General features: G+C 58.2%; 52 protein-coding genes (1 of these 52 only partly in view). 24 read left to right on the plus strand and 28 right to left on the minus strand.

The annotated features are described in order from the left end of the window. Positions 1-1,125, minus strand: the 5' portion of a protein-coding gene (tkt, locus tag L6762_RS03530) for a transketolase (protein ID WP_237185611.1). 987 nt of this gene lie to the left of the window's left edge; 1,125 of the gene's 2,112 nt are visible here — the first part of the coding sequence; the start codon lies at positions 1,123-1,125; its stop codon lies off the left edge, out of view. Positions 1,126-1,604: 479 nt separating this feature from the next. Between tkt and L6762_RS03535 the strand changes: the two genes are divergently transcribed. Both L6762_RS03535 and L6762_RS03540 read left to right on the plus strand, forming a co-directional pair. Beyond that, positions 1,605-2,564 carry a heme o synthase gene (locus L6762_RS03535; protein WP_423816782.1) on the plus strand — a complete coding sequence of 320 codons (960 nt, stop codon included), beginning with the start codon at positions 1,605-1,607 and terminating at the stop codon, positions 2,562-2,564. A gap of 241 nt (positions 2,565-2,805) precedes the next feature. Next, a complete protein-coding gene (locus tag L6762_RS03540) occupies positions 2,806-3,744 on the plus strand; it encodes a type IV toxin-antitoxin system AbiEi family antitoxin domain-containing protein (RefSeq protein WP_237185612.1) in 939 nt (312 codons plus the stop codon). An 89-nt stretch (positions 3,745-3,833) separates the two neighbouring features. On the opposite strand, the gene L6762_RS03545 is transcribed toward L6762_RS03540, so the two are convergent. Genes L6762_RS03545 through L6762_RS03555 form a run of 3 tightly spaced genes read right to left on the minus strand, consistent with a single transcriptional unit; the run spans position 3,834 to position 6,837 of the window. After that, a complete protein-coding gene (locus L6762_RS03545) occupies positions 3,834-5,012 on the minus strand; it encodes a COX15/CtaA family protein (RefSeq protein WP_237185613.1) in 1,179 nt (392 codons plus the stop codon). A 41-nt stretch (positions 5,013-5,053) separates the two neighbouring features. Further along, positions 5,054-5,821 (minus strand): ABC transporter permease, encoded by a 768-nt coding sequence (locus L6762_RS03550; RefSeq protein ID WP_237185614.1) that lies wholly within the window; start codon positions 5,819-5,821, stop codon positions 5,054-5,056. Next, positions 5,818-6,837, minus strand: a complete 1,020-nt coding sequence (locus tag L6762_RS03555; protein ID WP_237185764.1) for an ABC transporter ATP-binding protein — start codon at positions 6,835-6,837, stop codon at positions 5,818-5,820. The genes L6762_RS03550 and L6762_RS03555 overlap by 4 nt, the downstream gene beginning before the upstream one ends. Before the next feature lie 154 nt (positions 6,838-6,991). On the opposite strand from L6762_RS03555, the gene L6762_RS03560 reads away from it, so the two are divergent. The 7 genes from L6762_RS03560 to L6762_RS03590 all read left to right on the plus strand — a co-directional run bounded on the left by L6762_RS03560 (position 6,992) and on the right by L6762_RS03590 (position 16,676). Further along, positions 6,992-7,750, plus strand: coding sequence for a helix-turn-helix transcriptional regulator (locus L6762_RS03560; protein ID WP_237185615.1), 759 nt, complete (start codon positions 6,992-6,994; stop codon positions 7,748-7,750). A gap of 99 nt (positions 7,751-7,849) precedes the next feature. Continuing rightward, positions 7,850-9,307: a Fe-S cluster assembly protein SufB gene (sufB, locus tag L6762_RS03565; RefSeq protein WP_135011742.1), complete on the plus strand. Its 1,458-nt coding sequence runs from the start codon at positions 7,850-7,852 to the stop codon at positions 9,305-9,307. Positions 9,308-9,310: 3 nt separating this feature from the next. Then, complete coding sequence (gene sufD, locus L6762_RS03570) at positions 9,311-10,558, plus strand: Fe-S cluster assembly protein SufD (protein WP_237185616.1); 1,248 nt, start codon at positions 9,311-9,313, stop codon at positions 10,556-10,558. A gap of 30 nt (positions 10,559-10,588) precedes the next feature. Further along, a complete protein-coding gene (gene sufC, locus L6762_RS03575; protein WP_185172967.1) occupies positions 10,589-11,347 on the plus strand; it encodes a Fe-S cluster assembly ATPase SufC in 759 nt (252 codons plus the stop codon). Positions 11,348-11,374: 27 nt separating this feature from the next. Continuing rightward, positions 11,375-11,704 carry a metal-sulfur cluster assembly factor gene (locus tag L6762_RS03580; protein ID WP_185172966.1) on the plus strand — a complete coding sequence of 110 codons (330 nt, stop codon included), beginning with the start codon at positions 11,375-11,377 and terminating at the stop codon, positions 11,702-11,704. Between the two features lie 338 nt (positions 11,705-12,042). Further along, positions 12,043-15,237, plus strand: coding sequence for a fibrinogen-like YCDxxxxGGGW domain-containing protein (locus L6762_RS03585; protein WP_237185771.1), 3,195 nt, complete (start codon positions 12,043-12,045; stop codon positions 15,235-15,237). Positions 15,238-15,416: 179 nt separating this feature from the next. After that, positions 15,417-16,676 (plus strand): FAD-dependent oxidoreductase, encoded by a 1,260-nt coding sequence (locus L6762_RS03590; RefSeq protein ID WP_237185617.1) that lies wholly within the window; start codon positions 15,417-15,419, stop codon positions 16,674-16,676. Positions 16,677-16,766: 90 nt separating this feature from the next. Here the strand turns inward: L6762_RS03590 and L6762_RS03595 are convergent, their stop codons facing one another. The 7 genes from L6762_RS03595 to L6762_RS03625 form a co-directional block, all read right to left on the minus strand. Beyond that, positions 16,767-18,980, minus strand: coding sequence for a phospholipase D family protein (locus L6762_RS03595; RefSeq protein WP_237185618.1), 2,214 nt, complete (start codon positions 18,978-18,980; stop codon positions 16,767-16,769). 251 nt (positions 18,981-19,231) lie between these two features. Beyond that, positions 19,232-19,831, minus strand: coding sequence for a DUF1349 domain-containing protein (locus L6762_RS03600; protein WP_237185619.1), 600 nt, complete (start codon positions 19,829-19,831; stop codon positions 19,232-19,234). A gap of 2 nt (positions 19,832-19,833) precedes the next feature. After that, entirely contained in the window at positions 19,834-20,358 is a 525-nt protein-coding gene (locus tag L6762_RS03605) for a DUF664 domain-containing protein (protein WP_237185620.1), read from the minus strand. A gap of 110 nt (positions 20,359-20,468) precedes the next feature. Then, positions 20,469-20,927 carry a TipAS antibiotic-recognition domain-containing protein gene (locus L6762_RS03610; protein ID WP_237185621.1) on the minus strand — a complete coding sequence of 153 codons (459 nt, stop codon included), beginning with the start codon at positions 20,925-20,927 and terminating at the stop codon, positions 20,469-20,471. A gap of 84 nt (positions 20,928-21,011) precedes the next feature. After that, positions 21,012-21,278 carry a type II toxin-antitoxin system RelE family toxin gene (locus tag L6762_RS03615; protein WP_237185622.1) on the minus strand — a complete coding sequence of 89 codons (267 nt, stop codon included), beginning with the start codon at positions 21,276-21,278 and terminating at the stop codon, positions 21,012-21,014. Next, positions 21,275-21,529 (minus strand): type II toxin-antitoxin system Phd/YefM family antitoxin, encoded by a 255-nt coding sequence (locus L6762_RS03620; protein ID WP_237185623.1) that lies wholly within the window; start codon positions 21,527-21,529, stop codon positions 21,275-21,277. Before L6762_RS03620 ends, L6762_RS03615 begins: the two co-directional genes overlap by 4 nt. A gap of 382 nt (positions 21,530-21,911) precedes the next feature. Continuing rightward, positions 21,912-22,706 (minus strand): MerR family transcriptional regulator, encoded by a 795-nt coding sequence (locus L6762_RS03625; RefSeq protein WP_237185624.1) that lies wholly within the window; start codon positions 22,704-22,706, stop codon positions 21,912-21,914. Between the two features lie 167 nt (positions 22,707-22,873). Here L6762_RS03625 and L6762_RS03630 point away from each other — a divergent pair, with 167 nt between their 5' ends. Further along, complete coding sequence (locus L6762_RS03630; protein WP_237185625.1) at positions 22,874-23,911, plus strand: ImmA/IrrE family metallo-endopeptidase; 1,038 nt, start codon at positions 22,874-22,876, stop codon at positions 23,909-23,911. 75 nt (positions 23,912-23,986) lie between these two features. On the opposite strand, the gene L6762_RS03635 is transcribed toward L6762_RS03630, so the two are convergent. Next, a complete protein-coding gene (locus tag L6762_RS03635; RefSeq protein ID WP_237185626.1) occupies positions 23,987-24,409 on the minus strand; it encodes a hypothetical protein in 423 nt (140 codons plus the stop codon). 224 nt (positions 24,410-24,633) lie between these two features. On the opposite strand from L6762_RS03635, the gene L6762_RS03640 reads away from it, so the two are divergent. The 4 genes from L6762_RS03640 (at position 24,634) to L6762_RS03655 (ending at position 26,991) form a co-directional block, all read left to right on the plus strand. Further along, a complete protein-coding gene (locus tag L6762_RS03640; RefSeq protein ID WP_237185627.1) occupies positions 24,634-25,086 on the plus strand; it encodes a prevent-host-death protein in 453 nt (150 codons plus the stop codon). Between the two features lie 88 nt (positions 25,087-25,174). Continuing rightward, a complete protein-coding gene (locus L6762_RS03645) occupies positions 25,175-25,600 on the plus strand; it encodes a hypothetical protein (RefSeq protein WP_237185628.1) in 426 nt (141 codons plus the stop codon). Then, on the plus strand, positions 25,582-26,007 hold the full coding sequence (locus L6762_RS03650) for a hypothetical protein (RefSeq protein ID WP_237185629.1): 426 nt from the start codon (positions 25,582-25,584) through the stop codon (positions 26,005-26,007). The genes L6762_RS03645 and L6762_RS03650 overlap by 19 nt, the downstream gene beginning before the upstream one ends. A gap of 39 nt (positions 26,008-26,046) precedes the next feature. Beyond that, on the plus strand, positions 26,047-26,991 hold the full coding sequence (locus tag L6762_RS03655; protein WP_237185630.1) for an exonuclease domain-containing protein: 945 nt from the start codon (positions 26,047-26,049) through the stop codon (positions 26,989-26,991). A 142-nt stretch (positions 26,992-27,133) separates the two neighbouring features. Here L6762_RS03655 and L6762_RS03660 read toward each other — a convergent pair whose 3' ends face one another. The 3 genes from L6762_RS03660 to L6762_RS03670 all read right to left on the minus strand — a co-directional run bounded on the left by L6762_RS03660 (position 27,134) and on the right by L6762_RS03670 (position 30,327). Continuing rightward, a complete protein-coding gene (locus tag L6762_RS03660; RefSeq protein ID WP_237185631.1) occupies positions 27,134-27,739 on the minus strand; it encodes a hypothetical protein in 606 nt (201 codons plus the stop codon). A gap of 111 nt (positions 27,740-27,850) precedes the next feature. Further along, positions 27,851-28,849, minus strand: a complete 999-nt coding sequence (locus L6762_RS03665; RefSeq protein WP_237185632.1) for a restriction endonuclease subunit S — start codon at positions 28,847-28,849, stop codon at positions 27,851-27,853. Continuing rightward, on the minus strand, positions 28,846-30,327 hold the full coding sequence (locus L6762_RS03670) for a type I restriction-modification system subunit M (RefSeq protein ID WP_237185633.1): 1,482 nt from the start codon (positions 30,325-30,327) through the stop codon (positions 28,846-28,848). Before L6762_RS03670 ends, L6762_RS03665 begins: the two co-directional genes overlap by 4 nt. Before the next feature lie 74 nt (positions 30,328-30,401). Here L6762_RS03670 and L6762_RS03675 point away from each other — a divergent pair, with 74 nt between their 5' ends. Then, positions 30,402-30,722, plus strand: coding sequence for a nucleotidyltransferase family protein (locus tag L6762_RS03675; RefSeq protein WP_237185634.1), 321 nt, complete (start codon positions 30,402-30,404; stop codon positions 30,720-30,722). Positions 30,723-30,732: 10 nt separating this feature from the next. Here the strand turns inward: L6762_RS03675 and L6762_RS03680 are convergent, their stop codons facing one another. From L6762_RS03680 to L6762_RS03705, 6 genes are all read right to left on the minus strand, one after another. Further along, the gene (locus L6762_RS03680; protein ID WP_237185635.1) at positions 30,733-34,110 is read right to left on the minus strand and encodes a DEAD/DEAH box helicase family protein; all 3,378 of its coding nucleotides are present in this window, start codon (positions 34,108-34,110) and stop codon (positions 30,733-30,735) included. A gap of 171 nt (positions 34,111-34,281) precedes the next feature. Then, positions 34,282-36,204 (minus strand): ABC transporter ATP-binding protein, encoded by a 1,923-nt coding sequence (locus L6762_RS03685; RefSeq protein WP_237185636.1) that lies wholly within the window; start codon positions 36,202-36,204, stop codon positions 34,282-34,284. Beyond that, complete coding sequence (locus L6762_RS03690; protein ID WP_237185637.1) at positions 36,201-37,955, minus strand: ABC transporter ATP-binding protein; 1,755 nt, start codon at positions 37,953-37,955, stop codon at positions 36,201-36,203. The genes L6762_RS03685 and L6762_RS03690 overlap by 4 nt, the downstream gene beginning before the upstream one ends. 95 nt (positions 37,956-38,050) lie before the next feature. Then, the gene (locus L6762_RS03695; RefSeq protein ID WP_237185638.1) at positions 38,051-38,665 is read right to left on the minus strand and encodes an energy-coupling factor transporter transmembrane component T family protein; all 615 of its coding nucleotides are present in this window, start codon (positions 38,663-38,665) and stop codon (positions 38,051-38,053) included. Further along, positions 38,662-39,468 (minus strand): energy-coupling factor ABC transporter ATP-binding protein, encoded by an 807-nt coding sequence (locus L6762_RS03700; protein WP_237185639.1) that lies wholly within the window; start codon positions 39,466-39,468, stop codon positions 38,662-38,664. The genes L6762_RS03695 and L6762_RS03700 overlap by 4 nt, the downstream gene beginning before the upstream one ends. A gap of 14 nt (positions 39,469-39,482) precedes the next feature. Beyond that, positions 39,483-40,085: a biotin transporter BioY gene (locus L6762_RS03705; protein ID WP_237185640.1), complete on the minus strand. Its 603-nt coding sequence runs from the start codon at positions 40,083-40,085 to the stop codon at positions 39,483-39,485. A gap of 173 nt (positions 40,086-40,258) precedes the next feature. Here L6762_RS03705 and abc-f point away from each other — a divergent pair, with 173 nt between their 5' ends. Next, on the plus strand, positions 40,259-41,857 hold the full coding sequence (gene abc-f / locus L6762_RS03710) for a ribosomal protection-like ABC-F family protein (RefSeq protein ID WP_237185641.1): 1,599 nt from the start codon (positions 40,259-40,261) through the stop codon (positions 41,855-41,857). A gap of 587 nt (positions 41,858-42,444) precedes the next feature. Here the strand turns inward: abc-f and L6762_RS03715 are convergent. Further along, positions 42,445-43,176 carry a metal-dependent hydrolase gene (locus L6762_RS03715; RefSeq protein ID WP_237185642.1) on the minus strand — a complete coding sequence of 244 codons (732 nt, stop codon included), beginning with the start codon at positions 43,174-43,176 and terminating at the stop codon, positions 42,445-42,447. A 231-nt stretch (positions 43,177-43,407) separates the two neighbouring features. Between L6762_RS03715 and L6762_RS03720 the strand changes: the two genes are divergently transcribed. Together L6762_RS03720 and L6762_RS03725 are read left to right on the plus strand one after the other, a co-directional pair. Beyond that, positions 43,408-44,751: a nucleobase:cation symporter-2 family protein gene (locus L6762_RS03720; RefSeq protein ID WP_237185643.1), complete on the plus strand. Its 1,344-nt coding sequence runs from the start codon at positions 43,408-43,410 to the stop codon at positions 44,749-44,751. After that, positions 44,748-45,338 (plus strand): xanthine phosphoribosyltransferase, encoded by a 591-nt coding sequence (locus L6762_RS03725; protein WP_237185644.1) that lies wholly within the window; start codon positions 44,748-44,750, stop codon positions 45,336-45,338. Before L6762_RS03720 ends, L6762_RS03725 begins: the two co-directional genes overlap by 4 nt. 83 nt (positions 45,339-45,421) lie before the next feature. Here L6762_RS03725 and L6762_RS03730 read toward each other — a convergent pair whose 3' ends face one another. The 3 genes from L6762_RS03730 to L6762_RS03740 are packed head-to-tail and all read right to left on the minus strand — an operon-like array spanning position 45,422 to position 47,148. Next, positions 45,422-46,390 carry an SURF1 family protein gene (locus tag L6762_RS03730; protein ID WP_237185645.1) on the minus strand — a complete coding sequence of 323 codons (969 nt, stop codon included), beginning with the start codon at positions 46,388-46,390 and terminating at the stop codon, positions 45,422-45,424. Between the two features lie 11 nt (positions 46,391-46,401). Beyond that, positions 46,402-46,644 carry an acetone carboxylase gene (locus tag L6762_RS03735; RefSeq protein ID WP_237185646.1) on the minus strand — a complete coding sequence of 81 codons (243 nt, stop codon included), beginning with the start codon at positions 46,642-46,644 and terminating at the stop codon, positions 46,402-46,404. 3 nt (positions 46,645-46,647) lie between these two features. Then, positions 46,648-47,148, minus strand: coding sequence for a DUF3099 domain-containing protein (locus tag L6762_RS03740; protein WP_237185647.1), 501 nt, complete (start codon positions 47,146-47,148; stop codon positions 46,648-46,650). A 183-nt stretch (positions 47,149-47,331) separates the two neighbouring features. On the opposite strand from L6762_RS03740, the gene L6762_RS03745 reads away from it, so the two are divergent. Both L6762_RS03745 and L6762_RS03750 read left to right on the plus strand, forming a co-directional pair. Continuing rightward, the gene (locus tag L6762_RS03745; RefSeq protein WP_237185648.1) at positions 47,332-48,039 is read left to right on the plus strand and encodes a beta-ketoacyl-ACP reductase; all 708 of its coding nucleotides are present in this window, start codon (positions 47,332-47,334) and stop codon (positions 48,037-48,039) included. Positions 48,040-48,338: 299 nt separating this feature from the next. After that, positions 48,339-49,076 carry an SDR family oxidoreductase gene (locus tag L6762_RS03750; RefSeq protein ID WP_237185649.1) on the plus strand — a complete coding sequence of 246 codons (738 nt, stop codon included), beginning with the start codon at positions 48,339-48,341 and terminating at the stop codon, positions 49,074-49,076. 160 nt (positions 49,077-49,236) lie between these two features. Here L6762_RS03750 and serB read toward each other — a convergent pair whose 3' ends face one another. Then, a complete protein-coding gene (serB, locus tag L6762_RS03755) occupies positions 49,237-50,172 on the minus strand; it encodes a phosphoserine phosphatase SerB (RefSeq protein WP_237185650.1) in 936 nt (311 codons plus the stop codon). A gap of 30 nt (positions 50,173-50,202) precedes the next feature. Here serB and L6762_RS03760 point away from each other — a divergent pair, with 30 nt between their 5' ends. The 4 genes from L6762_RS03760 to L6762_RS03775 all read left to right on the plus strand — a co-directional run bounded on the left by L6762_RS03760 (position 50,203) and on the right by L6762_RS03775 (position 53,553). Next, complete coding sequence (locus tag L6762_RS03760) at positions 50,203-50,988, plus strand: ABC transporter ATP-binding protein (protein ID WP_237185651.1); 786 nt, start codon at positions 50,203-50,205, stop codon at positions 50,986-50,988. A gap of 9 nt (positions 50,989-50,997) precedes the next feature. Next, entirely contained in the window at positions 50,998-51,876 is an 879-nt protein-coding gene (locus L6762_RS03765; protein WP_423817079.1) for a TrmH family RNA methyltransferase, read from the plus strand. A gap of 96 nt (positions 51,877-51,972) precedes the next feature. Further along, the gene (locus L6762_RS03770) at positions 51,973-52,230 is read left to right on the plus strand and encodes a type B 50S ribosomal protein L31 (protein ID WP_083091002.1); all 258 of its coding nucleotides are present in this window, start codon (positions 51,973-51,975) and stop codon (positions 52,228-52,230) included. A gap of 171 nt (positions 52,231-52,401) precedes the next feature. Next, on the plus strand, positions 52,402-53,553 hold the full coding sequence (locus L6762_RS03775; RefSeq protein ID WP_237185652.1) for an LCP family protein: 1,152 nt from the start codon (positions 52,402-52,404) through the stop codon (positions 53,551-53,553). Between the two features lie 85 nt (positions 53,554-53,638). Here the strand turns inward: L6762_RS03775 and L6762_RS03780 are convergent, their stop codons facing one another. Continuing rightward, positions 53,639-54,808 carry an HIRAN domain-containing protein gene (locus tag L6762_RS03780; RefSeq protein ID WP_237185653.1) on the minus strand — a complete coding sequence of 390 codons (1,170 nt, stop codon included), beginning with the start codon at positions 54,806-54,808 and terminating at the stop codon, positions 53,639-53,641. A gap of 115 nt (positions 54,809-54,923) precedes the next feature. Further along, positions 54,924-57,584: an aminopeptidase N gene (gene pepN, locus L6762_RS03785; RefSeq protein ID WP_237185654.1), complete on the minus strand. Its 2,661-nt coding sequence runs from the start codon at positions 57,582-57,584 to the stop codon at positions 54,924-54,926. Between the last annotated feature and the right edge of the window lie 87 nt (positions 57,585-57,671).

Consider the following 57,671-nt stretch of genomic DNA (forward strand, 5'->3'; position numbering starts at 1 on the left):
CGCGCGGGTTGCGATGGAGGTGCCAGCCTCAAAGGTTGGCAGGGCCTCATCAAGTTCGGCGGGCAGCTTGCCAGCAACCATGCGCTCGTAGAGCTTGGCCTGCTCGGGGTTGGCGGCAGCCCAGGCATCGAAGGACTTCTGCCACTCGTCGCGCTCAGCTGCGCTGCGCTCAACCAGGGCGCGGGTGTGCTCAAGAATCTCGGGCTCCACCACGAAGTGCTGTTCGGGGTCGAAGCCCAGCACCTTCTTGGTGGCTGCAACTTCGTCGGCACCCAGCTTGGAGCCGTGGATACCACCGGTGTTCTGCTTGGTGGGAGCGGGGTAACCGATGATGGTGCGCAGTTCGATGAAGGAGGGCTTATCGGTGACCTTGGTGGCTGCAACGATAGCGTCGTAAAGGGCTTCGACATCTTCCTTGTAGTCGCCGCCAACGGTCCAATCCACCTTGGCAACATCCCAGCCGTAGGCTTCGTAGCGGGCTGCGACGTCCTCGGTGAAAGCCACGTCGGTGTCATCTTCAATGGAGATGTGGTTGCGGTCGTAGATGACGACCAGGTTGCCCAGCTGCTGGTGGCCGGCCAGAGCGGACGCCTCGGCGGTTACACCCTCCTGCACATCGCCCTCAGAGGCAATGGTGAAGACGGTGTGGTCAAAGGGGGAAGTGCCGGGGGCAGCCTCGGGGTCGAAGAGGCCGCGCATGCGACGCTGGGCGTAGGCAAAGCCCACAGCGGACGCCAGGCCCTGACCCAGGGGGCCGGTAGTGATTTCGACGCCCTTGGTATGACCAAATTCGGGGTGGCCGGGAGTCAGGGCGCCAGCGGTGCGCAGGGCCTTAATGTCGTCAAGTTCCAGACCAAAACCACCCAGGAAGAGCTGGTTGTACAGGGTCAGCGAGGTGTGGCCGGGGGAGAGAATGAAGCGGTCACGACCCTCCCAACGGTCATCGCGGGGATCCTGACGCATGACCTTCTGGAAGAGCAGGTAGGCCACAGGAGCCAGGCTCATCGCGGTACCGGGATGGCCCGAGCCAACCTTCTCAACGGCGTCCGCAGCAAGCACGCGAGCGGTATCAACCGCGCGCTGGTCTTTCTCGGTCCATTCAAGCTTCTGATTCAGGTTAGGCATCAGCCGTCCTCTCTCAATCTGGCTACCCAGAAATATTCATCAAACTTATTCTTCTACCCGCCCACCGACGCCCAGCGGGACAAGCCCACACAAGCACACGGTAAAACCGGCAAAAGACGCTACTTCCAGGATAGTTCACCTGCGCATATGTGGGCTTGGTTTGCCTCTCAGCGGACGCCCCCGCTTTAGGGGTGCGCTTAATCTATTAGCCAGGGGGTAGGTAGGCGTTATACGATGTAATTTGACCAAAAGCTCTTTTGGCGTGCTCACAAACCGGCCAACCCTGGCTAAAAGTGATGGGCACCACCCAAAAAAATCGGTGCGAGGGGCACCCGGGCGCGCAGACGGCGTCCGCACCCCAACACGCCGAAAACCGCCACCTATTTCACATAGTGAATCGCCCGGCGGGGGAACCGAAGAGCTGCACACACAACAGTCAAGGGAAGTCAGCATACGTGAAGGGCCATGGCATCAACACCGTGATCGACCGTACCGAAGAAGGCCAGCAAACCCCCGCTGCGCCTGCACCCGGCCGCGTCTCCCTGGGTCGCAAAATTAGGGCCTACATTCACCTCACAAAGCCTCAAATTATTGAGCTGCTTCTGGTAACCACCGCGCCCACCATGATTTTTGCCGCCGGTGGCTTCCCCAACCTCTGGCTGGTGCTCCACACCATGATTGGCGGCTCACTTGCCGCCGGCGCGTCCTGCGCCTTCAACTGCTATATCGACCGCGAAGCTGATCGACTGATGAAGCGCACCGAGAAGCGTCCGCTGGTCACCGGCGAGCTGACCGACCGGGAAGCCCTTATCTTTGCCTGGGTGCTGTCGGTTGTTTCAATCGTGTACCTCTACTTCCTGGTGAACCCGCTGGCTGCCGGTCTCGGAGTCGTCGCGATTTTCCTCTACGTTGTCTTCTACTCCCTGTGGCTGAAGAAGCGCACCAAGCAGAACATCGTCTGGGGCGGCCTGGCGGGCTGCATGCCGGTCTTTATCGCCTGGGCGGCTGTAGAGAACACCATTTCTTGGGCAGCTGTGGTGCTCTTTATGGTGATTTTCCTCTGGACGCCCCCGCACTACTGGCCCCTGTCGATGAAGTACGCCGAGGACTACCGGGCCGCCGGCATTCCTATGCTGGGCGCTACCGATTCTGCTAAGAGTGTTTCGGTGCAGGTGGTGCTGTACGGCTGGGCCATGGTGATGTGCTCCCTGCTGCTGGTGCCCCTGGGCGGCGCTGGCTGGGTGTACACGGCGACCGCTGTGCTGATTGGGGCCTGGTTCCTCTACCACTGCCACAAGCTGCACCGCCTGGCGCTGGCGGAGCAGGCAACCAGCCGGACCGCTATGGTGGTCTTCCACGGCTCAATCACCTACCTGACCGTGCTGTTCATTGCTCTGGCGGTCGACCCCTTCGTGGGCGGCCCGGTGCTCCCGCTCTAAGCCCTTCCCTGCAAGGGGACCTGATTTTCAAAAAGGGACCGCATAATATGCGGTCCCTTTTTGGTTTTGCGGTCCCCTTGTGGATAAAGGTGGATAGCGGGTCATAATTCCGTCACGGTTTCACCAGTTTTCATTGCTGAGCAAGTCCCAACCTCATGGAATTCAAGGAACTTCGACTAGCAAGTTTTCCACAGACCTCATTGAGGTAGCTTTAAGAGCGGGCCGGCAGCACACTCATAGCATGAGAAACGATGAGATTTTTGCACACGTTAAACATAGAGATGAGCTGCTGAACGACGGAGTATCTGACGCGACACTAAGTTCTAAAGTACGTAAGGGAGAGCTGCACCGATTACGGCCCGGTGTTTACTGCGATGAACAGTGGTGGTCAGCCCTGAAATATTATGAGCAGTATAGAGCTCATATTATTGCTGTCTTTTTGGCAAGTCCTGAAACAATATTTACTCATTTAGCAGCTGCAACGTTGCATGGTCTGGCAATCTTGAATGTTCCAGAGCTAGTTGATGTCCACACTCGGGTTCAGTCGAGGGGACGCGGCAAGCTGGTTCGTAAACACTATAGCTCCACTCCAGTGCCATCTGTTCAAACGCATGAGAGCGGCCTTAAAGCGACCTCAGTTATCCGAACAGTTATTGATTGTGCTCGATTTCTTCCGCATAAGGACGCTGTTGTAGTTGCGGATAGTGCTTTGAATCAGGGGTTGGTTTCATATGACGTGCTTGCTGCAGCTTTGCAACAGGTCAGCGGATGGGGCTATGTCAAGTGTCGGCGGGTTGCCGAGATAATGAGTTCACATGCAGAAAGCCCCGGTGAGACTCTGTTGAGGCTGATTCTTGTTGGCGCTGGGCTGCCTTGGCCTGATGAGCAGATTCAAGTAGAGGTGCGCGGTAAGTCATTCAGGATTGATTTAGGGTATAAGCATTTAAAAATTGCCCTTGAGTTTGATGGAAACATCAAATATACAGAGTTTGGTACTCAAGTTAATCAGGAAAATCTGGAACGGTATCGTGAGTCTCTCCTCCAAAACGAGGGCTGGATGTTTCGACGGTATCGCTGGGCCGACGTAAGGCAACGACCACATCAAATTGTTAAAGAAATTAAACGGGTTATCGAACAGCAGCAGCGTGTGTACGGCGCTAAAGCGAAACAGCCCGCGTAAGGGGACCGCAAAACTAAAAAGGGACCGCATAATACGCGGTCCCTTTTTAGTTTTGCGGTCCCCTTGGAGTGGGGGTGGGAGGAGGAAGGCTACGCCGTCCGGACGCGTCCCACCGCCTTCTCACGCGCAGCGGGGGAGGAGAGCACCAGCTGCCGCTCAAACAGCGAAGACGCCGCCAGGGCGAACACACCCGACCCAATCAGGTGCATCTCCACCAGCCAAATTGGCAGCCCGTTGAAGTACTGGGTGTAACCCACGATAGCCTGGTAGCCCAGCACCACCAGCACAAAGGCCAGAGACTTCCCAAAGATAGGGGCCCACCCCTTTGACCGCCACAGCGCAAAGAAGCCCAGCACCGAAGCGCAGTAAATCCACACAAGAGAACCGTGCAGGCGGGTCACCCACACCGGGTTAAAAGCGTGGCGGTGGGTCTCGGCGTCACCCGCGTGCGGGCCGGTACCCGTCGTAACCGTGCCCATGAACATCAGCGCAACAACCAGCACCACGCCGACCCAACCGAGCACCCGCATGAGGTGGGCGGACGCGGGGGCTCCGGCATCCGCGCCCTGAGTTGGGGCATGAGCCGGGGCGGCAGCGGGGACGAGCCCCTCGCGGGCAGCTGTACCCTCAAAGTAGCGGTAGACACGGTTGAGGTAGATACCGGCAATCATGATTATCAGGGCTGAAAGCATGTAGTGGGCGGTAATCATCCAGGGATTGAGGCGCAGCCAGACCGAAATACCGCCGACCACAGCCTGCACCGGAATACCCCAGAGCAGCAGCAGGGTCAGGTTGAAGAGGTCAGAATAGCGGGAGCGGGGGGCGACAAAGCCGCGCGACTCGAGCCAGGCGCCTAACCCTTGAGCGCGGAAGCTCTCGGATCGACTGCCCACGAGGAGGCTCCAGATGAAGCGACCCAACGAGAGACGCTCAGGGAATACCACCCGCAGCACCGCCAGGAAGGCGATGACGGTAACGGCGACCAGCACGAAGGTCAGTAGGCGGTTGCCGAATTCAACTATGCCGTGGATGCCCATTTCGGGGGTGGTGGTCCAGGAGCCGTCCGAGGTGCAGCGGGGCCAGGCGTCACAGCCCAGGCCGGAGCCGGTGAGACGGACGATACCGCCGGAAACAATCAGCACAATGTTGGCAATGGCTACAGCCCAGGCGGTCTTTTTGATCCAGCGGGTGTAGTGGCGGGGGATGAGGTGTTCACCCAGGGTAGTTGGCTGGTAGGTTCCAGCGGTGGGCGTGTGCGGGGTCGGCATGGAGCGTTCCTTCACAAAGGTTGCGGACGGTCTGGGTCAGGCTAGGCTGACCATTTAAAGAATCGGGTGGCCAGGGCAGCAAAGAGAACTGTTGCTATTAGCAAGATCAGGTGGGGTAGCAGCAGGAAGCTGTGGTAGATGTAGTCCCCTCGCAGGGCGTTGCCCAGGGCTGCTGAGGGGAGCAGGTCAATGATGGGGGACAGCCAGGTGGGGTAGCGGTCGGTGGGAATGAGAATGCCACCGGCTGCAGCCAGCAGTACCCAGGCCATGTTGACGATGGCCAAGGTTGCTTCGGCGCGCACGGTGCCGGCAATGAGTAGCCCTAGGGAGGTAAAGCAGGCTGCCCCCAGCAGCAGGGTGGGTAGGGACATGAGGACGCCGGGTACGGTGGCCGTCCAGCCCAGCAGCTGGCCCAGTGCCCCTACCAGCAGGTACTGAATCAGGAGGACCGCGAGCACCGCCAGCACCTTGCCCGCAATCAGGCCGCCCTTGCCGAGCGGGGTGGTGGAGATAAAGCGCAGCACCCCGTAGCGGCGGTCGAAGCCGGTGGCAATACCCTGACCTGAGAGCGCGGTGGAGAGCACGCACAGGGCTAGCACGCCAGGTACAGCAATGTCGACGCGGCTTACCCCGTAGCGGTTCGCCCAGGGGTCGAGAAAGCTGGTGTAGGCAAGAGCCAGTAGGCCCATGATGGGGAAGGCGATGTTCAGCATGAGCTGCTCACCGTTTTTGAGCATGGCGATGGTTTCGAACTTGCCCTGGGCTAGCACGCGGGTGAGGGCTGGTGCTGCTGTTGAGGTGGTGCTCATCGGATATCACTGCCTGATAGTTCGAGGAAGACGTCTTCTAGTGTTCGGTTGGCCAGGGAGAATTCGCCGGGCATGTAGCCCTGGGCTGCCCAGTAGGCGGTGAGGTCGGCTAGGTGCTGGGCCGTGAGCGGGCCGGTGAGCTGGTAGTGACCCTGGGGCTCTTCGACCAGGTGCAGGGGGGAGTCGCCTGCGGGCCAGATGGCTGCAAGGGTGATGCCGGGCGGGGCGGTAAAGGTGAGGCGGCGGGCGTCGTCCTGCCCGCTGGCTAGCACCTGGACCATGGTTCCGGCCAGTACGACTCTGCCGTGCTCAATCATGTAGACGTAGTCGGCGATGCGCTGGGCGTCGTCGAGCAGGTGGGTGGTGAGTACAACGGCTACGCCGGCGTCGCGCTGTTCGCGGATGATGTCGAAAACGACGCTGCGTGATTGGGGGTCGAGGCCGGCGGTGGGTTCGTCGAGAAAGAGAATGTCGGGCCGGCCGATGATGGCAGCTGCCAGGGCGACCCGCTGCTTTTGCCCGCCCGAGAGTCTGCGGATGGTGGTGCCGTTAAAGGCATCAATCCCGAGTCGGGCTGCTAGGGCGTCAACGTCGAGGGGGTTGGTGTACATGCTGGCGATGTGCCGCAGCAGGGGAAGCGGACGGACGGACGGGGGTAGGCCGCCGTCCTGCAGCATGATGCCCACGCGAGCACGCAGCTCAGGGGAGGCCCCCCAGGGGGTGTGACCGAGCAGGGAGATGCTACCGCCGGTGGGTTTGAGCAGGCCTTGGGCACAGGCTAGGGTGGTGGTTTTTCCGGCCCCGTTAGCTCCCAGTAGAACCGTAACTTGCCCAGGTTCAATGGTGAGGGAGAGATCGTTGACTGCCCGTTTGAGCCCTTCATTGGTTAGAGCTTCTGGGTGGGTGCGGGCAAAGTCCTTGGAGGGGGTGAAGTCCTTGACCAGGTTCTCGATGATGAGAGCGGCGGACGCGGGCGCACTAGGTGCGCTCTCACGTGGGCTAAGGCTGGGGGGCAGGTGGTGTGTCGTCACCCGTCTATTCTAGCCCTTTCGTTTCGGCTCTGGGCGGACGCCTGCCGCCGTACTGCCTTAAATAGGTAGTCCTTACTAGCTTAAGGTGCCACAATTACGACATACTTTATTTGTGTATTCCGCAGAGAAAGGCAGAACTGTGTCCACTAAAACTGCCCGCCCTGCAGAAACAGAGGAACGCACGCGCGACCGCGTGCTCCAGGGAGTTCTCACTCACGGCCCTGTTTCTGCGGCCAAACTGGGTGAACTGCTCAGCCTCACCCCGGCAGCCGTCCGCCGCCACCTCGACGCGCTTGAGAAGAACGGCCTCATCGAGGTTGCCTCCCACCGCCAGCACGGTGCAGGAGCCGGGCGTCCTGCCCGCCGCTACGTCATTGCCCCCCAGGGGCACAGCGAACTGGGTAACGACTACCTCGACATTGCCCGCGATGCTCTCACCATGCTCAAGGACGCCGTCGGTGAAGACGCCCTGCGCCAGTTCGCCTCAGCCCGCGCCCACGACATGGCAGAGCGCTACCGCCCCATCGTCGAAGCGGCAGGCGATGACGTCTCAGCCCGCGCCGAAGCGCTCGCAGAGGCAATGACCCGCGACGGCTTCGTTGCCACCGCCAACGAAATGGCTCCGGCTGTTGGCATGCGGTCTAAGCTGCCCGATAACCTGCTGGCCTCCATCCAGCTCTGCCAGGGGCACTGCCCCGTACGAGATCTGGCCGAAGACTTCTCCGTCTTTTGTGACCAGGAAACCGAGATTATCTCCGAACTCCTCGGCGTCGATGTGCGCAGACTCTCCACCATGGCAGGTGGCGCCCACGTCTGCACCACCCACATCCCGCTCGGCCGCCCACCGGCGTCCGCCCCGCCAAACCCCGAAGAAACCCCAGGCGACACCGCCCCCTAAAACTTTCCACCGGCAGGGCATGCCCAGCAGGCCCTGCCACTGAGAAGAAGATTTCACCGACTTACCTCGGTGAAAACCAACCCACCAAGAAAGGCCGTAATGACTGAACAGGTTGAGCGCACCGCCAACAACACCGTCATTTCAGAAATTCTGGAGGCAAACCCCGAACTCGAAGGTATCGGTACCTACGAGTACGGCTGGGCTGACTCCGATGAAGCAGGCCAGGCTGCAAAGCGTGGTCTTGACGAAGATGTCGTGCGCGACATTTCAGCCAAGAAGAACGAACCCGAATGGATGCTGGACCTTCGCCTGAAGGCCCTCAAGTTCTTCGACCGCAAGCCCATGCCCACCTGGGGTGCAGACCTCTCGGACATCGACTTCGACAACATCAAGTACTTCGTCCGCTCCACCGAGCGCCAGGCCGAAACCTGGGAAGAACTGCCCGAAGACATCCGCAACACCTACGAAAAGCTCGGCATCCCCGAAGCAGAACGTAACCGCCTGGTCGCCGGCGTAGCCGCCCAGTACGAATCAGAGGTTGTCTACCACCAGATCCGCGAGGACCTCGAAGCCCAGGGTGTTATCTTCCTGGACACCGACACCGCCCTCAAGGAACACCCCGAATTCTTCGAAGAATACTTCGGCTCCGTCATCCCCGCCGGTGACAACAAGTTCGCAGCCCTGAACACCGCCGTGTGGTCAGGTGGCTCCTTCGTCTACGTGCCCCCGGGAGTTCACGTAGAGATCCCCCTGCAGGCCTACTTCCGCATTAACACCGAGAACATGGGCCAGTTCGAGCGTACCCTCATCATCGCTGACGAGGGCTCCTACGTTCACTACATCGAAGGCTGCACCGCCCCCATCTACAAGACCGACTCACTGCACTCAGCAGTAGTTGAAATCGTGGTCAAGAAGAACGCCCGCGTCCGCTACACCACCATTCAGAACTGGTCAAACAATGTCTACAACCTGGTGACCAAGCGGGCCATCGCCCACGAGGGCGCCACCATGGAATGGATCGACGGCAACATCGGCTCCAAGGTCACCCAGAAGTACCCGGCTGTTTACATGGTCGGTGAGCACGCCAAGGGTGAAACCCTCTCCATCGCTTTCGCAGGCGAGGGACAGCACCAGGACACCGGTTCCAAGATGGTCCACATCGCCCCCAACACCTCATCCACCATCGTGTCCAAGTCTGTGGCTCGTAACGGTGGCCGTGCCGCCTACCGCGGCCTGGTACAGGTGCGCGAAGGTGCCTCCCACGCTAAGAGCTCGGTGGTCTGTGACGCCCTGCTGGTCGACACCATCTCCCGCTCAGATACCTACCCCTACGTAGATATCCGCGAGGACGACGTCACCATGGGCCACGAGGCAACCGTCTCCCGCGTCTCAGAAGAACAGCTCTTCTACCTGCAGCAGCGCGGCCTGCCCGAAGACGAAGCCATGGCCATGATCGTGCGCGGCTTCGTGGAGCCCATCGCCCGCGAGCTGCCCATGGAATACGCGCTTGAACTCAACCGCCTGATCGAACTCCAGATGGAAGGATCCGTAGGCTAAATTATGGCTAACGCAGAAAACCAGGGTCACAACAACCCCGCGATTCCCGGGATGGACCAGGAAGGTGAGAAGCTCGCTACCGAGCTGGCCACCGACGACACCATCCGCGTCTCAAAGCACAACACCGACAAGGTCGAGATTGACGGCTCCCGCGCCGAGCGCAAGACCTCCTACAAGGTCGAAGACTTCGCAGCCCTGACCGGCCGTGAAGAAGACTGGCGCTTTACCCCGCTCAAGCGCCTCGGCGGCCTGCACACCGATGAACTCACCGGTGCTGCACCCGCTGTAGAGGTCAATGCTCCCGCAGGCGTCCAGGTCGAGACTATCGCCCGCGACGACGCCCGCATCGGCTCCGCCGGTATCCCCGAGGACCGCGTAGCGGCCAACGCCTGGAGCACCTTCTCCGAGGCAACCGCCATCACCGTTCCCGCCGAAGCTGAACTGGAAGGCCAGATTGAGGTTGCTATCAACGGCACCCACAAGGACGCCGCAGCCCAGCACCTCTTCATCGAGACCAAGCCCTTCTCCAAGGCCGTTGTCGTGCTGCGCCACACCGGCTCAGCTGTGCTTTCCCAGAACGTAGAGTTCAAGGTGGGCGACTCGTCCTCACTGACCGTCATCACCGTTCAGCAGTGGGAGGACGACGCGATTCACGCCTCAGCCCAGTACGCTGCTCTGGGTCGTGACGCCAAGTTCAAGCACGTCAACATCTCCCTCGGTGGCGACCTGGTGCGCGTCACCCCGTCCACCAAGTTCACCGCCCCCGGCGCTGAAACCGAGATGTACGGCCTCTACTTCGTCGATGCCGGCCAGCACATTGAGAACCGTCTCTTCGTGGCCCACACCGAACCCAACTGTAAGTCCCGCGTCACCTACAAGGGTGCCCTGCAGGGCAAGGGTGCGCACTCGGTCTGGGTTGGCGATGTGCTCATCGGTAAGGACGCAGAAGGCACCGACACCTACGAGCTCAACCGCAACCTGATTCTCGAAGACGGCCCCCGTGCCGACTCCGTGCCCAACCTGGAAATCGAAACCGGCCTGATTGAAGGCGCCGGCCACGCATCCACCACCGGTCAGCTCGATGAGCAGCACCTCTGGTACCTGCAGGCTCGCGGCATTCCCGAGGCTGAAGCCCGCCGCCTGGTCGTCCGCGGCTTCCTCAACGAGATTATTCAGCAGATCCGCATCCCCGAGCTTGAAGAACAGCTCACCGATGCCCTCGAAGCTGAACTCGCGATTTCCAACAACTAAAGCTTTACCTTTTTACAGGAGAAACAAACTATGGCAACCCTTGAAATCAAGGACCTCCACGTCTCCGTTATTCTGGACGACGAAAACACCAAGCCCATCCTCAAGGGCGTCAACCTCACCATCAACTCCGGTGAAATTCACGCCATCATGGGCCCCAACGGCTCCGGTAAGTCAACCCTGGCTTCAACCATCGCTGGCCACCCCAAGTACCAGATCGACTCCGGCGAGATCCTGCTCGACGGCGAAGACGTCACCGAGATGTCCGTTGACGAGCGTGCCCGCGCCGGTCTCTTCCTGGCCATGCAGTACCCCGTTGAAATCCCCGGTGTCACCATGAGCAACTTCCTGCGCTCAGCCAAGACCGCTGTTGACGGCGAAGCACCCGCCCTGCGCACCTGGACCAAGGACGTCAAGGCAGCCATGGAGAACCTCTCCATCGACCCCGCCTTCATCTCACGTAACGTCAACGAAGGCTTCTCCGGCGGCGAGAAGAAGCGCCACGAGATCCTGCAGCTGGAACTGCTCAAGCCCAAGTTCGGTATTCTTGACGAGACCGACTCCGGTCTTGACGTCGACGCCCTCAAGGTTGTGTCTGAAGGCGTTAACCGCGCCCACCAGGCAAACGACATGGGCGTTATGCTGATTACCCACTACACCCGCATCCTGCGCTACATCAAGCCCCAGTTTGTTCACGTCTTCGTGGACGGCAAGATGGTAGATCAGGGCGGCCCCGAGCTCGCTGACCGTCTTGAAGAAGAAGGCTACGAGCGTTACCTGGCTGCTAAGTAGTAGCGGCTGAACTGAAAGGTGACTGCTATGTCAGAAGCCCCCGCTGGTGCCCCCAGCCAAGAGGTCATCGAAGAAGCCCTCATGAACGTGATTGACCCCGAACTTGGTGTCAACATCGTTGATTTGGGTCTGCTCTACGGTATGCGCTGGAATGACGAAGGCGCCCTCGTGCTCGACATGACCCTGACCACCGCCGCCTGCCCCCTGCAGGATGTCATCGAGGAACAGGTTCAGCAGAATCTGGAAACCATGATTGACGAGTGGCACGTGAACTGGGTTTGGATGCCCCCGTGGGGCCCCGAGCGCATCACCGAGGACGGCCGCGACCAGATGCGAGCCCTGGGCTTCAACATCTAACCAACGCGGTTAACATGTGAGGACGCCGCCCCGCACCCTCCCTGCCCGTAGGCAGGGGAGTTCGGGGTGGCGTCCTCGTTTTAAAATCTGTACTTGTGTTGATGTGGCTGGTTGCACAGCTTGTTCTTTTCGGGCTGAAGAATAACTATCGGCGATGCAGAGGCTCTCACCTGGGCCTATATTTGCACCCTGTTTAGCTTGTGGGCCGCTTGGTGGTTCGTAGCCCCAGCAATGACTACACCCCATAGCAGGCAGAGCAAGCCCAGCAAACCCTAAGCTAGATATACACACCTTGCACCGCCCATCAGCCGGCGGGCTACTCGCACACTAGGGAACACATGGAACATAAAGACACTTCGGCGCGCCCGTCGAAGCGCACCACAGCGCGCGATTTTTGGGCGGCTACCCGCACCCAGCTCAAAGCCCCCTTCTCACTCAAAAAGCCCAACCTTGCCACCAAGGCCGGGATAGGCGTCCTCGCCCTGGCAACCGCCGTGACCGTACTCCCTGGCGCAACCGCCTCAGATAGCTACACCCCCGACGGTAAAACCAGTGAAACCGCAGCCGCCAGCTGCTGGGAAGCCAAGCAGACCGACCCCGCTGCCACCAGCGGCACCTACTGGCTCTGGACCCCAGACATGGCAGCCCCCGAACAGTTCTACTGCGACCAAGAAACTGACGGCGGCGGCTGGGTTATGATCGGCCGCGGCCGCGACGGCTGGGAAGAAAGCTACAACGGCAAGGGCAAGGCCTCTGAACTGTACAACAACCCCGATGGCACCGACGCCTTCACCCCCGTGCAGTTGCCATCCACCACCATCGATGCCCTCATCGGCAACCAGAAGGTCTCAGACCTGACCGGGGGCTTCCGCATCCGCCGTGCAGCCAACGCCGAGGGCACCAAATGGCAGAACGTCACCGCCACCCGCGCCAACGCCACCGACTGGACCTGGGCCCTCTCAGGTACCCAGACCTGGAAGAACGTTCGCTTCACCGGCGACTCACCCACGGTATCCCGCTCCAACGGCTCCTTCGCCAGCCTCACCGGCCAAATGATGAAGCCGGTACTCTCCATGTACCAGGTCAATTTCCTCGGTACCAGCAAGCAGGCCTGGCGCATGGGCTTTGCCTACGGCCCTATCGCTCGCGGCGCCGATAATGCCACCACCCACCTGTGGTCCAAGACCGGCTCCAACCCCATTCCCTTCTCCCAGGTGTTCCTGCGCCCCAAGCTGACCCAGGCAGACCTGAACCTATCCGACTACGCTGACGCGGGGGCGTCCGGCTCTACCCGCCGTGCCCTGCCCAACTCCTACTCAGCCAAGGTCACCTGGCGCACCAGCGACACCACCGGTACCGGAACCCTGGGCGAACTCAACACCTACGTGCAGGCCATCACTCAGGTGGGCAACACCGTCTTCACCGGCGGCGACTTCGCCTGGGTAGAAAACGCTGCCACCGGCGAAAAGGTACAGCAGAAGTTCCTCGCTGGCTACGATGTGACCACCGGCGAGCTCGTGCGCACCTTCATGCCCACCTTCAACGGCCAGATTAAGGCTCTTGAAGCCCTGCCCAACGGCACCCTGGCTGTAGGTGGCGAGTTCACCGAGGTCAACGGCGAAAAAGTTGCCGGCCTGGTCATTCTTAACCCCGTCACCGGTGAAATCGACCGCACCTACAACTTCGGTATCGAAAACCGCGGTGCAGGCTCCATCACCAGCGCCCGTACCCTCGACGTGCAGGGCGACTACCTCTACGTGGGCGGTGCCTTCTCGCACGTGGTCAACACCGAAACCGGGGCCACCGGCTACTCCCGCAACGCGGGTCGCTTCAGCTTCAGCCAGAACGGGCCGGACGCCAACTGGCGCCCCTACCTCAACGGCACCGTCAACGGCCTCTCAGCAGCAGATGACGGGGCAACCGTCGCTGCCGCAGGCTACTTCTCAGAGGTCAACGGCACCAAGACCTGGAAGCTAGCCCAGCTCAACACCACCGACGGCAACATTGCCAAGGCATGGACCTGGGAACCGTCCTTCCCCACCATCCAGCGCCAGGGCTACCAGAACGACGTTGAGGACGCCGGCGCTACCGTCTGGGCCGCCGGTTCAGAGCACATCATCCACCAGTACGCCAAGAACACCATGAGCCGTCTCTACTCGGCTATCACCATCGAGGGCGGCGACTTCCAGGACCTCTACGAAGACCAGAACAACAAGGTCATCTACGGTGCCTGCCACTGCGGCAACTACATCTATGAAGGTTCTGGCACCTGGATGCAGCCCTGGACCAACAAGGGCTTCTTCAACCTGCAGTCCATCCGCCTCTCTGCCGCCTTTGACGCTGAAACCGGCCGTGTGATCGGCGAGTTCGCCCCCAACCTGCGCGGCCCCCGCGGTGACGGTGTTTGGGAGCAGTTCGTTGACTCCACCGGCACCCTCTGGCTGGGTGGCGACATCAACCGTTCTCAGGGTGCTAACGGTATGCAGCAGACCGTGGGCTTTGCCCGTTACGCACCTCGCGACGTTACTGCCCCTGCCGCCCCGCGCTCACTGGCTGTGAGCACCGACGGTGCCACCGACGTCCTGACCTGGCCCTCAGCCGGTCGCAACGTCATCTACCAGGTGCTGCGCGATAACCGCGTCATCGCAACCACCACCGACACCACCTACTCGGTGGCCCACACCGACGATGCCCGCTACTTCGTGCGATCGGCGGACGCCGCAGGCAACTTCTCAGCCTCAACCCCCGTTGCTCTGGCACAGAAGACCGAGCAGCCTGTAGCTCCGGTGGAGCCCACCGCCGAACCTACTGTTCAGCCCACCGCTGAGCCTACCGCTGAGGTGCCTGCCGAGCCTACCCCGACCGCCGAAGCAACCACTGAGGCCCCTGCCCCGGTAGAGCCCCCGGTTGTGGAAGAGCCTGCCCCGGTTGTGCCTGAACGTGTTGCTGAGGCACCTGCCAACGGTACGGTGATCAACAACCCTGCTCCCATTGAGCCTTTTGCTGTACCGGCTGAAAACTCTGAGCCTGTTCTGGCATCTGGCGATGAGTGGAAGATTGCCTTTGGCCTGAACGCCTGGCAGGGGCTGGACTCCACCTGGCGTGCTACCGACTACAAGTACGACACCGCTAAGTGGTACACCACCTACTCATCGGTTGGCTGGGGCGAACCGCGCGTAGCTACCATGTACCAGTTCTCATCCAGCGCCCAGCCGGTATCGATGATGCTGCGTAAGGAGCTCAATCTGAACCTGGCAGCTGGTCAGAAGCTGGTGCTCACCACCTACGTGGATGACGGCATGATGATCTGGGTCAACGGCAAGGAATACACCCGCCAGAACCTCATCTGGGGTGCCCTGCCCACCTACACCGCCACCCGCGCTGTAGACTTTGGGGCCGCCCGCACCACCCCGTTGGTCATCGAGATTCCCGCTTCTGACCTCAAGCAGGGCAAGAACTCCATTGCGGTGATGGTCAACTCCAACACCAAGGGTGCAGCCACCACCTTCGACATGATCGGTGAGGTGCGCTAAGCCCCGGTTTTAAAACCGCGCTAGCCCCTGAAAACTCCCCGTGAGCAGACGAACTCTATCTGCTAGCGGGGAGTTTTTTCTCTGCGAAATTGCTGGGCAGGTGCCCGGGGCGGACGCCTGCCGGGAGTAAGGTAGGCAGGGTAAGATTCGTAATCGACTTTCATACAAAAGGAGATCTGGTGGAAGAATTAACCGTCGATGTGCTGGTACTGGGCTTTGGTAAGGCTGGTAAAACTATTGCCATGAAGCGGGCAGCTGCCGGTGATAGGGTAGCGCTAGTTGAGCAAGACCCTGCCATGTACGGTGGCACCTGCATCAATATCGGCTGTGTTCCAACCAAGTTCCTGCTGGAGCAGACCCACCTACACCGGGATTTTCCTGAGGCTCGCGATGACCGTAATGGTTTCATTGCCCGACTCAACGCCGCCAACCAGAAGATGGTAGAGGGTAAAGGCGTACTGCTACTCGATGGGGCTGCCCGGTTTGTTGATTCTTCTACTGTGCAGGTGGGGGAGCAGGTGCGGGTGAGCGCTTCAACCATCATTATTAACACCGGGGCTAGCTCGGGTGTTGAGGTGGGCGGACGCGTGCACGACTCCACCAGCATCCAGCAGCTAGAGCATACCCCGGCGTCACTGGCCATTATTGGCGGCGGGCCGATTGGTCTAGAGTTCGCTACCATGTTCTCGGGCTTCGGTAGCCGGGTGACCATGTACAAGGGTGAGGGGGACTTCCTACCCGCTCTCGATCGGCACATTGCCCAGGCAGTGCGCGAGCACCTGGAGAACCAGGGAATTAACATCGTTGACCAGCGTATTGCAGTTGAACAGGCTAGCGAACAGCTTGACGATGAGGCTATTCTGGTTGCGATCGGCCGCCGCCCTGTAGTTGCCGGGCTCAACCTTGAGGCAGCCGGGGTCGAGTACACCGAGAAGGGCATCCAGGTCGATGAACACTGCCGCACTAACGTGGAGGGTATCTATGCGGTGGGGGACGTAACCGGCGCGCCCCAGTTCACCTACGCGTCCTTTGACGACCATCGCATCGTGATGTCGCACCGTTGGGGCGACGGATCTCGTACCCGCACCGGTCGCTTGCTGCCCACCACTACCTTTATTGACCCGCCGCTATCCACCGTGGGGCTGACCGCCGAGGCTGCCGGCCGCGATCACGAGACTGATGTGCGCGAAGCTAAGATTGCAGATCTGGCGATTGTGCCCCGCCCCAAGATTATGGGTAAGCCCGAGGGTATTGCTCAGTTTGTGCTTGACAAGGAAACTAACCAGATTCTGGGCGCTACTCTCTGGTGCATTGATTCTCAAGAACTCATCAATACCGTAGCCCTGGCTATTACCCACCAGATTCCTGCCGCTGAGGTCGGCGAGGGAATCTACACCCACCCTGCGACGTCCGAGGTATTTAACGCGCTGCTGGCTTAGGCGAGCGAGCGTGCACCAAATCGCTGAGCGTGCGCCCGATAGGTGCACGCTCAGCGATATGACGCACGCTCGGTTAGAGCGCAGCGGAGCCTACCGCCGCCACAGCCGCCCCCACCCGCGCGAGCGAGCTTCAGCGTCCTGAATCTGCCGAGTCAACAAAGCAACCCGCTCAGCCTCTAACTCCAACCTCAGCTCGGCCTTCTCCCGCTCAGACCTCTCCCGCTGCGCTTCGAGCAGGGCGAGAGCATGCTCGCTCTTGGTCACCACATTGAGCGGGCTGCGCTCGCGGTAGCCTGCTAGCAGGGGCTCGCCCAGATAGGCGTCAGTGCGCTCGATGTTCAGCGTGATGGCCTTAGGGGTTGCCTCTAAAACGCAGTCGGCGGGCAGAATAGAGCGAAATTCAATCATCTCTTCTTTCTGGGTCTTGTTGAAGGTGCCGGTTGCCTCCCAGGCAGAGCGCAGGACGGACGCCACCCCGGGGCTGTGCGCGTTAAAGGCCAGGGCGTCCTTGGCATGGGCCTGGTGGATGGTGTCGGTGATGATGCCGCGGGCGATTTCGTCGCGGTAGCTATAAGGGGTGAACAATTTGGCGGGAAAGGCCGTTTCTAGCCCAAAACGGGCCAGGGTTTCTTGCAGAATCTCAGCGGTGAGCCAGACCCAGTTGCGCGAAAAACGCTGAATCTCGTGGGCGGTCAGGTGGTCGAGCCGCTGGCTGAGGGTAAAGACCACGTGGCGGTAGAGGTTGCTGTTGACCGACCCCGCCAGGGAGGTGAAGTTATAGACCTGCTGGTCAGTGGGCTTGTAGTCGCTGGTAATAGAGATGTACCAGACGCGTTTTTTGATGGCTTCTTGCAGCACAGCCCCGTCGGCGTTTGAGGTCAGAATGATGGTTCCCTGCGGGCCCTCAAACCCGTTGGAGCGCAGGTTGGCCCAGTGCTTGATTTTGCCCTGCACCGTTGCCCCGTTCAGGAACTGGGTGCCCACCTCGTCGATGATGAGGGGTGAGACTTCGCCCGATTCCATGTAGCTGTTCATATAGTTGATGGACCCGGTTTTAGAGCCGTAGGTGGTTTTGAGCAGTTCTTCAGCCAGTAGGGGAGAGTAGTCACCGATGAAGGGCTTGAGGTAGTCGTCAACCATGGTGGTTTTACCCGATGACCCAGACCCCAAGATAGCCAGGAGAACGGGGATTTTGTCGGGATTTTCGCCGGTTTCCATAACCAGGTGGCGGATGCGCCAGAGAACCGGGGCCGTCATGGCAAAGAGGAAGGCACTCAGGGCCTGGTGGGATTCATCGCGTATCTTGTTATCCCGGTAGGAGAGCACGATATCGACGAAGGTTGAGGCGTCGCGGGCGGTGACTTCTGCGTCGGTGAGCGGGGTAAGTTCATTCCCCTCGTGGTTGATGAGCAGGGTGCCGTCGTCGGTGGCAACCCAGCGGGGTTGCGCACCCGTGATGGGGTTGGCGTCCGCAGGGGCGGCCTGCCTTTGTTTGAGGTGCACGGTCTGCAGGGCCTTGGTCGCGGCGGCGGGGGTGCGCGGTTTACCGGTGGGGGTGTAGGTGGCTTTGAGGGTGTGCAGGACGACGGGATCACCCAGCTGGTAGGTTGTGGTCACGCTCTCGGGGGTGGCTGTATCGGATTTTTCCTCGCGCAGGAGCAGACCGATGGTTTCGCGGTGTTCGGTGGGTAGGCGTTTGGCGTCCTTGATGATGCGGGTATCGATGATGCTGGTGCGCTGTTCGGCGGTGCTGGCCTGGCGGAATTCCTGTACGGTGCTGCGGTCGAGATAGTCGGTGGCTTCTACCTCGAAGTTTTGGGTGAAGAGTTCGGTGTATTCGCGCAGGTAGGCGGTGTCGTCGGGGCTGTCGAAGCGACCCCGGTAGAGGGTGTTGTGCTCGTGATTCTGGGTCATGGCTGCCCGGGTGAGGTTCATGGACCCGGTGAGGATCGCAAACTCGTCGGCCGATGTGAGGATGAAGTACTTGGAGTGAAAGAGCTTATCGGCGTTGTATTTGAGGTGCACGCGGCCGCTTTCGAGGGCGTCGAGCAGGGGCTCGCTGGCGGTTTCTAGTTCGCGGACGCGCCGGGTTGAGTCGAAGATTTGCCGCAGCAGGCTGCCGGTTTTGGCTTCTTCAAGACCCAGAATCAGCTTGACCTGCTCGAACCTCTGGCTGAGCTGGTCAATCGTAGCGAAGGAGGAGACGAAGCTGACCCCGTGAAACTCTGTGTAACCTGCCGTGAGCTCCCAGAAGTCCGGCCCGTAAAGCATGGTGCGGGTGTTGAGGTCGAAGACGGTGAGCATGAGTATGCCTTTCAGCTAGTGGGCGGGGTGTGTGGTTTACCCAGTAGCATGACAGGCTATTGTGAACAGGGTGCAAATGGCGGCAAGATTGCGAGAAGATGTCTGGTAAATGAATAATGAAAACTTTTAGTCGCCGGTTTTCCGCACATTGCGGCGAAACCAAGCGAGCGTGCGTCATATCGCTGAGCGTGCGGCTGATAGGTGCACGCTCAGCGATATAACGCACGCTCGGTTAGGTAAGGTAACTAGTCCTAATCCGGCTGCTGCCCATCGTGGGGCTGCCAGGCACAGTCTGTTAGCTCGAAATCCGTGAAGACAGCGGTGAACGATGAGTCTTCGGGGGAGCAGGCGTAGACCCCAAAACTGATTTCTTCACCCGCATCTGCCAGGTGGCAGATGCGCATCTGGTGCCAGACGAGGCCGTCCTGGGAATTCTCAATGCGGAAGTCCTGGCCCCTGCGGCTGAGCCGGTACCACATATAGCCGGTTGATGCAGGTATCTCTGTGGTGGCCCAGTCGGAGTAGCCGCCGTTGGTGACGACCGAACCCAGGTGCTGGAAGTCCTCATTTTCGTATTCGATGGAACCCTTGATCCAGTTTTCACTGTCGAGGTAGACAGCTACACCGCACTGGTCAAAACGGTGCTGGGCGGAATCGAAACTGGCCTTGACGATAAAGGAAAAATACTGGTCCCGGGTTCTGGTTTGCAGGACCGGGGCGTTGTCGTTGCGGAAGTGATAGTAGGTGCGTTGCCACAGATCTGTGCCGGGTTCGGTGGTGATTTCTACCCGGTCTCGCGTGACGGTGTAGTGGCGGGGTGGGCGCGTCCAGGTGAAGGTGGTGAGGTCCATGTCTAGTCTCCTTGTTCTCCGTCGATATTCTCTCGGAGCAGGTCGGCATGGCCTAGGTGCCTGCCCCACTCTTCAATCAGGTGCAGGGCAACCCAGCGGTAGCTGAAGCGGGTGCCGTCCTTGAGGCCACCTTCGCTGAGATCATCCCAGTTGCGCTCAGCCAGCAGCTGGCGGGTAGCTTCCATGCTGGCCTGGAGGTTCTCTAGAACCCGGGGCAGGGGGAGGGATAGGTGCCAGTCGGCGTCCGCATCCTGCTGCCAGTCGAAGGATGCCCACGGCTCAGGTAGGGAGCGGCCGAGCAGGATTTCCTCCCGCCAGTAGTCCTCCACGAACCAGAGGTGCCCGGCCATACCGGCTAGGGTCATGCTGCTGGGGTGCAGGGGAGTTGCAAGGACGGCTTCGTCCAGCCAGGTGCCGTCCGCTCCCTGGAGTTTGCGCAGGAATACCTCCTGCTGAAAACGGATATAACCGAGCACCAGCTCTTTTTCGGAGCCGGTCAGGGGCGGGTCTGTAAAGGGAATTTTCATAGGCTCAGTTTACCGGCGGTACAACGAGCGTGCGCCATTTCGCTGAGCGTGCGCATGGTCGGTGCACGCTCAGCGAAATGACGCACGCTCGGTTAGGGAAGAGGTAGTTGTTAGTCCCAGGTGGGGTTAGCCAGATCCACCCCGGCCCGCTGAGCCTCCGCCTCGATGGCGTCAGCCAACCACTGAGCCAGGCCCGGCTGCTGTGAGTCGTAGTAGCGGGTGAACCGCTCATCGGTAATATAACCGCGTGAGATCAGGTAGTGCTTGGCGGGGGTGACGGGGAAGAACTCGCTCAACAGCTGGCGATGGGCGCGGACGAGCTCGCCCGCCTCGGTGCCGTCCGTCGGCAGGCTGCGGCGTACGGCGTCCGCTAATTTTCCGTCCATCTCAGCAGCGCGATTCTTGTAACCGGCCCAGTCCTCCTGGCTCCAGGTAGCGGTGCGCTGCTGACTGATAGCCCAGTCGTCCGTACCGGCGTAGCGTTCCTCAGCTTCGGCCTGGTAATCGGCAAAATTGGCGTCGCCGAGAACTTCGCCAATTTCGGTGAGGGTGGGTTTCTTATGGGCCATATGGTTTTCCATAAAGGTGTCTTATTCCTTCAACCCAGCCCAAATAGTAATTGGTTGATATAGAGAGCTGGGTGAGCCTGTTTTCTATTTTTTATAGACTTCTCGCCGGTGACCAATTGTTAGAACCAAGATGATGAGCCGGCCTTCTTCGACAGCGTAGATTACCCTGTAGTTACCAACTCTAAGTCTGAGTTCACCATCTCCCCCAACTATTTTCTTGATCCCTGGCGGGTATGGGTTTGATGCAAGCTCTTGGATTTTCTTGGCAATGCGGGTCTGATCGTTTTTATTGATTTTGCGCAGTTCTTTTGCTGCAGAAGGTTTGAAGGTAACTGAATAGTTAGCTGTCATGAGAGCTTAATGCCGAGCTCATCCATGAGCTGGTCAAAGGGGATTTCGTCTTCTTCTTGGCGGGCTTGACGGGCTTTAGCAGCATCAAGTTTGTCTTCAAGTGCTTCGAGTGCTTGATCGAAAAAGACGGGGGAGACAAGGACGGCTCGACGGCGGCCTCTGCTTTCGATAGCAATGGGCTCTCGCTGTACTTCATCAAAGTAGTGGCCGAGGTTCTGGCGAAATTCTGCTGTTCCGGTAGTTGTTGTCATGTACTAAATGTACATTACGTACAGGGTGAGGGCTATGGCTGAGCAAGAATTTTTACCGCCAGCAGTCCTCAACGAACCAGAGGTGCCCGGCCATACCGGCTAGGGTCATGCTGCTGGGGGGGGCAAGAGAGTTGCAAGGACGCTCTCACTCAGCCAGGTGCCGTCCGCGCCCCGGAGCTTACGCAAGAATATCCCCTGTTGAAAACGGATATAGCCAAGCACCAGCTCTTTTTCGGAGCCGGTCAGGGGCAGGTCTGTAAAGGGCATTTTAAAGGCTCAATTTACCGGCGGTACAACGAACGTGCGTCATATCGCTGAGCGTGCGCACTGTCGGTGCACGCTCAGCGATATGACGCACGCTCGGTTAGGGGAGATGCTGTAGTTAGTCCCAGGTGGGGTTAGCCAGGTCCACCCCGGCACGTTCAGCCTCTGCTTCGATAGCGTCGGCCAGCCACTGGGCTAGGCCGGGCTGCTGGGACTCGTAGTAGCTGGTGAACCGCTCATCCGTAACGTAACCGCGTGAGATCAGGTAATGCTTGGCGGGGGTTACGGGGAAGAACTCGCTCAGCAGCTGACGGTGGGCGTGGACGAGCTCGCCCGCCTCGTCGCTGTCTGTCGGCAGGTTGCGGCGTACGGCATCCGCTAGTTTTCCGTCCAGCTCAGCGGCGCGATTCTTGTAACCGGCCCAGTCGGCCTGGCTCCAGCTTGCGGTGCGCTGCTGGCTGATGGCCCAGTCATCTGTGCCGGTGTAGCGTTCCTCAGCTTCTGCCTGGTAGCTGGCAAAGTTGGCATCGCCGAGAACTTCGCCGATTTCGGTGAGGGTGAGTTTCTTGTTCGTCATTTCGTTCTCCATGAGGGTGTCGATAGCAGTGACCATAGCGGAGAGCTGCTGTTGCTGCTCCATGAGGGCCTGGCGTTGCCTGCGGAGGTGCTCCAGGCTGGTTGAGCTACTGGCCAGGGCTTCTTTAATGTCGGTGAGTTTCATGCCGGTTGCCCGGTAGATAAGGATCCGTTGCAGAGTCGCAATATCATCGGGAGTGTACAGCCGATAATTTGACCAGGTACGCTCAGCAGGGGCAACGAGCCCGAGGGATTCCCAATGGTGCAGGGTGCGCACCGTGACACCGAGAGCCTGCGCTACTTCCCCTACTGTGTAGAGGCTTTCTTGATCCTTCATGCTTCCATTGTGGGGCCTAACGTGGCGTGAGGGTCAAGCTCGAACTAAGTTAGATATTGACCGTAGCGAAATTCCTGATATTGGTGGCGGAGACGTTGAGTTCCAGATTGCATAGCAGTTACCCTGAGCGTGTTGCCCTCGCCCGTAAGAGGCGGGGGCATACCCGTGTGTCTTTGGCACAGGAACTAGGGGTAACAGACCGTACTACTCAAAAATATGAAAAAGAGGGTGTCCCTGATTCTGCGGTTAGCCAGTTGGCTCATGTTCTTGGGTACCCGGTTGAGTATTTTTCACGCCAGCCACAGGTGGCGGTTGAAGTTGACGGTGTTAATTTTAGGGCTGGCCGTGCGGCTACTCGCAGTGCGCGTGATTCTGCCGTTGCAGCAGGTGTTACCGGTATTGAGGTCATGCAGTGGGTGGAGGATAAGTTCACCCTACCTTCTATTGTCGTGCCCTCATTCGAGGGGATAGCTCCAAGGGTAGCTGCTCAATTACTTCGTGAGGAGTGGGGACTAGGTACTAAGCCTCTGCCGAATTTGGTGCAGTTGTGCGAGTCGCGGGGTATTAGTGTGATGGTGCTTCCAGAAGCTGCCATGCAAGTCGATGGGTTCTCGCTCTGGTATGAGGGTAAGCCCTTTATTTTTATTGCACGGCAGAAGACGCCCGAGCGGGCTAGGTTTGATATTGCTCATGAACTGGGGCATCTTGTGCTGCACCGGTTTGCCCCTGTTGATGATTCTTCGGCTGGGCAGGAGCGCGAGGCGGATGAGTTCGCGTCTGCTCTATTAATGCCTGAGTCGCTGTTGGCTGAGTATCTCCCTCAGAATGCTTCAGTGGACGATCTTGTAGAAGCTAAGTACATTTTTCAGGTATCTGCCTTTGCCTTGGCAACCTCTTTGCATAAGAGTGGGCGGATGACTGATTGGATTTACCGCAAGGTGTGTATTGAGCTAACACGCCGGGGGTATAGGGACGGCGAGCCCGAGGGCATGGGAGCTTTTGAGCAGTCCCGGCTTTTCCCGCAGGTGTTCACTGCTGATAAGGGCGGTGCTGTGACGGCTGAGCGTATTGCTGTTGATCTTGCGGTGCCAGTTGATGATGTGCTGACCTTGACGTTTAGCACTCGTCTGCGACTTGTGCAGGGGGAAGGCAAGGCTGAAAAGCATAGTGAGAGCGGACGCCCGGCGCTGCGCGTAGTGCGTTAAGTTGAACCCCGATCTGTTAATAGTTAGGGTGTGTGTGCAATTTCGGTTGTTGTCTTACCGGGGTAACTGACGGCGCTATTTCTGCCGAAAGTCTTTGCCTGGCAAGGTGGGGACTAGCTCGAAGAAACGCTCAGTCATGGCAAGCAGTTTACCTGTTTTAACGAAGCCAGCGATGGTGCCTTCACTGAACCTCTCGCCGCGTCCTGCCATGAAGAAATAGAGGGTGAGGTCAGCCAGGCCGCATTCCTCAATGGGGGCGGGGTTCTGGTGGTTCTTCAACCAATTGCTGTAGGGCTCAGAGCCAACACCCATGACGTCGGACAGGAAGGTCATGGCGTCAGAGATTCCGTTCCACAACCACGGGGGAACATCCGAGTAACCTAGTTGGGCGGGGGAGTCCTCAGCGGGGCTTGTTTCTGCACCATCTTTTAAGTTGCGGTGCATGAGGGAAATACCGTCGAAAAGCTGTTCAGCAGTTTTGTTGTCTCTTAATCCCATATACCTATTAAGCCAGATTAGAATAGAAAATCGAAGGGATATCAGCGGTTCGATGTTCAGTAGATATCTTCGATATTGCCGGGAAGTCCACGGTGCGGTTTGGGTGCAGGGTATTGCCCGATTTCACGGATGATTTCGGTATGCCAGGCGCCAGTACTGCCGGTCATAAGTACAACACCTAAGAACCTCTTGTTTTCAGAACTATTTCTGAATAAGCTGTTTGTATGTCTACTCTTACCTACGCTCGAACCTTCAATTCCTCAGAGCTGAGCCGCAACCCTAAACCAGTTTTTGAAGCGGTTGAGTCTCAGCCTGTTCTTGTGACCCGTCGTGATGGTGAAAACCTGGTGCTAATGACTGAGCACGAGGCAGACGAGCGTCGCGATATGTTTGCAATTGCAGCTCAGATTATTGCTGCAACAACACTTGAGGGTGGTTCACTGGCTGAACGTATGGCCACTGTTTTCCCCTGGATGTTAGCGCTCGATACTGGGGACCGTGAGCTTTGCGCCCGTGAACTGATCGACACTGCCCGAGCTGCTTTTGCTACCAACCAGCCAAAGACTTTGCTGGTAGGGGTAACGAGCTGGTTTGAGTCCGCAACTGCCCTTGCTGCTGGGCTGGATGAAGTGGAACCTGAATGGTTGCCTGAGCCTGTGAACTTAGAGGTTCCTTGAAAAACTTATTGCGTTAGCTGTCACTAGCGGAAGAATAAGCCTGTCTAATATTGCTATGATAATCGAAGATGTATTCGAGAGGTGGTGCATGATGGCAGGCCATCAGAATCTTGCTTCAGGAACGAAGTTCCACAGCCGGTGTGACGAGTGTGTAGAGACCTTGCCAGCGATCAGGTTTCACCTGGACGAGGAACGGCAACTGGAAGCAATCGACAGGCATATTACTTGTTCTTCGTTTTCCAGGAATAATCCTTTAGTTGTGCAATTCAGTGTTGGATTAATGGCCTACCATTCACCTTCAAAAGATGTGGTTGATGTGATTCGAGCATGCTCAGCTCACGAGAACTTCCACTACCATGTTGGTGATTATCTGAGGCCCAAAAAGAAGCTACCTGCTCGGGGCATTCGAGTATTAAATAGTGCTGAGGATAGCCACGAAGCGTATGATGAAGCTTGTAGCTACGTTATTGGTGAAGCGTTTGAAAGGTGGCGAGAATGGCATCCGAGAAAATAATTATGAAGAGAGCTCAACTGGCGGCGTCATTTAGCCGGGCCGCCAGAACAACCGTCGAAGGTAAGGCATTTGTTGAGGCGGTCATGGAAAGCTCTCCTGAACAAGCGGAGCTAACGGTGGTTCCTGCTGCTGCTGAAGAGTCCGCAGTTCTAACTTTTCACCGGATCGAACGGCTAAACGTTCCTGTTGTCGTGTTGGTAACCAATGATGGGAATGAAATTGTTGCGCGTAACCTGTTATGGAACAGTCAAGAAGTTAAGACTAGCTCCTACACCGATATCTCTACAGAAATCACAACCTTGGACTGGATGAAGTCTATGGATGAAACTCCAGGTCAGAACTTTGCTGTTACTGGTTCTGAGTTTGCAACTAGAATCAATTCTTTAGCCACTTTGACTGTGGCTTGAAACCACTTATTCGCTTTACCAAAGAAAGACTACTGTACTGTGCCTAACGCTTCTGTAGATTTTGTTGCCGTTGATTTTGAGACTGCAAATGCGAGCCGGGCTTCGGCTTGTGCAGTTGGTTTGACGGTGGTGAGGGGCGGCCAAGTTGTAGAGACTGTGTCGTGGTTAGTGAAGCCTCATGAGTCTGTTGCTGATTTTCATCCCTTAAACGTGAGTATCCACGGTATTACTCCTGCAATGGTTGAGGCTGATGGTGTGGGATGGGTTGAAACTCGCCAGAGAATGCAAGAAATTATCGATGATCTGCCTGTGATTGCTCATAATTCGGGCTTTGATCGGTCAGTGTGGAATCATGCCAATAAGGTTGCTGGTATTGATGAGTTAGCTCCTGATTTTTATTGCACATTGAGCTTGTCTCGTAGGTTGAGTAAGACTGGTGTGATTGAAGGACTGGACCAACACCGTCTTGATGTTCTGGCTGAGTTCTTTGGGCTGGAGCAGCTTCATCATCATGAGGCTGGCGAGGATTCCTTGATGGCAGCTTTGGTTGCTTTACGTTTGGTTGATCTTGTGGGGGCGTCTTCGGTTGAGGACGCTTGGGGCGGGCCAACTAGTTCAGGCATGATTCGTGCTGACCGTGTTCCGGTGCCTCGTAAGGTTCGACGAAATAATGTTCCGTCTGTTGTTCCGGTGGCTCCTGCGCCGGAGGGAATAGCGGGGGAGACTTTTACCTTGACGGGTGGGCTTGACGCTATGACTCGTGAGGAGTGTTTGGCTGCAATTGAGGCTGCAGGTGGCCTTATCGCTAAATCGGTAACGAAGAAAACCACTGTCTTGGTGATTGGCGCCGGGGCTGAGGAAAGTATGCCGCCTTTGCTGGGTGAGAACCGTAAGGAACTTAAGGCTATTTCTTTGATTGAAGCCGGTCAGCGGATTGCGGTGATCGGGGAACCTGATTTGCTTGAGCTACTCAATGAAATTTAGAAATTAGCAGAAGATTATTGTAGTAACCAGTTAAAGTGACTTCTCTATAGCATTAAACTTGGAAAATATATGGGGTGGTAAATTAGCGATTCAACCTAACCTTTGAAGGCTAAAATTTGGTAACCATAGGTAAAAGTATTGATTAATTTTTTATTATTTGTATTCTGTTCTTATTAATCAAATTTGTAAAATATTTGAAGTCATCTTCTGCTGAATCAGGGTTAATAATTCTGTAAATTACTTCCTCATGTGTGGGATCTGTTTTGTTCATGATACTTCCGTAGGCACTAATCTTAATTTGCTTGCCGTTAGAATCCAGCCCCACGGATTGATCAACTAACCTTATCTCAGTAAATTCATTATATTCCAAGGTATACTGGAGGATTTGCAATATAACGTCAGAAATTGCAGCCGTTCCATAACCCTGCTGGAGGTATTTATTGCGAATGGTAGTATCATAGTAGGAGAATGCGATGTTAGAAATTTTATTAAAATGAAAAACATTCTTTACTATCTCGGTTCCAGTTATTCCATTATGAAGCGAAAACGGAAACCTATTTTCTGCGCTTGATTCCCTCAGTTGTACCGGAGACTTCATCTTTATTGTAATTAAATCTAAAGTTGAGTTGTGTAAACTTTTTTCCTCAACCCTATAGGTAAATACCAGGTCCTCTCTTCCCATTGCTTCTTCACGGCAAAATTGAGCTAGGTCGTCTAAGTTATTTGGCCGAATTAAATATTTTTCCATTAAAACTCTGATCCTCTTGACTTGTTCTGTGATGATTTTTATGAAATAATAAATGTTATTTAATATTAATTAAATTCTTCGGTGCTCGATGTGATCAGGTTAGTGATTATCTCAAATTTTTAGCTCGAAGGAAAGTAACTGATTTTTATTTAATTTTGGTATATTTGCCCTGTTGGATAATGAGTTTGCGTAGGCGATAAAGCTCTCGGAGCTAAGCGCCATTTGAAGATATTTGGAATCTACTAGGTTGTTGTTGACTATCAAAGGGTACATATCCGCGCTACATAATCCATCAAACTGCGCTATCGCTACTTTATTGAGATTGGGGCGAATTTTTGAATATAGAATGTCCCCCTTTTTAAATAAGAATTTTCCACTCTTTACACCATCTTCAGCGGCTGTTCTCCAGCCACTGATTTCATCGCGTCCACTAACAATGCTGTCAGGTCCAATGTGTGGCAAATCTTGATATTCAGGTAGTGTCGGGTCAACTAAGCCGGAGCGAATTTCAACAATCTCACCAAGCTTTACAGATTTCGTGGCTTTTGCATATTTCTGATTGAAAATCGCTCTATCAAATTCAATGAAAAGTTCCTGCTGGCGCTCACGCTTCTGTGAGATTATTGTTTGAAGATTCCAAATCTCGATTTGTCTCCTTTGCTCAATAATAGACGGGAGCTCAATTTCAATTCCTTTTAGATCAGCTTGTCCAATATTCTGCTGGGTTCCACCTCGGCCCATTGAGATTAAACGAGGACGCAATTCCAATAACTTGTAAAATAAATATTGTGCAAGAATTACTGACTCGTCAGGAATTGCGAATGCAATAGCTTGTGACGTCGTCAGGTCGACCCCAGCTATACCTAATTTTCCAATTGAACCATACATTGCCACAAGGATTGATCCAGCAGGAACTAATTTAGCAGAGCTGTTTGCTAGACCTGCTTCAGTAATATTTTCTTTAGAAACAGAAACTATTCCATCATTCAAATCAGATATCGAAAGCCAAGGAATATTACCTCCAAAATATTCCGAAACACTTCGTTTAGGTGTTCCTCCGCTACCCCAGCGAGCTATATCACCAAGCCTCACCGTCCTAGTCTCGCTCACAGCCCCATCACCTTCTTCAGCTGCTCGATGTGTTCGCCAATTTCGCGCTGGGTTTGCTCCAGCTCCGCAATAATCTCCTCAGGGGAGCGGTAGGTCACTTCTTCAAAAACCAGCTCCTTATAGCGGTTAATAGAGAGGTCATAGCCCTGCTCCACAATCTCACTCTTAGGAACAGTAAAGGACTTCTCCGTGCGGGCCCGCCCACGCTCAGCATCATCACGCTCAGCCCAGCGCTTCAAAACCTCCGGCAGGTCATTAGCCTCAACCGGGTTCCGCTTATCATCCAGGCTGAACCCATCAGCCTCAACATCAAAGAACCACACCTCATCCGTGCCACCCGAATTCGTCTTCGTAAAGAACAAAATCGCAGTCGACACACCCGCATAAGGCTTAAAGACACCCGAAGGTAACTTCACCACAGCATCCAGCTTCTGGTCCTCAACCAAGGCGCGGCGAACGTCCTTATGCGCCTTCGACGACCCAAATAAAACACCATCCGGCACAATCACCGCAGCCCGTCCACCGGGCTTCAACAACTTCAAAAACAGGGCCAAAAACAGCAACTCAGTCTTCTTAGTCTTAGCGACTTTCAACAAATCCTGGCTTGTCGCCTCATAATCCAAGCTCCCCGCAAACGGCGGATTCGCTAGAATCAAAGAGTACTTCTCGGCGTCCTCACTGGCGCCCTCACTCAAAGAATCACGGTAGCGAATATCAGGGTTATTCACCCCGTGCAACATCATATTCATCGACCCAATACGCAACATGGTCGAATCAAAGTCATACCCGTGGAACATACCCCCATGGAAATGCTCCCGGTGCTTGGCATTTGTAAACGGGTCACGATTCTCACGCACCCACTCAGCAGCTGCCACCAAAAAACCAGCCGTACCGCAGGCAGGGTCCACAATGACGTCCTCAACATCAGGAGCCATCATCGCCACCATCAACTCAATAATGTGTCGCGGAGTGCGGAACTGGCCATTACGACCCGCAACCGACAAATGCGACAGCAGGTACTCATACAAGTCACCACTCGTATCAAGATCATCAAGCGTAATAGCATCAAGCTGGTCAACAACCTTAGCCAACAGGGCAGGAGTAGGAACCTTGAAAGTAGCATCCTTCATATGCTGGGTGTAGGTAGACTCCTCACCACCCAGCTGAGCCCCCAGATTACGCAAGAACGGAAACACACCCGAGGCCATCACATCGAACATGACCTGAGGATCCTGATTCTTAAAATTCTGCCACCGCAACAGCTCCTGACCCTCACCAAACACCGGGTTCTCCACCGGACGGCCAGTCAACCGAGCCTGCTTCTCAGCACGAGTTTGCGCATCATCCAAACGACGAATAAACAGCAGATACGTCAGCTGCTCAATAACCTCTAGCGGGTTAGAAATACCGCCAGAATAGAAGTCATTCCAAATACGATCAATACGTGATTTAGTCTCGCCCGAGATTGCAATAGCCATAGCTCTAAGTATATGGGGTTATACCTCTGGGCAGCCTCTACCCAGGGAAGTGAACCTTGCGTAGACTAGGGAACATGACAGCCAGCGCAGATTCACTGAGACTACAGAAACTCATTGCTGATAACAGCGATGCTATCGGCGCAATCTTCCGCAAGTACGGAGCCACCAACCCCAGGCTTTTCGGTTCAGTCGCGCGTGGGGATGCTCATGCACAGAGCGACATCGACATCATGGTCGACATTGACGACACCAAAGGCGCAACCATCATGAAACTCGCTGGAATTTCAGAATCACTCAGACGGCTCTTAGGTGTCAGGGTTGACGTTGTTACCCCCACAGTTTTGCGAGAGAAAATCTCAGCAGAAGCCAAGAAAGACCTAGTCACCATCTGCTAAAAGATTTCCCTTAAGCCACCTCTGCCGTAGCCCTGATTCGGTTGAGAATCGAGACAATCTCAAAGGCGTCATCGTCCCCGAACATCTCAAGCGGGTCGCCCAAACTCACATAGGGGTCCTCATAGAGTCGCGACGGGTCAACCGTGCCATTCTCACTCAGCTCATCCACAATGCGCTGCACAAACCGAATCTGCGTCGCCGAATACCGTGACTCATCCAAAAAGGCCGCAAAAGCTGCCCGGGCCTCGTCGCTGCTCAAACCCACTAGCGAGCGCACAAACACACCCAGACCCCCGGACTCACGTGCCACCTGCACATTCGCCGGCCCGCCGATACCCGAAGCGTCGATCAAATCAGCCAGAGCCGCAAAATCCTCGTCCGTTAGCTGCTTGCCGCGAAGAACCTTCTGCACAGCAACCGCATCCAGGTGTTCGCGCAGGTACTCCTGCATTTTCTGCTCAAACCGCTCCTGGTTCATACCCACCTGGGTGCGCACAACCTCGACCTCTACCGGGTCGATGAGCTCGTCCTGAAAATTGGTGTAGACAATCTTCTTCTGGCCCCTATCAAGCAGGTGGGTGACACCGCGCAGCTTCTTACGCATGAACTCCAGCAGGGCAGGGGAGACATCCACCCACCAGTCATCTGCGGCCAGCTGCTCCAGGTGTGGCAGGACAGCCGAGATAGCAGGAACCGCTGCCTTAGTCAGCAGGTCCTCGGCGAGGGTCTGGGCCACCTCTTTGGTGCGGGCCAGCGCGGCAGAATCACCGGTGAGGGCAGAGAGCTGAGCCCCGAGCATGAGCAGGTCAAACTGCTTGGCCTCCAGGGTTCCTTCAACCGGCACAGTTGAGGCAACAGCCCCCAAACTCAGCGCCAACTCGGCATCCGCCTCAGAAAGCTGCGCCCAGGCGTCCGCGGATGCAAAACGCTCCACCGCTGCCCGGTGCCGGCGTACCAGCACATTGCCCATATCCAACCTGCCCACAAAGGCAGCCAGGTCAGAGCGCACCGCCACCGCGTAATCGTCCCCAGCACCCACGGTGCCAGAGCCCACCAGGGCCCGGGCCAGCCTCACCCGAGTTTCAAACACCCGCTGGGAAACAGGCTTAGCCAGCTGGCCTTCAGAGCCGGGCAGATCCTGGCTGAAATACTCCAGGTTCTGGCAGAAATCGAAGACCAAAAAGTCCGTCTTATCGGCCCCGGGGCCAAAAACATCGGGAGCCAGGCGGGTGCCTCGCCCCAGCATCTGCCAGAACTTGGTCTTGGCCCGTACCAGCTTGAAAAAGACCAGGTTCAGAATCTCAGGCACATCAATGCCGGTATCGAGCATATCCACACTAATGGCAATGCGGGGCAGAGACTCCGGCTGTGAGAACTTCTCAATCGCCGACTCAGCCGCGTAAGTGCGGTTGGTAATCACCTGGGCGTAGGAGCCGCCGTAGCCGGGGAAGAGCGCGTTAAACCGTTCGTAAATAAAATCTGCGTGGGCCTGGTTCTTGGCGAAAATGATGGTCTTACCTAGCAACTCACCGTCAGCTACCCGGTAGCCGTGCTCCATGAGCGTGGTCAGTACCTTATCGACCGTATCGGCGTTGAAAAGAAAGCGGTTCAGGGCCTCGCTGGTAATCTCATCGGGCACAGAATCGCCCCAGTCAGCAGACTCCCACTGCTCCTGCTCAGCCTCACTGAGCTGGTCATAGCTGATACCCTCGCGCAAGAAACGGGTGCCCACGCTAAAGCCCCGGGCAGGAACCAGGTAACCATTGCTCACCGCCTGATCGAGAGTATAGGCGTCGGTCGGCACACCGGGTTCGAGGTCAAAGAGGGCGTAGGTGTTGAAATCAACCTCGTCCTTAGGGGTAGCGGTGAGCCCCACCAGCAGGGCGTCAAAGTACTCAAAAATCGCTTTGTATTTGGCATAGACCGACCGGTGAGCCTCATCGACCACAATCAAATCGAAGTAACCGGGGCCGAATTCGCGCAGAGTGGCCTCGCCCTCAGCCCGGGTGCGGTTAATGATGTTCAGCATGGTGGGGTAGGTGCTGGCATAGACCCGGCCATTGGCCTGCTTATCTTCCACCAGATTCACCGTAGCCAGATTCGGCAGATGGGCCTTGAAAGCCTTGACCGCTTGATTCACCAGGGCGGTGCGGTCAGCCAGGAACAGGACGCGCTTGACCCACCCGGCGCGCGAAAGCAGGTCCACCAGGGCGATGGTTGTACGGGTCTTACCAGAACCGGTCGCCATCACCAGCAGGGCCTTACGACGCCGGGCATCAAAAGCCTCAGCCACCGAAGCAACAGCCCGCAACTGATAGTCGCGCCCAGCAATCTCAGTATTCACCTGCTGCCCGCTCAACTGCTGGCGGCTGGTCCTGCGCTCAATCAAGAGGGCCAGCTCATCTTCGGTGAGGAAACCCTGCACCTCACGCGGCGGGTAACCGGCCGCGTCATCCCACAGGTAGTGGGTATAGCCGTTGGTGTAGAAAATAACCGGGCGGACACCGGTCGCCGCCTGGAGCGCGTCCGCATATGCTTTGGCCTGGTCGCGACCAATATCTACTGACTCCCGCGCCCGCTTGGCCTCAACCAAGCCGAGGGGGCGGCCGTCCCTGCCCCACAGCACATAATCAACCCGGCCCGACCCACTGGGGGTGGGCAACCCCGTCACCGGGTACTCACGGTCCCGCTTATGAGCAAGGGGCCAGCCAGCCTCATTCAGGAGCAAATCGATGAAGTAGTCGCGGGTCTCCGCCTCGTTGTAGTCGTGGGTATCTGGCAGGGTCTTAGCCGCCTGGGCTTCAGCCAACTGGGCTCGAAGACGCTCCAGCTCGGCGTCCATAGCATCCACCCTCGCCTGGTGCTCAGCTGCTATCCTCTCCATCTCAGCCGTGCGTTCTGCTTCAGCCTCAGCCATGCGCTGCTGGGTTAGGGCTCGCTGCTCCGCCTGACGGCGTAGTGTGGGAATCAGCTGGCGGTCAAAAGCCCTACCCATAGGGGCTAGGGCTGGGTTTGCCGAATGGTTATACACGCCCCAGACCATCAGGTGATACAGGTCGGTAACTGCCCGCTCGGCGTCCCGCTCAGACAGCACTTTCCGTGAATTGTGGGCCGCATCGTTTCCCAGATGGCGGATGGTCTTGAACTTCAGACGCTTGTCATTGTCGAGATATACCGAGAAAGCCTCATTGCTGGTCAGGGTTGCCAAAGTGGCTTGCTCCGGGCGATAGATGCCCCGCACCCGGTAAATATGCTCAACCAAACCCTCGATAGCCCGCCGGGCGTAGAAGCAGGCGGTAGGCGCGTCCGTCACCAAATAACCCTCAGCCTTGGCGCAATCCTGGTAGAGCTCCGGCAGGGCCTGGTAAACAAAAGCAAAGTTAGACATAGCGCCTCGTGACTGTGCGAGAAGGTGTAGGTGCAATCACACATATTTTAGCCTGGTCAGCGCTTGGAAGGGGACCTGATTTCCAAAAAGGGACCGCACATTATGCGGTCCCTTTTTGGAAATCAGGTCCCCTTGGGGGGCGGGCGTGAGCAGGGGCCTGCTCCGCCCTCCCTACTCGTCCGCCTCCGCGAACTGCGAGTTGTAGAGCTCGGCGTAGAAGCCGCCTCGCTCCAGCAGCTCAGCGTGGGAGCCGGATTCGACGATGTCTCCGTCGCGCATAGCGAAGATGACGTCGGCGTCGCGAATGGTGGAGAGACGGTGGGCAATCACGAAGGAGGTCTTACCAACCGCCAGCTGGCCCAGGGCCCGGGCAATCAGCAGCTCGGTGCGGGTATCAACCGATGAAGTTGCCTCATCAAGAATCAGCAGCGGCTTATTGGCCACCATGGCGCGGGCAATCGTGACCAGCTGCTTCTGCCCGGCAGAAAGCTGGGTCTGGTCGGTCAGTACCGTGTCGTACCCGTCGTGCAGCTGCGATACCAGCTCGTCCAGGCCAACCGAGGCCATGACCTCATCCAGGCGCTCCTGGCTGACCTCCCCAGCCCCGTAGACCACGTTCTCCCGCAGGGTGCCCTCAAAGAGCCAGGTATCTTGCAGCACCATGGCAAAGAGGGAATCAACCTGCTCACGGGTCAGGTCGGTGGTGGGCACCCCGTCAATGCGAATCTGCCCCGAGTCGAGCTCGTAGAAGCGCATGAGCAGGTTGACCAGGGTGGTCTTACCGGCCCCGGTTGGGCCCACAATCGCCACCTTCTGGCCGGGAGCCACCGAGGCGGTAAAGCCGTGGATAATCTCCTTGCCCGGCTCGTAGCTGAACCGCACGTCCTCAAAATCCACAGCGCCGCGCACGGGGTTCGGCAGGGGGGTGCTCTTGGCGGACTCGTCCTCCAGCTCCTCGGCCTCCAAGAACTCAAAGACGCGAGCGCCTGCAGCCGCCGCCGATTGCAGGGAGGTAGCCGACTGGGCGAGCTGGCCTAGGGGGTTGGTGAAGAGGCGGACATAGACGATGAAGGCGACGATGACGCCGAAGGTAATGGTGTTGTTCAGAACCAGGGCGGCACCAACCACGCAGACCACCACATAGCCCAGGTTGCCGATGAAGCCCATGAGGGGGAACATGAGACCCGAGAAGAACATGGACTTCCAGGCCACCCGGTAGAGGTCGCTATTGCGGTCGGCAAATTCGGCGCGGGCGCCTGCCTCCCCGTTGTAGGCGCGAATCATGGAATGGCCGCTGAGGGTTTCTTCAATGTGGCCATTGAGCTTACCCAGGAGCTGCTGCTGGGCCACGAAGTATTTCTGGCTGCGGGTCAGTACGAAGCCGGAGGTCACAATGCCGAGTAGGGAGGCGGCGATAGCGGCGAGGGCCATGCGCCAGTCGGTTACAAACATCATGACGGCTGAGCCCACCAGGGTAACCACGCCGGTGATGGTGGTAGCCAGGGAGTTGTTGAGGGTCTGCTGCAGGGTGTCGACGTCGTTGGTCACGCGCGAGAGGGTGTCGCCGGTAGAACCCTTGTCCATGTAGGCCAGGGGGAGCCGGTCGATTTTGCGGTCCAGGTCGTGGCGCATGGAGCGCGATACCCAGACGGTTGAGCGGGCCATAATCTGCCCCTCCACCAGACTCAGGATCAGGGAGGCCACCAGCATGCCGATAGAGATCCACATGAGGCGGTAGATTTCGCCCATATCCAGCTGGCCGGTGAAGCCCTTTTGAATCTCGTCCGTAATGGCCGACAGGAACTGCGGGGCAACAATGGTGAGAATCACCCCGATGACGGCAGCGACAATAGCGACCACCATGCCCGGCAGCACCGGGCGCAGGTAGGCAAGGAGCTTGCCCATAGTCTGCTTAAAAGGGGCGGACGCCTGCCCCGGCATGGGTGCGCGCGGCGGGCCGCCGGGCCCGCCGTGACCTCCGGGGCGTCCTGCCTTCTCGCTTTTGAGCTGGCTATCGCGCAGCTGCTCAGAAGACTCAAGGCCCCGGCGTGCTGACTCTAGCTCTTCGGGGGTAAAGACTGGTGACTGGCTCATGAGCGAAGTTCCTCCTCAGAGAGCTGGGACAGGGCAATATCCTGGTAGACCTCATTGGTAGCCAGTAGTTCCTCGTGGGTGCCAGAGCCAACCAGGCGGCCCTTATCGAGTACCAGAATCTTGTCGGCCTCCCGTACCGTACCGATACGCTGGGCCACCACCACAATGGTTGCCCCCTTGGCGGAGTCCTTGAGCTGGCTGCGAATATCCCGCTCGGTCTTATAGTCCAGGGCTGAGAAGGAGTCATCGAAAATCATGATCTCCCCGCCGCGGGCAAAAGCCCTGGCCATCGACAGGCGCTGCCGCTGGCCACCCGAGAAGTTCTTGCCGTTCTGGGCAACCGCCGAGGCGTAGCCGTCCTCTTTCTTCCCCACGAACTCAGCTGCCGCAGCAGCGTGAGCCGCCGCCACCACGTCCTCGGGGGTCACCGGGTGCAGGCCTTCGCCCAGGGCCAGGTTCGAGGCCACCGAGCCAGAGAAGAGCACACTCTTTTGGGGCACATAGGCCAGGCGGTCGCGCAGGTCCTTCTGGTTCCAGTCGCGCACATCAACGCCGTCCACCAGTACCGACCCCTCGCGCACATCGGCAAAACGCGGAATCAGATTTACCAGGGTCGACTTGCCCGAGCCGGTTGAGCCGATAATCGCCACGGTCTCGCCCGGGGCAGCCGTAAAGGAAATCGAATGCAGGGCGTCCCCGTCAGCCTCGGGGTAGCGGAAGGACACGTCCCTAAACTCCAGGGAACCTGCCGGGGCAACCCCAGCGCTCGCGCCGCCGTCCACAATCGCGGGCTCGGTGGAGAGCACCTCGCGGATACGACGCCAGGCAACCAGCGCTCGCGGGCCCATCACGAAAATAACGGTCATCATCATGAAGCTGGTCACCACCTGCAGGGCGTAAGTGGAGAAGACCACCATCTGCCCAAAGAGGGTGACGCGCTCGGTCAGGTCGGCGGTGCCGTCAATCAGCACAGCACCCAGCACATAGATGGAGAGGGACAGGCCCGTCATGATGGCGGTCAGCAGGGGCATGATGAAGGCCATGGTGGAGTTGACGAAGAGGGTGGTGTTGCGCAGGTCGGTGTTGACCTCTTCAAAGCGCTCTTTGTGGAAGTCCCCGGTGGTGTAGGCCCGAATGACGCGCAGACCGGTCAGGTGCTCGCGGGTTACCCGGTTGAGACGGTCGGTGATTTTCTGCATGCGCATCATGCGGGGGATTGCCAGGCCCATGGCGACGCCCAGCACCAGCAGGGTGGCGAGGACGGCGATCCCGGTAGGGATGGTCCAGGTCAGCGACTGGGTAGCGATTTTGGAGCTAGCCCAGACCGCCATGATGGGGGCCTTAATGCTCATCTGCAGGCCCATGACCACAAACATCTGCACCTGGGTGACATCGTTGGTGGAGCGGGTGATGAGGCTGTCGGTGCCGATGTGGTTCACCTCGGCGCTGGAGAGGTCAAAGGTCTTGTTGTAGACCCCGGCCCGCATGCGCCGGGCTAGAGTGGTACCGAAAATTGCGGTGCAGAAGCCGGTGATAATGGCACAGACCATAGAGGCCAAGGCTGCTGCCAGCATGAGAGTGCCGTCTGAGGTGACGTCCCTCAGCTCAGACCCGGGGGTTGAGATAGTGAGGGTGATGTTTTCCATGTACTCGGGTACCTTGAGGTCAAGGTAGACCTGAGCCACGATGGACAGCACCGCCACCAGGACGAGTAACCATTCTCGCCGGTGAATGAATTGGGTGATTTTCATGGAATCCTAGGGCGTTTTCGTCAAAGAAAAAAGGTGCATCTCTGCACCTTCGTCCTTTCTATTATGCCCCTCTTGGCTGAGCTTGCCTAGATTCTTTACCGGTCAAGGCCCCGGGCGGCCAGGGCGTCGCCGGTTTCTTGGGCGTAGGCCACTGTGGCAATCACTAGGGGAATGAAAAGCCGGAACTGGGCGACCTTGATCCCGCGGGCGGCCACCGCCGCCTGAATCAGCTGCCAGCTATCCATAATCACCGGAATAGAACGCACCATCAGGGCCAGAGCCAGCCCCACCCGCTCAGGGGAGCCACCCACCCACTTCAGGGGGGTGCACAGCCAGATAAACCCGTCAATCAAGACCGGCATAGGGGTTGACCACAGCAGCACCTTTGAAGCTGCAATCATGGTGAGTAGGGTCAGCAGGACGTCCGCCCCCGACTCAATCTTGCCGCTCACCAGGTAGTAGACCAACAGAATTGCCAGCAACCAGGAAAGAGAAACCAGGGACTGCACCCAGGTGCGCCAGGGAATTTTTGCCAGAGCCCCAAGAGTCAGCACCAGCGCGAGGGCCGCAAGGCCAAACCCCCAATGGCTGGTAGCTGCCAGGTAGATGCCCAGCAGAAGAATGAAGACACCTTTGACCCACAGGGGTGCACGGTGCACCGGGGTGCCGAGGGGCTGGTAGGTGCCAAAGAGCTGGTTGGCAATGTTCACACATGCCCCCCGGGACGTTGGGGCTCAGCAGATTCAGGTGGGGCAGGGAAGTCCGTGGCACACCAGCGCTGGTAATCTGCCAGGACGCCTGCCGCCGGCCCCTGCGCCAGCAAGCGGCCCTCGTGGATGACGATTGCCTCATCGCAGGTAGCTGCCAGGTCAAGATCGTGGGTGGAGATGACCTGCTGCTGGGGAAGGGAATCGAGCAGGTCAAATAGCCTCAACCTATTCTTGAGGTCTAAAAGAGTTGTGGGTTCATCTAAAAGTAGAACCTTAGGGTCTACTGCAAGTACAGCAGCTAGGGCGGTCAACTGCTTTTCACCGCCTGAGAGGTTATAGACAGAGTCAAAAGCGCGGTGCTCAACCCCGCGCTCAGCAAGGGCCTCCAGAGCAGCGGCGCGGCGGGCGTCCTTGCCCTTGATGTGCTGAAGGGAGAGCTCGACATCCTCAACCCCCGTCGGCATCACCAGCTGGGCGCCGGGGTCTGAAAAGAGCATACCCACCCGCGAGCGCACCGCAGGTAGATGCTCGCTCACGCTCACCCCGTGTACGGTGACCTCGCCCGAGGTGAGCTGGGAGAGCCCGTTGAAGAGTCGTAGGAAGGTTGACTTGCCCGAGCCGTTGAGGCCGAGCACTGCGGTGCGCGGGGCAGAGAGCTCCACGGTGATGTTGTGTAAGAGAGTGCGGTTGCTGGTGCCGGTGTCAACGGTAACGGTGGCTGAGCGGGTGGCAAGCAGCCCGTCGTCCGAAAACTGGGCCGACGGGCTTGCAGCGCTTGCGCGTGAAGAGCGAGAAAAAAACACGGGCTCTATCGTACCTAGCGGCGGGCCAGGGTGGGGAAGGCCCGGTGCACAGCCAGGGCAACCAGCACGGCTACCAGGCACTTAATGAGATCGCCGGGGATGTAAATCAGGGCAGCGGCAACGGCAGCGCCCAGTTCAAGGTCGGCGTTGATCATCATGCCGGCAACACCAAAGACCTGGATGATGGCAAAACCTGCCAGTACAGCCACCACAAAGGCGCCAAACAGGCCGGCCCCGCTCATACGGCGGCGCAGGGCTGCGTAGGCAAGCCCGCCGGTAATCAGGGCACCGGGAATAAAGCCCAGCAGGTAGCCAAAGGAGGGGGAGACAATAGTGCCGAAGCCGCCCTTACCCCCAGAGAAAACCGGAAGGCCAATCAGGCCAGCGACGACATACAGGGTAACGGCAAGGGCAGCGCGGGTACCACCCAGGGTCAGGGCTGCGATATAAATCGCCAGGGTCTGGAGGGTAATCGGAACAGCAGCCGGGCCCACCGGGATAGCGGGCAACAGGGCGCATACGGTAATAAAAGCGGCAAAAACAGCGATAAGAGCCAGATCGCGACCGGGATTGGCAGCGGCGCGCGCCGGGCGCGCGGAAGTCTGTGATGATGTCATGCCCACTACTATAAACAGGTTTTGAACACCGTTCAAAAACTCTGCCTTTCTTTCACTTCTGTGACGCCAGCCCGAACCAACGCCCCGGTGGCCCTTCCAACATCGACCAGCACCACACCGGGGCGGTAAGATAGATAGCTGGCCAACCCACCCCCCACCCAAGGAGCAGACCCGTGCTGTCAGTCAACAACCTCGAACTGCGAGCTGGCGCTCGCCTGCTCATGGAGGACGTCACCTTCCGCATCGATAAGGGCGATAAGGTCGGTCTCGTGGGCCGAAACGGCGCCGGTAAAACCACCATGACCAAGGTGCTGGCCGGGCTGACCCTGCCCGCTGACGGTACCGTCACCCGCGGCGGCACCATCGGCTACCTGCCCCAGGACCCCAAGGTCGATGACATGACCCAGCTCGCCAAGGACCGCATTTTCTCGGCCCGCGGCCTGGACGGGGTTGCCCGCAAAATGCGCCAGGCCCAGGAAATGATGGCCAGCGAAGACCCCGCAGAGCACGCCAAGGGCATGCGCCGCTACGACCGGCTCGAAGCTGAGTTCATTGCCGGTGGCGGCTATGCGGCCGAGTCCGAGGCAGCTACCATCACCGCCAATCTTGACCTGCCCGAGCGCGTCCTCAACCAGCCCCTGTCCACCCTCTCCGGTGGTCAGCGTCGCCGCGTCGAACTGGCCCGCATTCTCTTTGCCAATGCTGACACCATGCTGCTCGATGAGCCCACCAACCACCTCGATGCCGACTCTGTGGTCTGGCTGCGCGAGTTTTTGAAGAACTACCAGGGCGGCATCCTGGTCATCTCCCACGACGTGGAACTGATGGAACTGGTCGTCAACAAGGTCTTCTACCTGGACGCCAACCGCTGCGTCATCGATATCTACAACATGGGCTGGAAGAACTACCTGCTGCAGCGCGAGCAGGACGAGGCCCGCCGCAAGCGCGAGCGCGCCAACGCCCAGAAAAAGGCCTCGGCCCTGATGGAGCAGGCCAACAAGATGCGCGCCAAGGCAACCAAGGCGGTTGCAGCCCAGCAGATGATCAAGCGCGCCGAAAAGCTCATGCGCGGGCTGGAAGAAGAGCGCCAGGTCGATAAGGTAGCCGCGATTCGCTTCCCCGACCCTGCCTCCTGCGGCAAGACACCCCTGTCGGCGACGGGGCTGTCCAAGAGCTATGGCTCCCTCGAAATTTTCACCGACGTGGATTTGGCCATTGACCGCGGCTCGCGCGTGGTGGTGCTGGGCTTTAACGGCGCCGGTAAGACCACCCTGCTGCGCATGCTGGCTAAGAGCACCCAGCCTGATACCGGCGAGGTCATCTACGGCCACGGGGCCAAGGTGGGCTACTTTGCCCAGGAACACGAGATTCTGGATCACGACCGCACCGTCTTTGAGAACATGAAGTCAGCGGCCCCCGACCTTGATGACACCCGCGTCCGCACCATTCTCGGCTCCTTCCTCTTCTCGGGGGACGATGTCGATAAGCCCGCAGGCGTGCTCTCCGGCGGTGAGAAAACCCGCCTGTCGCTGGCAACCCTGGTGGCCTCGTCCGCCAATGTTCTGCTGCTCGATGAGCCCACCAATAACCTCGACCCGGCCTCGCGCGAAGAGATTTTGAACGCCCTGAAGAACTATCGGGGGGCCATTGTGATGGTTTCCCATGATGAGGGGGCAGTTGAGGCCCTTGACCCCGAGCGCGTGCTACTGCTGCCCGATGCGGTAGAAGATTTGTGGAGCAAGGAATACCAGGACCTCATCTCCCTGGCTTAGGCAGGAATGAGCGGACGCCCGCCCCGCCCGGTAGCTGACCGGGCGGGGCGGTCTTGTATCGACGCCCCTTCTTTGGTCCGTACAAATAGGCTTGTGTGTCTGTTTCTTACGCAAGCCCACTGTTGGGGCCACCACACTCTACGAAAAAGGCCTGTGTGTTTCGTGGGTTTTTTGTTCCCAAACAAAGGTCACGAAATGATAACGGCCCTATTTTGCTAGTGCAGGGTGGGCCAATCGGCGTAGAGTAAATACCAGCTTCGGAAGCCAATCTTCCCCAGCTACACCTCAAGAACACCGCCTCACCGATGAGGCGGCACACAAATCCAACACCGACGTTGGGCCGAACCTTGAAAGGATGATTCTATGCTGGAATCACACGACGTACGTTACCCCGAAATCGCTGAAGAGGGCGTAGAGGTCGACGTTTTCTGGACCGAAGACTAAACATCGTTCGCCTCAGCGGCACAGATATATTTTTGTTTTCCTTCCCACCTCACCTCAATGAGTGACTACATAGAAGTGATACACGGGTGAAAGACAGGGGCCCGGCACCATACGGTGCCGGGTCCCTATCTTTGCCTGAAGTCTTAGGCTCTGGTGAAGAAGCCGCTGATCAGCTGGGTGGGGTAGCTGGTGAGGAAACCGAAAAAGGCCAGGGTGTAGGCCCCGATATAGACGGTTAGGGCTGCGGTGAGGAAGTTCTCGCGGGCTGAGCCAGCATCACCCAGGATAGGTAGGGCCATGTAGCCGCTCTTGCGCCAGAGCTTGCTGGGCACAACGGGCTTGATGGTGACGGGCCAGAAGGGGTTAACCCCGCGGGTGGTCAGGGCATCACCCAGAATGTGGGCGGTCGCCCCGGTAAGAACCGCCCAGGGCATCAGAGCCAGTGAATCGGTATAGATGGTTCCGGCAATAACCGCGAGCGCCCCCAGCCAGCCTCCCGGTGCCTTGAAGGTGCGCAGGGCCAGGCCGCCAGCAAAACCGGCTAGAGCCAGGGCTAGGACGGGGATACCCGCGTAGGTCAGGCGGTCGGCAAAAAAGGCCAGGGCCCAAAAGGCTGCTAGGCCAACCAGAGAATGGGTTCCCTTGCGGTGGCCGCCCGAGAGCCGCCCCACCAACAGGGCAACCCAGCGACTGACCGGCGGAATCGAGTGGGCGATGGTGCCGTTATGGTGATCAATATCGGGGAGCATGCCCGCACCGGCAGCCGCTAGGGTAGTGACGGCCAGGGTGGTGGGGTCATCAATGCCCAAGACTCCCGCCTCGTTGAGGGCTAGCCAGGCTGCTGCTGCGCTAATGGAGTGGGAATAACCCATCATGATGGTGCGATCCTTATGAATAATCCTCTGGAAGTGAAAGCACCACTTTAACACAGTTTCGAATATTTGTTCTAAAAGGACGCCGGTGGTCACGGAGTGAGCATAGCTGGGGGAGTGTTCGCCCAGAGCGAGCAAGAAGCGTAGACTGAAACTAGGACCACCCCGCCCCGGCAGCCCTGCCGGGGGCGAGCGTCCTTACACCCACCACAACTACATACCGAAAGTCCTTCGTTGAACCAACATACCCAAGGGTCAGACCCCCAGACCCCTGCTGAAACTTCAACCGACATGCTCTACCAGATCGACGACACCCCACCCCTCGGTGTCTCTATCCTGCTAGCCCTCCAGCACATCCTGGCAGCCTTCGCCGGAATCATCGCAGTACCCCTGGTCGTCTGTACCGCCCTCGGCTTTAACGTCGCCCAAACCTCACTGATGGTCAGCGCCTCCATCTTCGTCGCGGGCCTCACCACCTTCATCCAGTCCCGCGGCATCGGCCCCGTGGGCGCTCGCGTGCCCGGCATGATGGGCACCGACTTCACCTTCGTCAACCCCACCATCGCGGTTGGCTCCCAGTTCGGCATGGCCGGAATCGTGGCCGCCACCATCAGCGCCTCACTGGTTGAGATTGTGCTCTCCCGCTTCATTAAGCCCCTGATGCGCTTCTTCCCGCCGCTGATTACCGGTACCGTGGTGGCCCTCATCGGCATCACCCTGCTACCGGTCTCTATGGACTGGGCAGCAGGCGGTGCGGGCTCCGAAGACTACGGCTCCTTGCAGAACCTCACCATCGCCTTCGGCGTCATGGCCCTCACCCTCGCAATCGCCCACTTTGGCCGCGGTATTCTGCGCGCTGCTGCCGTCTTTATCGGCATGGTCGCCGGCTACCTGGTCTGCATTCCCCTGGGCCTAGTTGACCTTTCTGTCGTCTCAGACGCCGCCTGGTTCGCCCTGCCCAACATCTTCGCCTACGGCCTGCACTTTGACCTGGCCTCCACCCTGGCCTTCGTCCCCGCCTACATCGTCTCCACCATCGGAACGGTCGGCATCATGATGGCTATCGGCCAGGCCTCCGGCGCCACACTCGACAGCAAGCGCGTCTCTAACGGCGTACTTGCGGACGGCGTCGGCTCAGCTTTAGCAGGCGCTTTCGGCGCGGGCCCCAACACCGCCTTCTCCCAGAACGTCGGCCTGATTACCCTCACCAAGGTAGCTTCCCGCCGCGTCATGATTACCGCAGGTATTATCCTGGCTATCCTCGGTGTCTTCCCCAAGCTCTCAGCCCTGATTTCCGTGATGCCCCAGCCCGTCCTCGGCGGTGCAGGCGTCATCATGTTCGGTCTGGTCGCAGCCCAGGGCATCAAAACCCTCACCACCATCGAACTGGGCGACCGCGAACTGCTCATCGTCTCGGTGGCCTTCGCCCTGGGTATTGGCGTGACTGTGCGCCCCGATATGCTCGCCAACCTGCCCACCGCCCTGCAGATGATTCTCTCCTCCGGTATCTCCACCGGAACCCTGGCAGCCCTGCTGCTCAACATCATCCTGGTTGACCGAAAGAAGAAAACCGCATGAAACTCCTCGAAGACCGCATCCGTCGCGACGGCCGCATCCTGCCCGGCAACATCCTCAAAGTCGACCAGTTTGTCAACCACCAGGTCGACCCCCAGCTCATGATGGACATGGGCCGCGACTTCGCCGAGCACTTCAAGGACGCCGGAATCACCCGCGTCCTCACCCTCGAAGTCTCCGGCATCTCTATGGCCATGACCGCCGCCCTGCACCTGGGTGTGCCCATGGTCTTTGCCAAGAAGATTTCCTCCAAAACCCTCTCCACCGACACCTACCACTCCAAGGTCTTCTCGTACACCAAGAAAATTGAGTACGACATCCGCATCGACAAGCGTTTTGTCACCCCCGAAGACCGCATCCTGATTATCGATGACTTCCTCGCCAACGGCCAGGCCCTGCACGGCCTAACCCACCTCTGCGAACAGGGCGGGGCCCAGGTAGCCGGCATCGGTATCGCCATCGAAAAGGTCTTCCAGGGCGGCGGCAAAGAATTCCGCGACCGCGGCTACGACGTCTACTCCCTGGCCATGATCGACCACTTCACCGACGACGGGGTGGTCTTTACCCACGAGGTAGAAAAAACCCAGTAGCACAGCAAGCAGCTCAAGAAAATGCTCCCCTCCACCTGAAGCGGTGGAGGGGAGCATTTTCTTTTCTCAATCACCCACAAAGCCTAGCGGTAGAGCTGCTCATCGAGCAGGGCGTCCTCCACCTCTTCATCGGTAATCTTCTTACTGCGCTTAGGGGCCTTAGGGCGCACAATGGACTTCATATGCGCGGGCATATCATCCACAAACTCCATGCGGCGGCGCACCACCTCTTCGTCCTCATCGCCGATATAGGTGCCATCAGCATCGTAGAACTGACCAAAATAGGCCTCAAGCTCAGCGGCAACCTGCGCATCGAGCTCATCGTTGCGCACCTTCTGGCGGGCAGACCAGAAATAGGCAATATAGAACATGGCCGCAAAACAGTACCACTGCACCGAATACGACAGGTTCGGCCCGTAATCTTCCTCCGGCTTATCCTTAGCAATCGGGGCGCTCGCCGGGGCCGGGCTCTCAGAAGCCATCACACCGTAATTGACCGTATCGAGATCAAGACCGGTCACCTCAGCAACCTCGGGAAGGTCAATACTGGTAATCTGCCCATCTACCGATGAAGCACCCGTATCAATCTCACCCTCCACCAGGCGCACCGTAATGGTCACCTGCCCAGCCGGGGGAGCAGGCACCGGAGAAGCCGTCGAACCGGCATCCCCAAACGCAGCCTCCATCCAGCCGCGGTTGACCACCACAATATGGCCCTGATCGGTCTGGAAAGGTACCAGCACCTCATACCCGTTCAACCCGTTATAGGGCCGATTGCGCACCAGCAACTGGTGCTCACTCAGGTACTGGCCGGTCATGGTCACCGGCTGCCAGCGCAGCTCAGAATGAGCGGACGCAAACAGGCTAGAATCGTCCGCAAAATCCAGGGGAGCGGCATCATAGTTCTGCGAAATACGCTCATTCGAAAAATCAAGCGCCTCCTTGCGGCTCATCTGCCAGCTCGCCAAATACAGGCACACCAGCGAGGCGACCACCGTCAGCACAAACAGGCCAACCCACTTACCAGAGAGCAAAAAACCGTATTTCTTCACAAGCAACCACCCTATCCCAGAGGGACAGTCTGCTTCCAAAAACTACGCGCCACCAAAAAATCCTGCAAATACTGCACGTGCTCCTCACAGGCCGCCCAGCTCTTGAGCCGCTCCGGGGCATGCACCTTCGGGTTGTTCCACAGCACCTCAAAACGAGCCTGCTCCTGGCAGCCCTTACGGCTACACTTCACAAACTCAGGCCCCTGGCCACTGCTATCTGCCTGACCCTGATTCAAAGAACCTAAAATATCCACCCGCTACTCCTTACCGTCCTCATCAAAAACCACTTCACCATCAATAATCATCGGCTCACCAGAACCCTCAGCTCCGAAGTCTGCCGGGTGAGCGCTCGCCTGGGTGTGGCTATCAGCTGGCCCACCGGCGTCCGCCCCCTCAGCCGCAGCGGCACGAGCCGCCCGATCAGCCTGCGCCGCCTCAATAGCAGCCTGCTGCTCCGGTGGCAGCATGGCAGAAAAACCGCCACCACCCTGCTTAGCCTCACCGTTAGCCACCACCACAGCCGTCCAAGGAATAATCGCAGCCGCCGCCAGGCACACCCACTGCCACACACCGTCCACCATCACCGCAGCAATAATAAAAACAATGCGCAAAAACATCTTGAAGGCATATACCTTAGCCCGCGAACTAACCCCCACCGACTGCCGCTCAGCAGCGTCCGTAATCTCAAAAACCTCAGAATCGCCCGAAGAATACCCGGCAGCCTTCAAATCCTCAGCAGTCCAATACTTCTGCGCCACCGGCACCCTCCTCACACAGGCTCAAACTCACCCCACCAGTCTACCCCTCGCACCCACACCCCGCCCGACCCCCTAACCAAACCCGCCAGGCCAAATAACACGCGCCTACTTGAACAAACCACCACTTTTTTCTCAAGAGCGTAAGATAGGGGCAGAAACAAAACCCCACAACAAGGTGAAACAATGACCAACCCCACCGTACTCATCACCGGCGGCAACCGCGGCATCGGCCACGCCATCGCCACCGAATTCAAAAAAGCCGGCTACAACGTCGCCATCACCTACCGCAGCGGCGAACCCCCCGCCGACTTCTTCGCCGTCAAAGCAGACGTCACCGACTCAGCCTCCATCGACGCAGCCTTTACCGCCGTCGAAGCAGAATTCGGCCCCGTCGGCGTCGTCATCGCCAACGCAGGTATCACTAAAGACACCCTGCTCATGCGCATGAAAGAAGACGACTTCACCTCCGTCATCGACACCAACCTCACCGGCGCCTTCCGCGTCGCCCAGCGCGCCACCAAGGGCCTGCTCAAAAACAAGGGCGGCCGCATCATCTTCATCTCCTCCGTTGTCGGCCTCTACGGCAACCCCGGCCAGGTCAACTACTCAGCCTCCAAAGCCGGACTCGTCGGCATGGCCCGCTCCATCACCCGCGAACTCGGCGCCCGCAACATCACCGCCAACGTCATCGCCCCTGGCTTCATCAAAACCGACATGACCGACCAACTCTCCGACGACCTCAAAAAGCAGTACACCGACTCCATCCCCGCCCGCCGCTTCGCCGAACCCAAAGAAATCGCCGACGTAGCCCTCTTCCTCGCCTCCGACGCCGCAGGGTACATCTCAGGTGCCGTGATTCCCGTCGACGGTGGCCTGGGTATGGGGCACTAAACGGGTAAACAATCGCAACCGGGCCGGTGTGTGCCCGTCCGCGACCCTCTCACCCTTCCCAGGCTGCTGTGTACGCCAGAGCGGGGGCGGTAGCTCCCCGGCAGCCGGCTGGCTGGGGCTGGCATGAATCGCTGTGATGAGTGCCGATATTCCGAGCAAGCGAGGAAAATAATCTCGGCGCGAATCTGGCGAGCTTGCGAGCCAGCTAGCGAACCGGCGAGAAGGTTAGCCGGCAGAGGGGAGCTACCGCCCATTGCTACTTAAACAATTCATTTGTACAACGCTTATAAGGACTAAGAATGTCACTTCAGAACAAGACCATTATCATTACCGGTTCCTCCCGCGGCGTGGGCGCAGACACCGCCCAGATTCTTGCCGCCCAGGGAGCCAACATCATCGTCAACTACCGCTCCAAGGCCCCCCGTGCCACCAAGGTTGTTGCCGCCATTGAAGAAGCCGGTGGCAAGGCCGTTGCCGTACAGGGCGACGTGACCAAGGCTGAGGACGCCGCCGCCCTGGTAGAGGCTGCCATCGAAAACTTCGGCTCCCTGGACTACCTCATTCTCAACGCCTCTGGCGGCATGGAAGCCGGCATGCCCGACGACTACGCCATGGTGCTCAACCGCGACTCCCAGCTGCGCCTGGCCCGCCTGGCAGCTGAAAAGATGCCCGAGGGTGGCCGTATCGTCTTTGTGACCAGCCACCAGGCCCACTTCATCCGCGAAGTAGAGACCATGCCCGAGTACAAGCCGGTTGCTGAGTCCAAGCGCGCCGGCGAGGACGCCCTGCTAGCAGAAATCCCCGCCCTTACCGAAAAGGGCATCTCCCTGGTGGTTGTCTCCGCCGACATGATTGAAGGTACCGTCACCGCGGCCCTACTCAACCGCCTGCACCCCGGCGCCATTGAGGCCCGCCGTGAAGAAGCCGGCAAACTTTACACCGTCAACGAGTTTGCCCAGGAAGTTGCCAAGATGGTAACTGCCGACGTTGAAACCGGCCACATCGAGCTGGTCGGCGGCGCAGGCGGCTTCATTTAAGTAGTCACCCGCCGAACTTTGTACCGCACCCTGCCCGTTTTTAAGGTCAAAAGTGGGCAGGGCATGGTACAAACCCGATGATTTCATCACGTAAAAGGACGCTGATAGCCACCTACCAGCGTCCTTTACCTATAGCGTGAGGGCAGTGCCTCGCAAATCTTTAGAGCCCAGCGAAGTGGCGTACCGCGTCCAGGCGCAGGGTGTTGATTTGGGCGTCGGCAACCTCCAGCAGGGCAGTCTTGGCGTTGAACGCAACACCCAGCTCCGCCTCAAGGATCATGAGCACATCGTTGGCACCGTCGCCCACGGCAATGGTCTGGGAGGACTTAATATCGAACTCCTTGGCCCACTCCTTCAGCGACTCCTTCTTGACCTCACCGGTAATGACCTCACCGGTGACCTTGCCGGTCAGCTTACCCTCGATGATGTCAAGGACGTTGGCGCGCGCCTTGGAAAGATTCAGGTAGCCCGCCAGCGGGGAGAGCACCTGCACAAACCCGCCCGAGACCACGCAGACCTCGTGGCCGGCAGCCAGGAAAACCTCAACCAGCTTGGTAGCGCCGGGGGAGTACAGCACCTTGGAAGCCACCTCATCAATCACCGACTCATCGAGACCGGCTAGGGTGGCAACCCGCTCACGCAAGGACGCCTCAAAATCGAGCTCCCCGCGCATCGCCCGCTCGGTCACCTCAGCAACCTCAGCGCCGCGTCCTGCCGCAGCTGCTAGCTCATCAATGACCTCCTGGCGGATCAGGGTAGAGTCAACATCCATAATGAGTAGCTTCTTCTCATCGTTGGCCAGCTCAGCGGGCACCACATTCAGGTCAAAGCCCAGCGAGCGCGCCCCATCCAGCAGCCCCAAGGCGCCGCGGGCGTCCTCAACACCACCGCGCTCCCACGAAGCCGCAGCAATATAAACCGAGTAGGCCGGGCCCTCAGCCTCGCGCTCCACGCGAGAGGCAGGAACCTCCATCAAAAGACCCGACTCAAGCTCCAAGCCCTCAACCGTCTGCAACGCAGCAACCAGCTGCTCCTCGGTAGCAATCAGGGGGGCGTCCGCACGAGAAATAGCAACAATATTCACAGAAGTACTCATAGGCACCATTATCTACTAAAGTTGTGAACCATGGCATCAGTTCTTGAACTTAATAAGGTTACTGTCTCACGAAGCGGTAAGAACCTCATCCACAACATCACCTGGTCTGTCGAAGAAGGCGAACGCTGGGTCGTCCTTGGCCCCAACGGCGCGGGCAAAACTACCCTGCTCTCCATCGCAGCAGCCCGCCTGCACCCCACCCGCGGCGAAGTCGACATCCTCGACGAAATCCTCGGCGCCGTCGACGTTTTTGAACTACGCCCCCGCATCGGCCTCTCATCAGCCCCCATGGCAGCCCAAATCCCCGGCAACGAAACCGTGCTCGATGTCGTCATCACCGCAGCCTACGGCGTAGCAGGCCGCTGGAACGAAGAATACGACTCCTTCGACGACAACCAGGGCAAGGCCCTGCTCGACGACTGGGGGGTAGCCCACCTAGCTGACCGCCCCTTCGGCACCCTGTCTGAGGGCGAAAAAAAGCGCGTGCTCATCGCCCGCGCCCTCATGACCGACCCCGAAATGCTGATTCTCGATGAACCCGGCGCCGGCATGGACATCGCAGGCCGCGAAGACCTGGTCAAGCGCCTCACCCACCTGGCCCTCGACCCCTACGCCCCCGCCACCATCCTGGTCACCCACCACCTCGAAGAAATCCCCGCAGGCTTCACCCACGCCCTACTCCTGCGCGAAGGCGAAATCGTAGCAGCAGGCCCCATCGAAGAAACCCTCACCCAGGCCAACGTCTCAGCCACCTACGGCCTCGACCTCGACCTGACCATTCACGAGTCCGGCCGCTACTCAGCCTTCGCCCGCTAGCCCCTGAGCATGAAACCCAAACAACTCACCCCCGAGCAGCTGGCAGAACGCTCAGCCCGCGTCACCGCCCTGCCCAACACGCGTCCGCTCAGCACAGCCCCGAGCGAGGCCACCCGCTTCTACACCCACCTCACCGACGTCAAACTGCGCTCCATCAAAGAACCCGAATGGGGAATCTACATCGCAGAGTCCTCCAAGGTGATCCGCCGGGCGCTCGCCGCCGGGCACCGGCCTCTCTCCTTTCTCATGAGTGAAAAATGGGCCGATGACCTCATTGACGTGTTGCAGGAGTACCCCGAGGTGCCTGCCTTTGTGGGAAGCGAGGACGAGCTGGAGCAGGTTACCGGCTTCGCCCTGCACCGTGGGGCCCTGGCCGCCATGGCCAGACCCGAGCCCGCCCCCCTACAAACCCTGCTCGAGGGGGTGCGGCGCATCGCAATTCTAGAAGACATCGTGGACCACACCAACGTGGGCGCCATCTTCCGCTCAGCAGCCGCCCTCGACGTCGACCTAGTGCTGGTAACCCCGCGCTGCGCCGACCCGCTCTACCGGCGCTCAATCCGAGTCTCCATGGGAACCGTCTTCCAGGTACCCTGGGCCCGACTGGACTCCTGGCCCGGCGCCCTCGACACCCTGCACGCAGCGGGCTTCACCACCGCCGCGCTCGCCTTAGAAGAGGATTCTTTGAGCCTGACCGAACTGGCTAACCGCAAAGACGAGAAGCTAGCTCTGATTTTGGGCACCGAGGGGCACGGACTGGCCACATCCACCCTGGCAGCCACCCAGCACACCGTCATGATTCCCATGAGCCACGGGGTCGATTCCTTGAATGTAGCGGCCGCCTCAGCCGTTGCCTTCTGGGAAACCCGCCCAAAGATGGTAGAGTAGTTCCTCGGTTGTAAACCGCAACCACCGGTAGGCACCCGCCCCGGTAGCAACAAGATATGCACTGGCAAAATCCAGGGCACGAAGAAGGTAAATATCATGCAGGCTGGCATCCACCCTGAATACAACTACGTTCTCTTCCGCGACCTCGCATCAGGCGAGACCTTCCTGACCAAGTCAACCATGACTTCTCAGAAGACCGAAAAGTGGGAAGACGGCAACGAGTACCCCCTCGTAGAAGTTGAAATCTCATCAGCTTCACACCCCTTCTACACCGGCAAGCAGCGCATCATGGACGCCGCTGGTCGTGTTGAGCGCTTCAACGCTCGCTTCGCAAACTTCGGCAAGAAGGCCTAAGTTTACAGCCAGTCTATTCAGGCTTAATATCACACCCCGTGACCGTGATTTATCACGCGTTACGGGGTGTTTTTGTAGGTTCACTGCGTAGAATTGGGTTCGATTCACTCCGCGTACCGCACCCTTTTGCCGGGTGGGTACGCCCCTTTTGAGATTAGTTAGGGAGGTACCGTGTCCGTCGAGGCTCACGAAGAACCTAAAAAGAAGAAAAGCAAAAAAGCCCTCTGGATTACCCTGCTCATTCTGCTGCTGATTCCGATTATCGCTGTGGGCGGCTACCTGTTCATGATCAATAAGGCCTGGAATAAGTCCGAGACCTTTGATAACGCCATGCCCAATGAGGACGGCACCGTCACCACCCCCCATAATGACGAGCTGCAGGCCCTGGTTGATCAGGCAGCTAACGCTACGATTACCAATGAGTCGGGCGCTACCTTAGAAAGCAACGTCTCTGAGGGTGATGCTAACGGCGACGGCATTTTGGATGCTGTAGCCGGTGGTGCTGTCACCGACCGTCCGGTCAACGCCGCCTCCACCGATATTCTGCTGCTGGGCTCTGATCAGCGCTCCGGTGCCGAAGCCCAGTATGTGACCGGTGCCCGTGCCGATACCATCATGGTGCTGCACATCCCTGAGGACGGCTCAGCCGCCTACCTGATTTCAGTGATGCGTGATACCTGGGTTAATATCCCCGGGTACGGCTCCCACAAGGTTAATGCCGGTCTGAACTACGGTGGTGTTGACTTGCAGGTTGCTACCATTGAGCAGCTCCTTGGTATTCAGATGGATCACGTTGCTGAAATTGACTTCCAGGGCTTTAAGGCTCTGGTTGATACCCTGGGCGGGGTAACTGTCCAGGTTCCTTTTACTTTCTCATCAGGTCCTTACACATATACTGCCGGGTCGCAAACTCTTGATGGTGGAGAGGCCCTTCAGTTTGTTCGTGAACGCTACAGCTTCTCAGACGGTGACTACCAGCGCGTCCGTAACCAGCGTGCCTTCCTGCGCGGCGTCTACAACGAACTGAAGGCCGATGGCGCTCTGTCATCAGCTAGCAAGCTGCTGCAGGTCATCGAGTCTGTATCTCCCTACATGACCGTAGATCAGGGTCTATCCCCTTCAGCGATTGTGGGTATTGCCCAGCCTGTTCTGGCTAACGGTAATACCCAGCTGGTCTCCATGACCTTGCCGAATGCCGGTACCGGCTGGTCCTGGGACGGCCAGTCGATCGTGGTCCTCGATGCCGCTGCAACCAGCGCCCTATCATATGCCTTGCAGACCGATACCATGCCTAGTTACATTGCTACCTACGGTTCTGACTAAGCCCAGGTAGCCCCTCGCCAGAGGATATAAGGGGAGCCCCACCAAACTAGTGGGGCTCCCTTTATATTTTCTTTTGATAGTGATGCTAGTGTTCGAGCGGGTCGGCAGATACTTCTTCTTCGGTATAGCTGTTATCGCGACCAACGAAGAGAGCCAGGAAGGCTACGGAGGCGCCGAGCACTATACCTAAAATGCCGAGCAGGGGCTTGAAGAAGACAAGAACCAGGCCCGTAACCAGGATCAGCCCGCCGACAAGCCCAAGGAGAACAGAGATACGCTGTAGGCCCAGGGAGTTCGCTGTAGTGGGTTCTGCGGCTTCTACGCCGTTGGCTTCAAGGGCGGTTGGCTCGCTTGCGGCCGGACGGCTGGGCATGAGTGAGCGCTTCTTCTTGGGGGCGTTGCTGCGGGTCGCTTCACCCTCGGTCGGCACGTAGGCGGGGGGCACCTCGTAGGAGGGCGCGGCCGGTAGAAGCTCGGGCAGGTAGTTGGGGAGCTCCTGGTACCATTCGGCGGGAATTTCAGAGGGGCGGACAGCCTGCACGGTCAGGGACAGTTCAAAGGAGTTGCCGCGGATGGTGCCCCAGGCGCTGGTGAGCTTATCGTGCTCGTATGCGTAGCGGATGACGGGGGCCAGCTGCTCGGAGATCTGGGTGGAAAGGCGGCCCACTACCTTGCGGTCGTGTAGGACGTCGACCGAGTCAACCACGCGCCCGTCCGCGTGCTTAATCTGGTTGTTCTCCAGGGAGAGAATCACCCGACCCTCACCGGAGGGAGGCAGGATGGAGTGCAGGTACTCGGAATGGTCCTTCTCATCGAGCACCTTCATGGAGGCCCCCTGGGGTAGCAGGGTTGCCTGGGTGGGGGCGTTATTGAGGGGAAAAAGGGAGCCAGGGGCGCTCAGTGAGAGCTGGCCGCTGCTTTCGATGTGGGTTTCACCGGTGACCCCGCGCAGTACAGCAGAGAGCTGCATGCGGGTCACAGCGTCGTAGCCCGAGGCGGCAACGCGGGTAATCGGGCCCCAGTAGGCAGCGGAGTCCTCGGGAGAAAGACGCCCCAGCTTGAGGTCGTCAGCATAGACCGCAATGGCCTGGGGCTGGTAGGGGTTATCGGGTTCTGGCACAAGGCGAACCTCACCGTTCCAGACCCGTTCGCGGTCAATCAAGAGTTCTTCAAAAACCTGAAGAATTTCTGCATCGTAGTAGTCATCGGTGATGACCTGCACGGTGCCGCGATCGCCCAGTACGTAGTCGGTCACAGTAGGCTCCTTATCCCAAAAAGTTACTCTCTATAGCTTCTCACGAAAAAGCCGGTTTTGGTTTGCAATGCTGCGCCCCAAAACCGGCTTTCTGCGTAGATTCCCAGGTAAAGACCTAGTTACCTGCCACCTCTTCGGCGGCAGATGCGTTATAGGCCTGAGCGTTGAGGATGCGGACGGCATCATCGAGCAGCTCCCGCACCAGTCGCACCAGGGCGGTGGGGGCGTCCGTATGCTCAGCTAGCCAGCGCTCGGTGGCGCGGACGACCGGGTGGGTTCCCGCAGTGCCCTCTGCCAGCTCTACCGCCGGGTAGAGGCCGCGAATAACGCGGGTAGCCATACCGCCGGTACGGGCAGCCCAGGTGGGTACAAGAAGCTCAAAGAAAGCGTCCCGGTAACCGGTGCGCAGCTCCTCCGGCCCGTGCTGGAAACCAGCAGCGGTCGCCGACAGCAACTCATTCGAAAGGCCCATATCTTCAGTTACCAGGTTCCAGGCAGCCTGCTTCGCAGCCGCCACCGGCAGAGCAGCGGTCGCAAAAGCATAGCCACGCTCAGCCGTAGCAGAAGGACGGAAAGACCGCGCCTCATCCAGCTCCTGCTGGGTCACCGCGTCCTGAACCGCAAGCGCCCCCAGAGCCTTCCAACCCAGAGTCTGGTTATAGCTCATACCAGGAGCATCAGAAATAAAGCCCTCAACCTGCCCGCTCGCACCCCGCGCCAGATCCTGAGCGAACTCAAGACCCAGCTGCGAATGCGCCGACACAGACAGCAGCGCCCGCACCAGAATCAGCTGCTCATCGCTACCCTCCTTCGCACCGGCAAGAGCCTCAGACAGCGCAGCATACAGGGCATCCCACAACTCCCCACGAGCACCCGCCGGAGTGTACAAAGAAATCGCAGCCTGCGCCTGATCCACAATATTCGACAGAAGAGTAGCGGACGGCTCAGCAGCGGCAGCCTGCCCTACAGCCAGCACAAACCGGCGGCTAGCAAGCTTGCCATCACGCACCATATTCCACAAACTACCCCACAGCAGACCCCGCGACAGAGCATCCTCCACCGACGACACCTGACTCAAAGCAAACTCAAGCCCATCAGCCTCAGCCAGGGCAACCTTCGCATAGGTCAAATCCTCAGCATTGAGCAAAACCACATCAGCAGCAGCCACAAGAGCCTGCTCCTGATCAGTCAACCCAACAAGCACCTCATTCTGACCCACAGGAATATCAGCCGACACCACACCCGTAGGCACCAGACGCCCGCCCTCAGACGCGAACAGGGCAATCTTCAACAGATGCGGACGCCCCAACTCAGCCGGAACACCCACAGGCAACTGCTGACGCACCACCAACTGCACCGAACCATCAGCACCGGTCACACGCTCACACGACAGCTCAGACAAACCACTCGTCTGCAACCACGCCTCAGCCCAAGTACGAACATCACGATCAGAGACCTCATCGAGCACACCCAAGAAATCATCAAGAGTCGTATTACCCCACTCAAACCGCTTAAAGTAAACCCGCGCAGCCTCAATAAACTGATCAAACCCAACATAAGCAACTAGCTGCTTCAGGGCGCTCGCACCCTTGGCGTAGGTAATACCGTCAAAGTTCTGACGGGCGGCTTCAAGGTGGGGGATATCCGCAACAATCGGGTGAGTTGTCGGCAGCTGATCCTGACGGTAAGCCCAAGCCTTACGGGAGTTCGCAAAGGTGACCCAGGCGTCCTTATAGCCATTGGCCTCAGCAGCGCCCAGGTGCCCCATGAAGTCTGCAAAAGACTCCTTGAGCCACAGGTCATTCCACCACTTCATCGTGACCAGGTCACCAAACCACATGTGGCTCATCTCGTGGCAAATCACATTAGCCCGGCCCTCAAGCTGGGACTCGTCGGCTCCAGAGACGAAAATGTAGCCCTCGGTGAAGGTCACCAGGCCCGGGTTTTCCATGGCCCCCAGGTTGTACTCCGGAACAAAAGCCTGCTCGTACTTGGGGTAGGGGTAGGCATAGTCAAAGAGGTCCTGGAAGAAGTCCAGGCCCTGCTTGGTCACGGCAAAGATGTTCTGGTAGTCAAAATGCTCTTTGAGGGACTGGCGGCAGTAGGCAACCAGGGGGATAGGCCCAGAATTAACAGCGGACGCCGGGGTATAGGTATCGAAAGCGGTAAAGTACTCGCCCGCCACAATAGCGGTGATATAGGTAGAAATACGGGCAGTCGGCTTGAAAACACGCTTAGAAATCGATGAATCTGACGGATCATCAATTTCGCGATCCAGTTCAGCATTTGAGCTCACCACCCAGCTCTTAGGAGCCGTAATACGGAAGTTGAACACAGCTTTGAGGTCGGGTTGCTCAAAATTCGGGAAAACCCGACGACAATCCGCCGGCTCATACTGGGTGTAGAGATAAATCTTGCCATCGGCCGGGTCAATGTAGCGGTGCAGACCCTCACCCGAGCGGCTAAAGTATGACCGCCCCTTGATAGTGAGAGTATTCTCCGCCTGCAAACCCGGCAGGACAATACGGGAACCCTCAACCACCTCATCAACAGGCAGCGACACCCCGTTCAGCTTCACCGACTCCACCGACTGATGAATGTAGTCAATAAAAGTACTAGCACCCTCAGACGCCGTAAATCGAACAGTCGTAGCAACCGGATAAGTTTCAAAATCAGAGCTGGCATGAGTGAGATCAACATGCACATCGTAGGTATCAACGCTGATAGTACGGGCCCGCAGAGCGGCCTCTTCTTGAGTCAAATTTTCGTTATTCACATCACCATAGTAAGCCCCTGTATGTACAAGGTCGAGTTAGAAAGTGCTGGTGGGGTAGTGGAAGGTGGATTTTGCACGTTCGCTAAA

Source organism: Rothia nasimurium, assembly GCF_928381705.1.
Taxonomy (GTDB): domain Bacteria; phylum Actinomycetota; class Actinomycetes; order Actinomycetales; family Micrococcaceae; genus Rothia; species Rothia nasimurium_G.

Coding starts and splice junctions, on each gene's coding strand:
- L6762_RS03540 (WP_237185612.1), top strand. CDS start 2,806: ATGAGAAACGATGAGATTTTTGCACACGTTAAACATAGAGATGAGCTG.
- L6762_RS03545 (WP_237185613.1), bottom strand. CDS start 5,012: ATGCCGACCCCGCACACGCCCACCGCTGGAACCTACCAGCCAACTACC.
- L6762_RS03550 (WP_237185614.1), bottom strand. CDS start 5,821: ATGAGCACCACCTCAACAGCAGCACCAGCCCTCACCCGCGTGCTAGCC.
- sufB (WP_135011742.1), top strand. CDS start 7,850: ATGACTGAACAGGTTGAGCGCACCGCCAACAACACCGTCATTTCAGAA.
- sufD (WP_237185616.1), top strand. CDS start 9,311: ATGGCTAACGCAGAAAACCAGGGTCACAACAACCCCGCGATTCCCGGG.
- sufC (WP_185172967.1), top strand. CDS start 10,589: ATGGCAACCCTTGAAATCAAGGACCTCCACGTCTCCGTTATTCTGGAC.
- L6762_RS03580 (WP_185172966.1), top strand. CDS start 11,375: ATGTCAGAAGCCCCCGCTGGTGCCCCCAGCCAAGAGGTCATCGAAGAA.
- L6762_RS03585 (WP_237185771.1), top strand. CDS start 12,043: ATGGAACATAAAGACACTTCGGCGCGCCCGTCGAAGCGCACCACAGCG.
- L6762_RS03595 (WP_237185618.1), bottom strand. CDS start 18,980: ATGCTCACCGTCTTCGACCTCAACACCCGCACCATGCTTTACGGGCCG.
- L6762_RS03600 (WP_237185619.1), bottom strand. CDS start 19,831: ATGGACCTCACCACCTTCACCTGGACGCGCCCACCCCGCCACTACACC.
- L6762_RS03605 (WP_237185620.1), bottom strand. CDS start 20,358: ATGAAAATTCCCTTTACAGACCCGCCCCTGACCGGCTCCGAAAAAGAG.
- L6762_RS03610 (WP_237185621.1), bottom strand. CDS start 20,927: ATGGCCCATAAGAAACCCACCCTCACCGAAATTGGCGAAGTTCTCGGC.
- L6762_RS03615 (WP_237185622.1), bottom strand. CDS start 21,278: ATGACAGCTAACTATTCAGTTACCTTCAAACCTTCTGCAGCAAAAGAA.
- L6762_RS03620 (WP_237185623.1), bottom strand. CDS start 21,529: ATGACAACAACTACCGGAACAGCAGAATTTCGCCAGAACCTCGGCCAC.
- L6762_RS03625 (WP_237185624.1), bottom strand. CDS start 22,706: ATGAAGGATCAAGAAAGCCTCTACACAGTAGGGGAAGTAGCGCAGGCT.
- L6762_RS03635 (WP_237185626.1), bottom strand. CDS start 24,409: ATGGGATTAAGAGACAACAAAACTGCTGAACAGCTTTTCGACGGTATT.
- L6762_RS03640 (WP_237185627.1), top strand. CDS start 24,634: ATGTCTACTCTTACCTACGCTCGAACCTTCAATTCCTCAGAGCTGAGC.
- L6762_RS03645 (WP_237185628.1), top strand. CDS start 25,175: ATGATGGCAGGCCATCAGAATCTTGCTTCAGGAACGAAGTTCCACAGC.
- L6762_RS03650 (WP_237185629.1), top strand. CDS start 25,582: ATGGCATCCGAGAAAATAATTATGAAGAGAGCTCAACTGGCGGCGTCA.
- L6762_RS03660 (WP_237185631.1), bottom strand. CDS start 27,739: ATGGAAAAATATTTAATTCGGCCAAATAACTTAGACGACCTAGCTCAA.
- L6762_RS03670 (WP_237185633.1), bottom strand. CDS start 30,327: ATGGCTATTGCAATCTCGGGCGAGACTAAATCACGTATTGATCGTATT.
- L6762_RS03675 (WP_237185634.1), top strand. CDS start 30,402: ATGACAGCCAGCGCAGATTCACTGAGACTACAGAAACTCATTGCTGAT.
- L6762_RS03680 (WP_237185635.1), bottom strand. CDS start 34,110: ATGTCTAACTTTGCTTTTGTTTACCAGGCCCTGCCGGAGCTCTACCAG.
- L6762_RS03685 (WP_237185636.1), bottom strand. CDS start 36,204: ATGAGCCAGTCACCAGTCTTTACCCCCGAAGAGCTAGAGTCAGCACGC.
- L6762_RS03690 (WP_237185637.1), bottom strand. CDS start 37,955: ATGAAAATCACCCAATTCATTCACCGGCGAGAATGGTTACTCGTCCTG.
- L6762_RS03705 (WP_237185640.1), bottom strand. CDS start 40,085: ATGACATCATCACAGACTTCCGCGCGCCCGGCGCGCGCCGCTGCCAAT.
- L6762_RS03715 (WP_237185642.1), bottom strand. CDS start 43,176: ATGATGGGTTATTCCCACTCCATTAGCGCAGCAGCAGCCTGGCTAGCC.
- L6762_RS03725 (WP_237185644.1), top strand. CDS start 44,748: ATGAAACTCCTCGAAGACCGCATCCGTCGCGACGGCCGCATCCTGCCC.
- L6762_RS03745 (WP_237185648.1), top strand. CDS start 47,332: ATGACCAACCCCACCGTACTCATCACCGGCGGCAACCGCGGCATCGGC.
- L6762_RS03750 (WP_237185649.1), top strand. CDS start 48,339: ATGTCACTTCAGAACAAGACCATTATCATTACCGGTTCCTCCCGCGGC.
- serB (WP_237185650.1), bottom strand. CDS start 50,172: ATGAGTACTTCTGTGAATATTGTTGCTATTTCTCGTGCGGACGCCCCC.
- L6762_RS03760 (WP_237185651.1), top strand. CDS start 50,203: ATGGCATCAGTTCTTGAACTTAATAAGGTTACTGTCTCACGAAGCGGT.
- L6762_RS03765 (WP_423817079.1), top strand. CDS start 50,998: ATGAAACCCAAACAACTCACCCCCGAGCAGCTGGCAGAACGCTCAGCC.
- L6762_RS03770 (WP_083091002.1), top strand. CDS start 51,973: ATGCAGGCTGGCATCCACCCTGAATACAACTACGTTCTCTTCCGCGAC.